The organism is Streptomyces sp. NPDC017225 (assembly GCF_044331465.1).
Taxonomy (GTDB): Bacteria; Actinomycetota; Actinomycetes; order Streptomycetales; family Streptomycetaceae; genus Streptomyces.
The window spans coordinates 1-57,177 of the sequence record NZ_JBIRNE010000005.1 but is presented as its reverse complement, the minus strand read 5'-3'; the positions used below and the strand labels follow the sequence as shown (position 1 = coordinate 57,177).

Here is a 57,177-nt window from a genome sequence, read left to right as displayed (position 1 = left end):
GGCGGCGGGCTCGTGGCAGAGCGGTCCGGCGGCGTCGTACAGGCGCAGCAGGGCGGTCAGGATCAGGGTGGCGTCGTGGTCGTGGACGCCCCGCTCGTAACCCTCGTCGTACGCCTCCTCCGCCGCGCCGTGCACAAGGGCGGACAGGTCGTCGGTCTGCGCGAGGACGGCCGGGCCGTGGGCGTCGAGCAGGCGGGCGGCCAGGTGCTCGGCGCGGTAGACCCCGGGCGACTCGGACGGCAGGAGGCGGTCCCAGTAGGGGCGGGTGGCGTCGAAGTCCGGGTCGGTGACCGGCGAGCGGTGGTCGGTCCCGGTCACGGCGAAGGCCAGGCCGTCGCCGTACGGGACGAGGGTGAGGTCGAGAGGCTGGGTGTTGACGGCGAAGCGGTGGCCGCCCAGGCGCAGGGTGCGGCCGTCGTCGGCGTACAGGTCGGCGCGGTCGCGCAGGGCGCGCGACGCCTCCTGACGGGCGGCGTCGAGGCGTCCGTCGAGTTCCTCCGCGCGCACCGGGTCGCCCAGTTCGCGGAGCTCCCCGGCGGTGCGGCGGACCTTGGCGGGCATCGGGTCGGAGGCGAAGAAGGTGGTGACGGCGTCCGGGTCGGCGAGCGTGGCGGCACGGCGGGTGACCGTGCGCAGGACACGGACCGCCGACTCCGCCAGGCGCTCGGCGCGGCGGGCGCGGGCGTCGGCGAGGGACTGCTTGCGGGCGGAGAGCGTCTCGTGGATCTCGTCGCGCTTGTCCGCGAGCTCGCCGAGGAAGTCGTCGAAGTCGGCGAACCTGGATTCGAGGTTCTCCACTTGGACCAGCAGGCGGGCGAGTTGCTCGTCGCACGCGTCGGGGCTGTCCGCCACCGCGAGAGCGCCGGTGACCGCCTGGCCGAGCAGCGCGAACTCGGCGGCGAACCCGGCGCGGCCCTCCTGGTCGCGCAGGGCGCGGTGACGGGTGCCGAGTACCGCCCGGGCGCGGTTGACCCCGCCGAGGGCTTCGGCGACGCGCTCCAGGACGGCGGTGCGGACCGTGGCGTCGCCGATGTCGAGCCCGGCGACGACCTCGGTCACCGCGCCCAGCCCCTCCGCCAGCTCGTCCAGGCGTGCCCCGACGGGAGCGGCCTCGGCGGCGGTGCCGATCGCCTCGGCGTCGGCGACGAGCCGTTCGACGTCCGCGTGGTGACCGGCGAAGGCGTCCTCGCGCGACAGGTGGGTGACGGCCCGCTGCCCGAAGGCGGCCAGGTCGGCCTGGGCTCCGGCGGCGAGTGTGTCGACGCGGGCCGTGTCCGTGTACCGCGTCTCCCTGAGGGTCAGCAGGTGCCCCTGCGCCCGGCGCAGCTCGGTCAGCCCGGCCACCCAGGCGGCGGCCCCGCGCGGCGCCTCACCGCGCAGCCGGCGTACCACCGCGGCGAGCCGCGCGTCGGCCCGGTCGAGCGCGTCGGCGGCCTGCCGGGTCAGGGCCTGCACGTTCTCGAATTCGGCGAGTACCTGCTCGGCTGTCTCCCGTACCCGCCGCAAGGGGTCCGCGAGGTCGCCGGCCTCGGGATCGTCCAGCCAGTGGTGGGCGTCGGCGGCCCGGGCGCAGGCGGCGGCCAGCTCCTCGTACACCCCGCCCGTCGGGGTGGTCTCCGCGACGGCACGGGTCACGGAGAGGCAGTCGGAGATGCCCCGGACGAGGTCGGCGTTGCCGATGCGGGCCAGCGGGCCGCTGCCGGCGGGCCGGGCGGCGGCGTAGGTGTCGGAGACGTACGGGGAGGACCACCGCTGGACCGGATGCACCCGGGCGGGCTCGCCGGCCTCGGTGCGCAGCAGTGTGAGCGTGCCGTCGTCGGACAGCGCCCAGCCCCGGCAGGACAGGGGGGTCGCGGCCTCCTTGCGGATCAGGTTGTACGGCAGCAGCAGGGCGCGGCCCCCCGCGCCCGCGTGGGACGCCCGGAACGCGTACAGAACGTCCTCGCCGTTCGGTGATCCCACCTCACGTTCGAACTCCAGTCCGCTGACGTCGAGTTCGTACGTGCGGTGGGCGCCGGCGGCCAGGCAGTGACCGCCGGGGAAGACGATGCCCTGGTCGTCGGGGAGGCGGCGGCAGGCCTGCCCGATGCCGTCGCGGCGGACCACCTCCCGGGTGAGGGTGTTGAAGACCAGGTACCGGTGGGTCTCCTCCTTGTAGGGACGGATCCGCAGCAGGATCAGCGCGCCGACCCGTGCGTGGGCGATGTCCGCGTCGGCGAGGGACTGCAACGGCTCGACGACCGGTTCGCTGTGGATCCCCTCCCCCGTCCCGGTGTCGTTCTCCGCCTTGACGGTGAGCGTGCCGCCGACGGTCGCGACGAAGACCTGGTCCAGGACGGAGACGTGCGGGTGGCGGCCGAGGACGTGGTCCTCGCGGGTCGCCCCGGTCCACGTGAAGTCGTGGGAGGGCGGCAGGACGTGGTCGCGGTCGCCGCGCGCGTCCAGGAAGGACGCCCGTCCGCCGTCGTCGTCCAGCGTCCAGCGCAGCACGCGGATGTCGTCGGCCTTCTCACCGGTCCGGAAGACCGCGAGCAGCCTGCCCTCGACCCGGCGCAACCGCAGGAGCGTGGCCTGGCGGTAGTAGCGGTACAGGGCCTTGAACTCGCGGACGAAGGCGGTGTCGTCGAGGAGTCCCGGCACGGCGTCCTCGGGAAGCCGGCCGAGGTCGCGGGCGTGCAGCGCGAAGACGTCGCCCACGGCCGGCTCGGAGCCGGCCGCGGTGGCCGCCGGGGCCGTGGGAGCCGCGTGCGCCGTGTTGTAGCCGACGAGCAGCGTCTCCCCGACGGCCACGACGTCCGCGGGCACACAGGCGCGAGCGGTGTGCAGCCGCTCGGTGCCGGTGAGTGTGAGCCGGGCCGAGCCGAACTCCTCGATCCGGCGGGTGTTGAGCACCTCGGTCCGCCGGGCGAGCTCGGCGGCCTGCGCGACGAGCCGGTCGCGCAGCACCTCGTAGGTGCCGGTGTCCAGCGTCTCGTGCGGGCCACCGCCCGGCGTCTCGTACGTGTCCGTGTCCAGCGTCTCGTGCGCGCTGCTGTCCGCCCCGGTTGCCATGGGGTTCCTTTCCGCGACGGTACTCAGGCGGCCTTGGCGCTACCGTTGAGGGACGCCAACGGGGCTTCGGCGATGCCCAGTTCGCCCGCCTTCTCGAGCAGCTTCTGCACCTGGCCGGCGGGCGCGCCGCCCGACTTCATCAGCTTCATCAGCAGCGCGGACACGGTCAGGTTCTGCAGGTCGGCCGTGGAGACCGAGCCGAGGACACGGCCGAGGTCGTCGGCGAGGCTGGCCGTACCGTCGAGGTACGGCTTCGCGAGGGCCTGAGCGGTCTCGGAGTGCTGGACGAAGCCGTCGACGCCCTTGCCGAGCGCGATGGACGACATCAGCCGGTCGAAGAAGACGGACTCGCCTCCGACGATGTTGATGTCGGCGTTCTCCAGGCCGGTGGCCAGCACCGTGGCCTGCGCCTCGGCGACCTGACGCTGCACGTCCAGACCGGCGAGCCGGATGTCCTTCTCGGCCTCCAGCCGCAGCCGGTACTCCTCGTGCGCACGGGACGCCTCGTCGAGCGCCGCCATCGCCGCCGCCTTCTCCGTCAGACCGGCCGCCTCGGCCTTCAGCTTCTCGCCGACGCCCTCGGCCTCGGCGAGCGCCTTGGCCCTGGCCCCCTCCGCCTCCGCGCGCATCCGCGCCTGGGTCGCCTCGGCCTCCGCGCGGCCGGCCTTCTCGATGACCTCGGCCTCCTTGTCGCGGACCTGGACCTCGGCCAGCCCTTGAGCCGCGCTCTCCGCCTGGATGGCCTCGGCGAGCCGCAGCTTGGCCTGTGCGTCCAGGTCGGCGCTCTTCAACCGGGCCTCGGCCAGGGTCAGTTCCTCGGCCGCCCGGTGGGTGGCCGCCTGCTCGGCGGCCTCCGCCGCCTTGATGTCCTTGACCAGCCTCTCCTGCGCCTGGGCCTCCGCGGCGATGATCACGGTCTGCCGATCGCGCTCCGCCTCCTCCACCGCGCGCAGCTTCTTGATGGACTCCTCCTGCTCGGCGACCGTACGGTCCACGGCGACCCGCTCCCGGATGACCTCGGCGATGTCCCGCTTCTCCGCCTCGACCTCCTTGGAGGCCGCGATCCGGGTCAGTTCGGTCTCCCGCTCCCGCGCGATGACCTCGAGGAGCCGGTCCTTCTCGATGCGCTCGCTCTCGATGGCGATGACCCGTTCACGGTTCTTCGCGGCGACGGCGACCTCGCGGGCCTGGTTCTCGCGCTGGACGCCGAGCTGCTCCTCGGTACGCAGGAAGGCGCCCTGCGCGCGCAGCCGCTCCTCCTCCACCACCCGCGCGGTCTCGGCCTCCTCACGGGCCCGTACGGTCTCGATCTCCCGCTTCTGCTTGGTCTCGGCGTCCACCTGCCGCCGCTCCAGCTCCAGGATGGCCTCCCGGGCGTCGACGTTCTGACGGGTGATCTCCTTCTCCTCGGTGCGCTGGGCCTCGTTGGTGCGCACGTGCTCCACGGCCGTCAGCTCGGTGATCTTCCGGATGCCCTGCGCGTCCAGGACGTTGGCCGGGTCGAGCTGCGTCAGCGGCGTCTGCTCCAGGTAGTCGATCGCCGCGTCCTCCAGGTGGTACCCACTGAGGTCGACACCGATGACCTCGATGATCCGGTACCGCAGCTCCTCACGCTTGGTGTAGAGGTCGGTGAAGTCCATCTGCTTGCCGACGGTCTTCAGCGCCTCGGAGAACTTCGCGTGGAAGAGCTCCTGAAGGGTGTTCCGGTCGCTCGCCCGTGCCGTGCCGACCGCCTGTGCGACCTTGACGACGTCCTCGACGGTCTTGTTGACCTTGACGAAGAACGAGATGCGGATGTCCGCGCGGATGTTGTCCCGGCAGATCAGACCTTCCTTGCCGGCCCGGGTGATCTCGATGGCCTTGACGGAGATGTCCATCACCTCGGCCCGGTGCAGCACCGGCAGGACGACCTGCCCGGTGAAGGTCACGTCGACCTTGCGCATCTTGGAGACGATGAGCGCCTTGCCCTGCTCCACCTTGCGGAACAGCCGGGAGACGACGAGCAGTGCGAGCAGGCAGAGGACGACGAGCACGGCCACGCCCACGATCATGGGATTCATCAGCAACGTCCTTGGCGGTCGGGAGGACGAGCCCCCTCGGGCTCGGAGAAGCAGAGATCGACCCGCGCCGGAACCGGCACCTCCGGGTCCCGATGCCGCCAACTGCCGGTGTCCGGCATCGGGACCAGGATCCGTGCTCCCCCTCGCCCTCATCCTGGCGATGCGGAGCGCTCACCGCATTGCCGGTTCCCGGCAGTCTTCGCCGAAGCCTCCATGCCGGTCACCGTCAAGAGGACGTCAAGACCACCCCGGCCGACATGGGTGCACACGGCATGCATCCCGTGTCCGAATAACGGTCCGATCTCACCGGTCCGGAGTTCCGCTGGTCACGAATCGTCACGTGATTTACATCACTCAATATTCGGCAAAGACGTGGTAGAACAGCGCAACTCCGCAGGTGGCTCGGCCGACTGCCATGCCGCGGAGGGACGGCCCGTACCCGCGCCACACCCAGGACGATCACGGTCCGAAACCGCACCGTGTGCACGGGTTCATCCATCGGACAACGACGTTCGCGCAGAGACAGACCGCTCACCCAGGCGAGACGCCCCACCCGCCAACCCCGCGTCATCGAGGTAGTCACCGTGTCACTCGACTCCGTCACCCAGTCCGTCGACGAAGCAGTCAGCGAATTCTTCGAGCCCATAGCCGAGTGGCTGGGGGAGGTGGTCTTCTACACCGTTCCCGTCGGCGATGCGGACCTGCCCCTCATCGTCGCCTGGCTCGTCGTCGCCGGCCTGGTCTTCACCAGCTGGTTCGGACTCGTCCAGGTCCGCAAGTTCAAACTCGCCATCGACGTGGTGCGGGGTAAGTACGACGAGAAGGGGTCGGCCGGCGAGGTCAACCACTTCCAGGCACTGACCGCCGCCGTCTCCGGCACCGTCGGCCTCGGCAACATCGCCGGCGTGGCCGTCGCCGTCTCCATCGGCGGCGCCGGTGCCACGTTCTGGATGATCCTGTGCGGCCTGCTCGGCATGGCCACCAAGTTCGTCGAGGTCACCCTCGGCGTGAAGTACCGCGTGGTGCACGCCGACGGAACCGTCTCCGGTGGCCCGATGCACTACCTGCCCAAGGGCCTGGCCGAGCGCTTCGGCAAGAACGGCAAGACCCTCGGCAAGGTCCTCGCGGTCCTCGCGTCCTTCCTGATCCTGTTCTTCGGCCTCTTCGGCGGCAACCTCTTCCAGGTCAACCAGTCCTACGCGCAGCTGGTCTCGGTCGCCGGCGGCGAGGACGGCGCGCTGGGCTCCTCCGCCGGCGCCCTGTTCTTCGGCATCCTGGTCGCCGCGATCGTCGGCATCGTGCTCCTCGGCGGCATCCGCTCCATCGCCAACGTCACCAGCAGGCTCGTACCGGCCATGGCCGGCATCTACATCCTCGCCTGCCTGATCGTGATCCTGGTCAACATCACCGCCGTGCCGGACGCCCTGGTCTCCATCGTCGAGCGCGCGTTCAACCCGCAGGGGGTCGTCGGCGGTGTGCTCGGCGCGCTGATCATCGGCTTCAAGCGGGCCGCGTTCTCCAACGAGGCCGGTCTCGGCTCCGCCCCGATCGCCCACTCCGCGGTCAAGACCAAGCACCCCGCGAGTGAGGGCCTGGTCGCGCTGCTGGAGCCGTTCATCGACACCGTCGTCGTCTGCACCATGACCGCGCTGACCATCGTCATCGCCAACCCGGCCAGCTTGGAAGAGGCCCGTACGAACGAGGGCATCGGCGGCGTCACGATCACCTCCGACGCCTTCGAGACGGTCCTGCCCTGGTTCCCGTACGTCCTCACCGTCGCGGTGCTGCTGTTCGCCATCTCCACGGTGCTGACCTGGGGCTACTACGGGCTCAAGTCGTGGACGTACCTCTTCGGCCGCAGCCGGGCCAGCGAGGTGACGTACAAGGTCGTCTACACCCTCTTCGCCATCGCGGGTTCGCTGCTGACCCTGCAGACCCTGATCGACCTGGCCGACGCCTTCCTCTTCTCGCTGGCCGTCATCAACATCATCGGCCTCTACCTCCTCGCCCCCGTCGTCAAGCGCGAGCTCAACACCTTCCTGGAGTACGTCCGCGCCCGTAAGGCAGGCGAGGACCCCGGGGACGACGACCCGGAGTCGGTGAAGACCACCGTCTGACCGCTCACACGGCCCGGCTCCCGGACGGGGCCCGTACTCACCTCGCGCCTTGGTGAGCACGGGCCCCGTCGGCATGGGACGGCCCCCCGCCCCCCGTGCCCGAGGGGCGGGGCACCTGCTCCGGGCGTACGCCGCCCTCAGCCGCCCGGCGCGTCGCTGAGCGGCTCGTCCTCCGCGGCCGCCCCGAGCACCGTGAACCCGATCACCGACCCGCCCCCGTCCCGCCGGTACGCGAACGGCGTTCCCCCGTGCGCCAGCGCCACCTCCCGCACGATGGACAGGCCCAGGCCCGAGCCGGGCCGGGAGCGGGCGTCGGCGGCGCGGTAGAAGCGGTCGAAGACACGGGCCAGGTCGGCGTCACGGATGCCGGGGCCCCGGTCGAGGACCTCGACGCGGACCGTCCCCGCCAGGGCGCGCCCGGCGACGACGACCTCGATGGGACCGGTGCCCTCGGGGTCGAACTTCGCGGCGTTCTCGACCAGGTTGGAGATCGCGCGGGTCAGCATGGCGGGCCGGCCCTCCACCGTCGTACCGCCGTCGGCGCGTACGCCGATCTCCCGCCCACTGCGGCGCCGGGCCACGGCCGCCACGTCGTCCGCGATCCGCGCCACGTCGACCGGCTGCGGGGGCTCCCCGGCCCACTGGCCGGCCGCCAGCTCGACCAGTTCGTTGACCAGGTCGGTCAGCTCGCGGGCCTCCTGCCCGAGGTCCGCGACCAGTTCCTCGCGGGCGGCGGGCGGGAGTTCGTCGATGCGGCGCAGCAGCGAGATGTTCGTCCGCAGGGAGGTGAGCGGCGTCCGCAGCTCGTGGCCCGCGTCCTGGACCAGGCGCCGCTGGTCCTCCTCCGACTGGGCGAGACGGCCCAGCATCAGGTCGAAGGCGCGGCCGAGGCGGCCCACCTCGTCGGGGCCGGTGACCGGGACCTGGATGCCGAGCCGGCGGGTGCGGGCGACGTTCTCGGCGGCGGAGGTGAGGACCACCAGGCGCCGGGTGATGCGCCGGGCCAGCCACCAGCCGAACAGCCCGGCGCCCGTCACCACCGCGCCCATCAGGACCAGCGTCCGCCGCTGCAGCGCCCGCAGCAGGTCCTCCGTGTCGCTGAACTCCTGCGCCACCTGCACCGCGCCCCGGCCGCCCCCGAGGGCGACGGTCGCCACCCGGAAGACGTCGTGGCCGACGTCGACGTCCTCGTGCTCCACCGTCCGCCCGGCGGTGGCGGCACCCGCGGCCCGCCGGTCGGCGTCGGTGACCGGCAGCCGCGGACCGGCCGGGTCGAAGACCCCGCCGTCCGGGCCGAGGACCTGTACGTCGGTGCGGGCCGGGCGCACGATGTCGTGGCCGCGCGCGGACGAGGCGAAGTCGACCGGCGACAAGGGCTGCAACCGCACCTCGGCCCGCAGGTCCTGCACGACCTGGTCGAAGACGGACTCCTGATCCACCCGGACCAGCCGGGCCGCGGCACCGTACGACAGCACCCCGACGACGAGCGTGACCGCGGCGGTGACCGTGGCGAACGACACCGCGAACGTCGTCCGCAGCGACAGCAGCCGGGGCCGGCGCCCGAGCGGGGAGGGGCCCATTCAGTCCTCCCGCAGCACGTAACCCACCCCGCGCACGGTCTGGATCAGCTGCGGCGCCCCCGGCCGGTCGAGTTTGCGGCGCAGGTAGCCGACGTAGACGGCGAGGTTCTTGGAGCCGGGTCCGAAATCGTAGCCCCAGATCCGGTCGTAGATGGTGGAGTGGTCGAGCACGATGCCCGCGTTGCGGACCAGCAGCTCCAGCAGCCCGAACTCGGTGCGGGTCAGTTCCAGCTCATGCCCGTCCCGCCAGGCTCGGCGGGCCCGGGGGTCCATGCGCAGCCCGGCCGCCGCCAGGTACCGGCCGTCCTGCGGATTCCCCGGCTCCCCCGGCGCCCCCGGCTCTCCCGGCGCTTCCGGCCCGGGGGCGGGCGGCACGTCCGTCGGCCCGGAGCCGGTGTCCGGCCCCGCCTCCGTACGGCCGCCCGTGCGGCGCAGCAGGGCGCGCAGCCGGGCGAAGACCTCCTCGACGTCGAAGGGCTTCACCACGTAGTCGTCGGCACCCGCGTCCAGGCCCGCGATGCGCTCGGCGGTCTCCACCAGCGCCGTCAGTATCAGGATCGGCGTGGTGTCGCCCTCCGCGCGCAGCGCCCGGCAGACCTGGAGGCCGTCCATGCCCGGCATCATCACGTCCAGTAGGAGGACGTCCGGCCGGCCGCGGTGGGCCTCGGCCAGCGCATCGACGCCGTCCGCGACCGCGGTGACCCGGTACCCCTCCAGGGTGAGGGCGCGCTCCAGGGCGTGCCGGATGGCGCGGTCGTCTTCGGCGAGCAGAACGGTCCGGGGCACGCGCCCAGTCTGCCAAGACCAGGGGCCCCGCGACCGGACGGCCGGGTTTCTTACCGGGATCTCACCCCGCGGGCCGCAGCGCGGCGAGCCGCTCCTCGAACGGCACGATCCCGTCGGCGTCCACACCCGGCTTCCCGCCACGCTCTACTCCTGGCGTCGCGCCCGGCTTCCCGCCACGCTCCGCTCCCGGCTCCGCGACCGTCGCCGGCCCGGCCGTCAGCGCCGCCAGCTCCCCGGCCGCCCGCTCGATCCGTCCGTCCAGTCCCCCGGCGCCCCAGTCCTCCGAGGCGGCGTAGACGCCGGTCGGTACGACGACGGCCTTCAGGTACGCGAAGAGCGGACGCATGGCGTGCTCCAGGACGAGCGAGTGCCGGGCCGTACCGCCGGTCGCGCCCATCAGCACCGGCTTCCCGGCGAGGGCGTCCGCGTCGGTCACGCTCAGCGCGTCGAAGAACGACTTGAACAGCCCGCTGTACGACGCCGAGGCCGCGTCGAGGCGCGCCTCCGGCACGACCGGCGTGACGACGATCAGGCCGTCGGCCGCCGCCACCGACTCGAAGGCGGCGGACAGGTTCCGCCCCGGGAAGCCGTTGGTGAAGGTGTGCGCGATCTCCACGGCGAGGTCGCGTACCTCGACCACCTGGGCCTCCGCGGACGCCTGTGAGGCACCGGCACCGTCGCGGCGGCCAGCCGGTCGGCGAGCAGCCGGGTGGAGGACGGGACGCCCAGTCCCGCCGAGACGACGACGAGCTTCATGCCCGCACTCCTTCCTCGGCCGCGTCCCCACGGGTGGCCAGCAGGGACGCGTGGGTCGGCGCGTCCGGCACGTTCGCGGGACGGTTCTTGGCGAACTCCTCGCGCAGCACCGGCACGACCTCCTCGCCGAGCAGGTCGAGCTGCTCCAGCACGGTCTTCAGGGGCAGCCCGGCGTGGTCCATCAGGAACAGCTGGCGCTGGTAGTCACCGGCGTACTCGCGGAAGGCCAGCGTCTTCTCGATCACCTGCTGCGGCGAGCCGACCGTCAGCGGCGTCTGTTCGGTGAAGTCCTCCAGCGACGGCCCGTGCCCGTAGACCGGGGCGACGTCGAAGTACGGGCGGAACTCGCGCACCGCGTCCTGCGAGTTCCTCCGCATGAACACCTGACCGCCGAGACCGACGATCGCCTGCTCGGGGGTGCCGTGGCCGTAGTGGGCGTAGCGGGCCCGGTAGAGCTCGACCATGCGCTTGGTGTGGTCGGCGGGCCAGAAGATGTTGTTGTGGAAGAAGCCGTCGCCGTAGTACGCGGCCTGCTCGGCGATCTCCGGCGAGCGGATCGACCCGTGCCAGACGAACGGCGCGACGCCGTCCAGCGGCCGGGGCGTGGACGTGAAGCCCTGGAGCGGCGTACGGAACCGGCCCTCCCAGTTCACGACGTCCTCGCGCCACAGCCGGTGCAGCAGGGCGTAGTTCTCGACGGCGAGGTCGATGCCCTCGCGGATGTCCTTGCCGAACCACGGGTAGACCGGCCCGGTGTTGCCGCGCCCCATCATCAGGTCCGTCCGGCCGTCGGCCAGGTGCTGGAGCATCGCGAAGTCCTCCGCGATCTTCACCGGGTCGTTGGTGGTGATGAGGGTGGTGGAGGTGGAGAGGATCAGCCGCTCGGTGCGCGCCGCGATGTAGCCGAGCATCGTGGTCGGGGAGGACGGCACGAAGGGCGGGTTGTGGTGCTCGCCGGTCGCGAAGACGTCGAGCCCGACCTCCTCGGCCTTCAGCGCGATGGCGACCATGGCCTTGAGGCGCTCACGCTCGGTCGGCGTACGACCCGTGGTCGGGTCCGGCGTGACGTCGCCGACGGTGAAGATGCCGAACTGCATGGTCGCTCAACCTCCGAGTTGTTGACGGTTCAACTATACGCGCCAACGGCTGACCCCCGGACGTAATTCCGGCCACGCCTGCGGCCCTCGCTCCCGGCCCCCGCGCCCCGCCCTGGCCCGGTCGTGCGAGGCTGCCCCCATGCTCGTGCTCCGCTCCGCCGCCCTCTTCGTCGTCGCCGCCCTCTTCGAGATCGGCGGCGCCTGGCTGGTCTGGCAGGGCGTACGCGAACAACGCGGCTGGCTGTGGGCCACCGGCGGCGTCCTCGCCCTCGGCGCCTACGGCTTCGTCGCCACCTTCCAGCCCGACGCCCACTTCGGCCGCATCCTCGCCGCGTACGGCGGGATCTTCGTGGCCGGTTCCATCCTGTGGGGCATGGTCGCGGACGGCTACCGCCCCGACCGCTGGGACATCACCGGGGCCCTGGTCTGCCTCGCCGGGATGGCCGTGATCATGTGGGCGCCGAGGAACGGCGGCTGACTACGCTGGGCGGCGACCGCCGCACCGCCCCGCGCACACCTCAGGAGCAGCCCATGGCCCCCGCAGCCGCCCCGTCCGCCGCCTCCCGCATCGCCGTCGTCACCGGTGCGAGCAGCGGCATCGGCGCCGCCACGGCCCGGCAGCTCGCCGCGGCCGGCTACCGCGTCGTCCTCACCGCCCGCCGCAAGGACCGCGTCGAGGCGCTCGCGGAGGAGATCCAGGCGGCCGGCCACAAGGCGACGGCGTACCCCCTGGACGTCACCGACCGCGCGGCGGTCGACGAGTTCGCCACCGCGTTCAAGACGGTCGGCGTCCTCGTCAACAACGCGGGCGGCGCGCTCGGCGCCGACCCCGTGGCCACCGGCGACCCGGACGACTGGCGCCGCATGTACGAGACGAACGTCATCGGCACCCTCAACCTCACCCAGGCGCTCCTCCCCCGGCTGGAGGCGAGCGGCGACGGCACGGTCGTCGTCGTCTCCTCGACCGCCGGCCTCTCCACCTACGAGGGCGGCGCGGGCTACGTCGCCGCCAAGCACGGCGAACACGTCCTCGCCGAGACGCTCCGCCTGGAGATCGTCGGCCGCCCGGTCCGCGTCGTCGAGATCGCGCCCGGCATGGTGAAGACCGACGAGTTCGCCCTGACCCGCTTCGCCGGCGACCAGGACAAGGCGGCCAAGGTCTACCAGGGCGTGGCCGACCCCCTGACCGCCGACGACGTCGCCGACACCATCACCTGGGCGGTCACCCGCCCCGCCCACGTCAACATCGACCTCCTGGTCGTCCGCCCCCGCGCCCAGGCGTCGAACACGAAGGTCCACCGGGAGGGCTGACCCACGGCGACCGGTCCGGCACGGCGCACTCGGCCCACACGGTCTTGCCGGGACCGGTGGGCCGTGCGGTCACGCCCCAGTCGCCCGCCATGGCGTCGACCAGGAGCAGGCCCCGGCCCGACTCCCCCTCCGGGTCCGGCGTCCCGGGGACGGGCCGCCTCTCGGTGCGGGTGTCCGTGACCTCGATCCGCACAGTGCCCTCGGCCTCTGTGAGGCGGAGGTGAAAGTCCCGGCCCGGTACGTGGCCGTGGCGGACGGCGTTGGTGGTGAGTTCCGCGGCGATCAGCGTGACCGTCTCGTTCAGGTGTGAGGCGTACGGGTGACCCCAGGCGTCCAGGCGGTGCGAGACCAGCCGACGGGCGAGGCGGGCGCCGCGCGGGGTCGACGTGAACCGCATCGCGAAGGTCCGGGTGGGCCGGGGCGGTTGCGAAGGCGTCCGCCTTCGCGGGGGAGTTACTGACTTCATAGGGCAACGGTCGCGAACTGTGCGTAGCGTTCACCAGGCGTGACGCGCTGACCGGTACGAGCTGTACGCCGCCGGAGCGGGGGCTGTACACGGGGTGCGCCGTGACCGGCCCCACAGGCGTCGGGTTGGGTACGAGCGCGATGACGGTGCGGTGTTCGGCGGTTGGGTACGTACGGGAGGTGCCGGGCGTGGAGGAACAAGGGCAGGTGGACGGGGTCGAGCAGGAGGCCGGTGCGGGCATCCTGCACGTCTTCGGGCGGCAGCTGAAGCTGTGCCGGGAGCGGGCGGGGCTGGACCGCGCGGAGCTGGGGAGCAGGACGGGGTACTCGGCCTCGACGATCGCTTCGTTCGAGCAGGGGCGACGGATTCCACCCCCGAGGTTCATCGACAAGGCGGACGAACTGCTCGACGCGGGCGGGCTGCTGAAGGCGGGCAAGGAGGAGGTGGCTCGGGCGCAGTATCCGGCGTTCTTCCGGGACGCGGCCAGGTTGGAGACCAAGGCGGCAGCTCTCCACGTGTACGCCACGAAGGCAGTGCCGGGTCTGTTGCAGACGGAGGAGTACGCGCGGGCCGTGTTCACCATGTGGCGCCCCCTGCTGGACGAGGAGACCATCGGCCAGCGGGTGACGGCTCGCCTGGCTCGGCAGGAGATGTTCTCGCGTACACCGATGCCCACCATCAGCTTCGTCATCGAAGAGTTCGTGCTGCGTCGCCCTCTGGGTGGATGCCAGGTCATGCGGGGGCAGTTGGAGCAGATTCTGCTGTACGGACATCGCCGCAACGTCGAAATGCAGGTGATGCCGATCGAGCGGGAAGAGCATGCTGGACTGGAAGGCCCCTTCACCTTGATCGAGACCGTGGAAGGGCAGAGGATCGCGTACGTGGAGGCGTACAAGGACAGCCGTCTCTACACGGAGCGGAGGTCGGTCCGGGAAATCGAGGATCAGTACGGCATCCTCCGGGCACAGGCCCTCACTCCGCGCGAGTCGCTGGCCCTCGTCGAGAAGTTGCTGGGAGAGAGATGAACGTCGAAGAACCCGGTTGGTCCGTGCCTGAGTCGGCTTGGTTCAAGAGCAGCTACAGCACGGGGTCGGGCGGCGAGTGCGTCGAGGTCGCCTCCCGGCTCGGCGTTCTGCACGTCCGCGACTCGAAGGACAAGGCAGGCCCGATGGTCGACCTGACGCCGACGGCGTGGGCGGAGTTCGTCGGATTCGCCGCTCGGCATACCGCGTAGGCCCAAGAACGATGCCCCGTGACCGCTCGCCCGGGTCACGGGGCACTGACGTGCTCAGCCCTTCACACAGACGACCTGCTTGAGCTTCGCCACGACCTCCACGAGGTCGCGCTGCTGGTCGATGACCTGGTCGATCGGCTTGTAGGCGCCCGGGATCTCGTCCACGACACCCGAGTCCTTGCGGCACTCCACGCCCCGCGTCTGCTCCTCCAGGTCCTTCGTGGAGAAGCGGCGCTTGGCCGCGTTCCGGCTCATGCGCCGCCCGGCGCCGTGGGAGGCGGAGTTGAAGGACTTGGCGTTCCCGAGGCCCTTCACGACGTACGACCCCGTGCCCATGGAACCGGGGATGATCCCGTACTCACCGGAACCGGCCCGGATCGCGCCCTTGCGGGTGACGAGCAGGTCCATCCCCTCGTACCGCTCCTCGGCCACGTAGTTGTGGTGCGCGCTGATCTCCGGCTCGAAGGCCGGCTTCGCCTTCTTGAACTCCTTGCGGACCACGTCCTTCAGGAGCGCCATCATGATCGTGCGGTTGTACTTCGCGTACTCCTGCGCCCAGAACAGGTCGTTGCGGTACGCCGCCATCTGCGGGGTGTCCGCGACGAACACGGCGAGGTCGCGGTCGATCAGCCCCTGGTTGTGCGGGAGCTTCTGGGCGACGCCGATGTGGTGCTCGGCCAGTTCCTTGCCGATGTTGCGGGAACCGGAGTGAAGCATCAACCACACAGAACCGGTTGTATCTGTACACACTTCGACAAAATGATTTCCGGATCCAAGCGTTCCCATCTGCTTTTCGGCCCGCTCGTGACGGAACTTGACCGCTTCGGCCACTCCGTCGAACCGCCCCCAGAAGTCGTCCCACCCGGCCGTCGCCAGCCCGTGGAAGCGCCCCGGCTCCACGGGACTGTCGTGCATCCCGCGCCCCACCGGAATCGCCTGCTCGATCTTCGAGCGCAGCCGCGACAGGTCTCCCGGCAGGTCGTTCGCCGTCAGGGACGTCTTCACCGCCGACATCCCGCAGCCGATGTCCACGCCGACCGCCGCGGGGCACACGGCGCCCCGCATCGCGATGACCGACCCGACCGTCGCCCCCTTGCCGTAGTGCACGTCCGGCATGACCGCCAGGCCCTTGATCCACGGCAGGGTCGCGACGTTGCGCAACTGCTGGAGCGCCACGTCCTCGACCGTCGCCGGGTCGGTCCACATCCGGATCGGCACCTTCGCGCCCGGAATCTCCACGTACGACATATCGTCCTCATTCCCCCGGAAGACAAACAGAAGTCTCGAAGCGCAAAACCGGCGCCAAGGTCGGCCAAAGGGACAGCCGACCGGCGTTCACGGCAGCGCGTGCGATACACATTGTCTCCAGGGAGCGCCCCCGTACAGCAAGCGAATAACCAGCGGGGACACTGGAGTACGACCACCAGCCACACCGGCGAGAGGAGCCGCACCGTGCAGCGGAAGGCCTATGTACCCGGCGTCGCCGCCCTTCTGGCGGCGTTGCTGGCCGGCTGCACCGGCGGCTCGGGCGACGGCGCCACGGCGGACGACTCCAACCCGGGACAGCCCGGTGTCGCGACCGAGGCGGCCGAGCCCGGCAAGTACCGCACCCTCCCGGAGCCGTGCGGCGCGGTCGGCGACAAGTCGCTCGGCGCGCTCCTGCCCGGCCTCGAGGAGATCGCGGACGAGGTGCAGCGCGAGAAGGCGTACCGGGGCGAGCCGACACTCGCGTACGACACCGACCGCAAGGTCGGCTGCCGCTGGAAGGTGGAGTCGGCGGACGCCACCAACCACCTCTTCGTCGACTTCGAGCGGGTGGTGTCCTACGACACCGCCGTGAGCGACGACAGCGAGGCCGAGGACCTCTTCGCGGAGCAGGTGGAGGCGGCCGACCTGCCCGAGCCGGCCGCCTCGGACTCCACGTCGGAGTCGGGGTCCACGTCCTCGGAGGAGTCCGGGTCCTCGTCCGGTGCCCCGTCGTCCGGGGAGGCGTCCGACGGTCCGAGCGGCACGCCCTCCGCGTCTGCCTCGGGCTCCGCGTCCTCCTCCGCCGACCCGTCGTCGAGCCCGTCCGCCGATGCCACGCCCGCCGACCTCCAGCCCCGGCTCCTCGACGACCTGGGCGACGAGGCGTTCGTGGACGACGCGCTGAGCAGCTCCGGTTCGACGGCGAAGCGGCGCACGGTGACTGTGGCGTTCCGCACGTCGAACGTCATGGTGACCATCGAGTACGCGGAGCAGTCGGCGATGCTCGGAGTCGTGCCGGACAGCGAGGAAATGCAGGACATGGCGCGGAAACTGGCTTCCCAGCTGGCGGATTCGCTGAGCGGCTGAGCCCTGCCCGGCCCCGTGGGGGCCCGTGTGCGAAGCGCCAGGAGCGGGTCGCGAGATTTTCCCAACGCGTACCGTGGCCCCCGGACCCGTTCCGACCGCAGGAACCACCAGTGCCATGAGTGAAGGAACCATGCAGCGACGAGCCCAGCGTGACCAGCGAAACCAGCAGGCGAAGCGACTCACCCGCCTTCTTGTCGGCGCGGCCGCAGTCCCCGTGATGCTGGTGGCAGCCGGCTGCTCCTCGGACTCCGGCTCCGACGACGCCAAGGACAAGGCCGCCGCGGAGAAGTCCGCCGCGTCCAAGTCCGCGAGCCCGTCCCCGACGGTGCGTGCGGCCGCGTACGGGAAGCTTCCGGAGCCGTGTTCGGTGCTGGCGAAGAAGACGCTGGACGACCTGGTGCCCAAGGCCGACTCGGGCAAGGAGGGCGCGTCCAACGACACGGCGATGCGCGCCAGTTGCTCCTGGGACAGCCTGGACGACAACGGCGTGAAGGGCTCCCAGTTCCGCTGGCTGAGCGTGTCGATGCTGCGCTTCGAGTCGGACGTGACGCGCGGTGAGGGCGAGAAGCTGGCGCAGAAGTACTACCAGAAGCAGACCGAGGACGTCCGTACGGTGGACGGCGCGGAGAGCCTCAAGTCCGAGCCGGTCGCCGGGACCGGCGACGAGGCGACGGCGGTGCGCTACGACCTGAAGAAGAAGGAAGGCACCTTCAAGCAGCAGACGGTGGTCGCGCGCGTCGAGAACGTCGTCGTCACCGTCGACTTCAACGGCGCGGGTCTGGCCGGCGACAAGTCGCCGGACGCCGACGACCTGGCCAAGGACGCGCAGAAGGCGGCCAAGGAGGCGGTGGCCTCGGTGACGAAGGCCAACGGCGGCGGCACCGGTGGCGGCACGACGAGCGGCTCATCGGCGACGTCCGGCTCGGGGTCCGGCTCGGGGTCCGGCTCGAAGCTTGATTCGGGGGCCGGTTCGGAGTCCGGTTCGGACTCGGAGTCGTCCTCCAAGTCGTCGTCGAAGTCGGGCTGACGGGCCGTATCGACCCACCGGCCACCCGGCCCCCGCACACATGTGCCACTCTGTTCCGCGCAACAACAGGCACTGGGAGGGGAGTACGGGTGGCCGCGCCACTGGAGCTGACACGGACGCATCGCGTTCTCATCGGCATGGTCGTCTTCGGCGCCGTCATCATCGCCGGGATCGGCTTCGCGGGTTCCTACGCGGCGGTGCGGGAACTGGCCCTGCAGAAGGGCTTCGGGAACTTCAGCTACGTCTTCCCGATCGGCATCGACGCGGGCATCTGCGTGCTGCTGTCCCTGGACCTGCTGCTGACGTGGATCCGCATCCCCTTCCCGCTGCTGCGGCAGACGGCCTGGCTGCTGACGGCGGCGACGATCGCGTTCAACGGCGCGGCGGCGTGGCCCGACCCGCTGGGTGTGGGCATGCACGGGGTGATCCCGATCCTGTTCGTGGTGTCCGTCGAGGCCGCCCGGCACGCGATCGGCCGGATCGCCGACATCACCGCCGACAAGCACATGGAAGGCGTCCGCCTCACCCGCTGGCTGCTCTCGCCGGGGCCGACCTTCCTGCTGTGGCGCCGGATGAAACTGTGGGAGCTGCGCTCCTACGAGCAGGTCATCAAGCTGGAGCAGGAGCGTCTGGTGTACCAGGCCCGGCTGCGTTCCCGCTTCGGCCGCGGCTGGCGCCGCAAGGCCCCCGTCGAGTCCCTGATGCCGCTGCGCCTGGCCCGCTACGGCGTCCCCCTGGCGCAGACCGCCCCGGCGGGCCTGGCGGCGGCGGGCATCGAGCCGGCCCTGCTGCCGCCGGCGCCGCGGCCGGAGGCGTCCGGCCCTCAGGACACCGGACCGCGGGGGACGGGCCCGCAAGGCACCGCTCCGCAGGCGGCGCCCGCGGCGAGGCAGCGTCCGGAACTGGTCAAGGCGCCCGACGCGGGCCGGCGGCCACCGGAGGCGGACGAGGCGGCGGGCGAGGAGACGGGCGAGGAGGCCGGGCCCGAGCAGAGCCCCTGGTTCAACACTCCCCGCCAGATCGACTACCAGGGTGGCTACGACCCCGCCTACGACCCGGCCGAGCAGTACGCCGACTGGTACGAGGAGCAGCGGCAGGCCGACCAGTACCGGGACCAGTACGAGGAGGAGCCCCCGCTCCAGGAACCGTCCCCGGAGGAGACCGGCAACTTCCCGATACCGGTCGTCCCGGGCCGCACCCGCGAGCTGGGGGAGGGCGGCGGCCATCCGGAAGCCCATCCGGCATCTCACCCGGAAGCCCGTCCGGCCTCTCATCCGCAAGCCCACCCGGGAGCCCGTCCGGAACCCCGGTCCCAGGACCCGGACGAGGACGCCTACTACCAGGTCTTCAAGCAGTCGATCAACGGCAGCTACCCGACGCCCCGCCAGTTCGGCGACAACGTGGAGGCGACGTTCGGCACACCGCTCGCCGACCCCGAGGCCAAGCGGCTGGTGAGCCGTTTCACCAACCGGCACAGCGCGGAGCTGGAGGAGGAGCACATCGCCTGACCGGCGGTGAGCGAGTACGGCGAAGGGGGCGGCCGGTGTTCACCACCGGGCGCCCCCTTCGCCGTACGGGCCGGTCCTACTCCCCGAGCAGGGTCCGCACCCGCTCCTGCCCGACCGCGAGCAGCAGCGTGGGCAGGCGCGGGCCGGTGTCGCGGCCGACGAGCAGGTGGTAGAGCAGCGCGAAGAACGACCGCTGGGCGGTCTTGATCTCCGGCGGCAGCTCCTTGGCTGTGGCGTCGGCGGGGAAGCCGGCCTGGACCTTGGGCACGCCGTAGACGTGGTGGGTGAGGCCGTCGAGCGACCAGTGGTCGGCGAGCCCGTCGAGCAGCAGCCGCAGGGACTGCCGGCCCTGCTCGTCGAGGGACTTCAGCAGCTCGGCGTCCGGCTCGTCGCGCACGATGGTGCGCTGGTCGGCGGGGACGTGGGTGTTGATCCACGCCTCGGCCTTGTCGTAGCGCGGCCGGGCCTCCTCCAGGGTCCGCAGCGGGTTCGCCGGGTCGAGCTCGCTGAGGATGCGCAGCGTCTGGTCCTCGTGTCCGGCGGTGATGTCGGCCACGGACGCCAGCGTGCGGTACGGCAGCGGCCTGGGCGTCCTCGGCAGCTCACCGGCGGCCGTGCCGACGGCGCGCGCGTGGGCGGCGACGTCGGCGGGCAGCGCGCTGCCGTCGGCGACCTTGGCGTCGAGGCGGTCCCACTCGTCGTAGAGCCGCTGGATCTCCTGGTCGAAGGCGATCTTGAAGGCCTGGTTGGGCCGGCGGCGGGCGTACAGCCAGCGCAGCAGCTGCGGCTCCATGATCTCCAGCGCGTCGGCCGGGGTGGGCACCCCGCCCTTGGACGAGGACATCTTGGCCATACCGCTGATGCCGACGAAGGCGTACATCGGGCCGATCGGCTGCTCGCCGCCGAAGATCCCGACGATCTGCCCGCCGACCTGGAACGACGACCCGGGAGAGGAGTGGTCCACGCCGCTGGGCTCGAAAACGACCCCCTCGTACGCCCAGCGCATCGGCCAGTCGACCTTCCAGACCAGCTTGCCGCGGTTGAACTCGCTGAGCCGGACCGTCTCGGAGAAGCCGCACGCCGTGCAGGCGTAGGTGAGCTCGGTCGAGTCGTCGTCGTACGCGGTGACCGTGGTCAGGTCCTTCTCGCAGTTGCCGCAGTACGGCTTGTACGGGAAGTACCCGGCGGAGCCGGAGCTGCCGTCGTCCTCGGCGGCGGCGCCGGAGCCCTCGGCGGCCTCCAGCTCGGCCTCGTCGAGCGGCTTCTGCGACTTCTTCGCGGGAGCCTTCTTCGTGCGGTACTGGGCGAGGATCGCGTCGATGTCCCGCCGGTGCCTCATGGCGTGCAGGATCTGCTCGCGGTAGACACCGGTGGTGTACTGCCCGGTCTGGCTGATCCCGTCGAACTCCACGCCCATCCCGGCGAGCGAGTCGACCATCGCGGCCTTGAAGTGCTCCGCCCAGTTCGGGTGCGGGGAGCCGTCCGGGGCCGGGACGGAGGTGAGCGGCTTGCCGATGTGCTCGGCCCACGTCCCGTCCACCCCGGCGATACCGGCCGGCACCTTGCGGTAGCGGTCGTAGTCGTCCCAGGAGATCAGGTGCCGGACCTGGTGGCCGCGGCGGCGGACCTCGTCGGCGACCAGGTGCGGGGTCATGACCTCGCGGAGGTTTCCGAGGTGGATCGGGCCGGACGGGGAGAGTCCGGACGCGACGACCACAGGTTTGCCCGGGGCACGACGCTCCGACTCGGCGATGACCTCGTCCGCGAAACGGGAGACCCAGTCGGTGGTCTCTGTGCTCTGAGCCACGATCGGCACGTCCTTCTTTCTGACTCGGGCAGCCGGTACGGTCGCACGGCTGACCGCTCCATTCTCCCAGCCCGGCCCGCATCCGCGAAAACCGCTTTTCACCGCGTGGGATACTCGGTTCCCGTAGCTCCTGAAAGCCTCACTCCCGGAACCCCGAGCAGAACGGCGAACCACTCCATGGCCTCGGTCACGTCCCTCAGCGACTCCGTCCAGCAGCACCTCGCGTCCGCCCTGACGGCCACCCGGCCCGAGGCGGCCGGCGCGGACCCGCTGCTGCGACGAAGCGACCGGGCGGACTACCAGGCCAACGGCATCCTCGCCCTGGCCAAGAAGGCGAAGGCGAACCCGCGCGAGCTGGCGGCCGAGGTCGTCTCGCACATCGTCACCGGCGACCTGATCAAGGACGTCGAGGTCTCCGGCCCCGGCTTCCTCAACATCACGGTCGGCGACCGGGCCATCACCGAGAACCTCGCCGCGCGGCACGCGGACGGCGAGCGCCTCGGCGTGCCGCTGAAGGAGGACGCGGGCGTCACGGTCATCGACTACGCCCAGCCGAACGTGGCGAAGGAGATGCACGTCGGCCACCTGCGTTCCGCGGTGATCGGCGACGCCCTGCGCGCCATGATCGACTTCACCGGCGAGAAGACGATCGGCCGCCACCACATCGGCGACTGGGGCACCCAGTTCGGCATGCTCATCCAGTACCTGCTGGAGCACCCCGGCGAGCTGGCCCCCGCGGCCGACGTCGACGGCGAGCAGGCCATGAGCAACCTGAACCGCGTGTACAAGGCGTCGCGCGCGGTCTTCGACTCGGACGAGGAGTTCAAGGAGCGGGCCCGCAAGCGGGTCGTCGCCCTCCAGTCCGGGGACAAGGAGACGCTCGAACTGTGGCAGCGGTTCGTGGACGAGTCGAAGGTCTACTTCTACTCCGTCTTCGAGAAGCTCGACATGGAGATCCGCGACGAGGAGATCGTCGGCGAGTCCGCGTACAACGAGGGCATGCCCGAGACCGCCCGCCTCCTGGAGGAGATGGGCGTCGCGGTGCGCTCCGAGGGCGCGCTCGTGGTGTTCTTCGACGAGATCCGCGGCAAGGACGACCAGCCGGTCCCGCTGATCGTGCAGAAGGCCGACGGCGGCTTCGGCTACGCGGCGTCCGACCTGACCGCGATCCGGGGCCGCGTCCTCGACCTGCACGCGAGCACCCTGCTGTACGTCGTCGACGTACGCCAGTCGCTCCACTTCAGGATGGTCTTCGAGACGGCCCGCCGGGCCGGCTGGCTCGGCGACGACGTCACCGCGCACAACATGGCCTACGGCACGGTGCTCGGCGCGGACGGCAAGCCCTTCAAGACGCGCGCGGGCGAGACCGTGCGGCTGGAGGACCTGCTGGACGAGGCGGTGCAGCGGGCCGCGGAGGTCGTACGGGAGAAGGCGCGGGACCTCACCGAGGACGAGATCCAGGAGCGGGCCGGGCAGGTCGGCATCGGCGCCGTGAAGTACGCGGACCTGTCGACGTCGCCGAGCCGCGACTACAAGTTCGACCTGGACCAGATGGTCTCGCTCAACGGCGACACCAGCGTGTACCTCCAGTACGCCTACGCCCGTATCCAGTCCATCCTCCGCAAGGCGGGCGAGGTCCGCCCCGCCGCTCACCCGGAGCTGGAGCTGCACGAGGCGGAGCGCGCGCTGGGCCTGCACCTGGACGCGTTCGGGGACACGGTCTTCGAGGCGGCCGCGGAGTACGCCCCGCACAAGCTGACCGCGTACCTGTACCAGTTGGCGTCCCTCTACACGTCCTTCTACGACAAGTGCCCGGTGATCAAGCCGGCGCCCCCGCGCGAGGTGGCGGAGAACCGCCTGTTCCTGTGCGACCTCACGGCCCGCACGCTGCACCAGGGCATGGCCCTGCTGGGCATCCGGACGCCCGAGCGGCTCTGAGCACCGGGAACGCGCGACGCGGCCCGTCCTCTCCCCCGAGGTGAGGACGGGCCGCGGCGTGTTCCGGGCGGGCGGTCAGGTCAGCAGTCGGGGCACGCGTTGGCCATCCGCTTGAACGCGGCCTTGGTTCCCGCTCCGGCGATGCCGTCGATCGCACCGGTGTAGCCGAAGCGGCTCTTGAGGTAGCGCTGCAGCGCCTTGACCGTGTTGGGGCCGACGATTCCGTCGATCGAGTCGTTGTAGTCCCAGCTCGCCTTGAGCCAGCGCTGGAGCGCCTTCCAGCTCTCCGTTCCGAGGAGCCCGTCGATCGCGCCGTTGTAACCCCAGCGCTCATCCCCGTAACGCTGGATCCTCTTGGCCTCCGCGATGCTCAGCCCCAGGTTGTTCACCGCGAGCGGCGCGACGGCCTCGGCGCTCACCGACGGCTGCTGGGCCGGTGCGGGCGCCGCCATCGCGGTGCTCGCGCCGGCCAGGCCCCCGGCGGCGATCCCGACAGCGGTGGTGACACTGACGAGTGTCCTCGTGAGAGCTCGCATGCTGTTCCCCTCCGATTGCTTGCGGCGGTCGGGCCGACCGCACCGGCCGGCTCCGCAACCAGACTGGGGCCACGGCGGCACGGACCTCCAGGGTTGCCGCGGAAGTGGCGCACTCACGGGACGTCTCACCCCTTGACCTGCTGGGACGTCGCTCACGGTGTCGGTGGGACGGGACGGCTGTGGCGGGCGGTGGCCGATTCCGTACGGGTGCGGGAACCGCCGTCCGGCGTGCGTCGTGGTCGCTGATGCAGAATGGGACCGGGGGAACGGGGACCTGGACCAGCGAGCCCGAACGCGTGTGGGGGAACATGTCGCGTTGGAAAGAGCTGCCCGCCGAACTACATCCTCACGTCCGCCAGTTGGTGGTGCGTCTACGCAGACTGAAGGACCACGGCGGACTGAGCCTGCGGCAACTGTCCGCGAAGACCGGATACAGCGCGAAGTCGTGGGAGCGCTATCTGGGCGGCAGATCGCTGCCGCCCCGGGAGGCCGTCGAGGCGATGGCCCGGATCGCCGGTGAGGAGCCGGCCCGCCTGCTGGCACTGCACGAGGTCGCCGCGGAACACTGGAGCGGGACGCGCGGGGCCGCGCCCGCCGAGTCCGGCCGTACGCCGGACGTACCGGAGCCCGGTCCCGGGCCCGAGGAGCAGCGGCCGCGCCGGCGGTCGCGGCGCGTCGCCGTGGTGGCGGGGACGGTGACCCTGGTGCTGGCCGTGTCGGCGGCACTCCTGATGGCCGTACGGTTCACCGGCGCCTCCGGCGACGGCGACGGCGACCGCGGCGGTGGTGCGGCGGCCGCGTCCCTCGCCCCGACCGCCGCGTCGGCGTCCCGCTCACCGGCGAGGTACACGTGCCGGGTGGAGCGGGCCGACGGCCGCTGGTACGCGGGCAACAGCCGTACGCGGGACGCCATCGTGGCGTACGGGCACGCCGGGCCGGAGGTGGCCGAGGCGCAGTGTCTGCTGGGCCGGGCGGGCCTGTCGCCGGGGGAGGTCGACGGGATCTACGGCCCGCTGACGCAGCGCGCGGTCAAGCGCCTCCAGAAGCGTGAGGGGCTGGTGGTGGACGGCATCGTCGGCCCGCACACGTGGAAGGCCCTGCGCGGGACGACCCCGACGTGACGCCGGTGCGTACCCGGCTGACCACGGCGCTGCGGGAGTTGCGGACGCGTACGGGGCTGAGCCTGGCGGGGCTGGCGGAGCGCACGGCGTACAGCAAGTCGTCGTGGGAGCGCTATCTCAACGGCAAGTCCATGCCACCGCGCCAGGCCGTGCAGGACCTGTGCCGGCTCGCCCGGGAACCGGACGGGCGAGTGCTGGCGCTGTGGGAGATCGCGGAGTCGGAGTGGAGCGGACGCGCGGCGGAGTCCGCGCCCGCCCCGTCCGGACCGCGACCGCCCTCGCAAGCGCCCCCGTCGTCGCCGCCATCACCGAGCCCGCCCCCGTCGCCGGGCCCATCACCGGGCCCCTCCCCATCAACGTCCCCGCCGCCGTCGCCGGATCCGCCGCGGCCGTCCGCCGGCCGGGGCCGGCTCGTGGCGGTGCTCGTGGCGGTGTGCGCCGTGACCGTCGGAGGCGTCACGTCGGCGCTCCTCCTGCCGACGCACCGGGAGGACGAGCCCCGCCCGCCCTCCACCGCCTCCGTCGCCGGCCCCCGCTGCCGCGGCGCCGCCTGTGAGGGCCAGGACCCGATACACATGATCTGCGGAGGCGGCCCCGACACCCTCGCCACGCACCGCACCACCACCGGCGCCCGCGTGGAGCTGCGCTACAGCCGCAAGTGCGGCACCAGTTGGGCCCGGATGTGGGGGACACGCGTCGGCGACCGGCTGGAAGTGGCGGCGGGCGGCCCGACCCGCCGCGCGGAGATCGCGGACGAGGTCGACGCGGAGTCCTACGTCTACACGGTCATGACCGCGACCCGCCCCGGAGCCGTCGTGAGGGCCTGCTTCCGGCCCGCGGCGTCCGACGGCGAGCGGGAGTGCGTCGACGCGCGCGCGGGCGCGGCGGGGCCGTCCCGGCAGCCCTCAGCCCAGTAGCGCCAGGCCCTCGGGAACGTCGATGCCGAAGTCCTCCGCCAGCAGACGCCGGACCCGCGCCGGGTCCGTCAGCTTCCGCTCGGTGACCGTGCCGTCGGTGCGGGTCTCGGTGAAGCGGTCGCCGTCGAGCAGCACATGCCCGTCCGGCGTGAGGAACTGGACGTACGGGCGCCGGGAGAAGGGGGAGCGCGGGTTCGTGGCGACGTGCCAGTTGATCATCACGTAGTCGGACTGTTCGAACGGCTCCAGGGTGAAGGCGTACTGAGCCGCCCAGCGTCCCTCCGAAGGCCCCTCGCGGCCCTCGTACGCCTCCAGCACCCACATCTCCAGCGGCCCGGGGTGCGGTACGCGCACCAGCCGGTGCCGGCGTCCGGCGCCCTGGAACTCCGTGTCCGCGAGCAGCGGTACCGGCTCCAGCAGGGAGCCGACGGCGCCGAAGCCGACGTCGGCCAGGTACGGCTGCGGGTCGCCGGGCGCCTCGACCAGGAGGGCCATGTGGGTACGGGGCCGGTCCGCGAACCGCTCGGCGCCGACGACGACCCGCGCGGCCAGCCGGGTCAGCCGGAAACCCAGTGCCTCCAGGGCCGCCGCGAACAGGGTGTTGTGCTCGAAGCAGTAGCCGCCGCGCCGGCGGCCGTGGACCAGTTTGGCCATCAGGTCGGCGAGTTCCAGGGAGGGGGCGCCGTCACCGAGGGCGTCCAGGTTCTCGAACGGGACGGCCCTCAGGTGGGCGAGGTGCACCCCCCGCAGCGTGGCCGCGTCGGGCCGCCGCTCCCCCGCCCAGCCGATCCGGTCGAGGTACGCGTCGAGGTCGAAGGAAGCCGTCGTCGGGGCGCTGTCAGACATGGCCTCACGGTACGTGCGGACACGGCGGCCCCGCCTCGGCTCATGGACCTAGGACCAGGAGGAAAAGGACCTACGCCTCCCGCAGTCCCTCCCGCAGCCCTTCCCGCAGTCCCTCTCCCAGCCTCCGCAGCCCCTCCGCGATCTCGTCCGGCGTCTGTGTGACGAAGCACAGCCGCAGGGTGGCGCGGTCGGGCTCACCGGCGTGGAAGGGGGCGCCGGGGACGTACGCCACGTCGTGCCGGACCACCCCGGGGAGCAGGGCGGTGGTGTCGTGCCCCTCCGGCAGGCGCGCCCACAGGAACATGCCGCCCTCGGGGCGCGTCCACACCGACCCCGCCGGCAGCGCTTCCGGCAGGCCCGCGAGCATGGCGTCCCGGCGTGCGCCGTAGACCGCGGCGACACGCGCGACGTGGGCGTCCAGGTCCCGGTCGGCCAGGTAGCGGGCGGCGGCGAGCTGGTTGACGGTCGGGGTGTGCAGGTCGGCGGCCTGCTTGGCGACCGCGCAGGCCCGGCGCAGTGCGGCGGGTGCCCGCAGCCAGCCCAGGCGCAGGCCGGGTGCCATGACCTTGGAGAAGGAGCCCAGCAGCACGGTCCGGTCCCGGGCACCGTCGTACGACGCGATCCACGGCACCCGCTCACCCTCGAAGCGCAGCTCGCCGTACGGGTCGTCCTCGACGATCCACAGCCCGCGCCGGCCCGCGACCTCGGCGACGGCGGCCCGGCGGGCGGCGGGCAGGGTGCGGCCGGTGGGGTTCTGGAAGGTGGGGACGGTGTAGAGCAGCTTGGGGCGCTCGCGCAGTACCAGCTCCTCCAGCGCCTCGGGGTCGATGCCGTCCTCGTCACCGGGCACGGCGACGACGCGGGCGCCCGCGAAGCCGAAGGCCTGGAGCGCGGCCAGGTAGCAGGGACTCTCGACGAGGACGGTGTCGCCGGGTTCGAGCAGGGCGGTGGCGAGGAGCGACAGGGCCTGCTGTGAGCCGGTGGTGACGAGGAGGTCGTCCGGGCCGGTCTCCAGTCCGCGCGCCGTGGTGCGGGCGGCGAGCGCGGCCCGCAGGGTGGGCTCGCCCTCGGTGGTGGAGTACTGGAGCGCCCGCGCCGGCAGCTCGGCGAGGACGTCCCGGTACGCGGCGGCGATGCCCTCCGCGTCGAACAGCTCGGGGGCCGGCAGCCCGCCCGCGAAGTTGATCACCTCGGGGCGGGCGGTGACGGCGAGGATGTCCCGTACCGGCGAACCGCCGATCGACCGGGCCCGCGCGGCCAGCGGGGGCACGGGAGCGGGCGAGGCGGACGAGGCGGACGGGACGGGCACGTTCTCGGTCACGGTCATGCCCGCACCCTAGAGAAGTACGTGCCGCCTACAAGGGCCTTTCCGCGATCCGGACACCTGACGTCGTCGATGTCCACAGGCCCCGCTCGGCGGCGCCCGGCCTCCCGTCCGGCCCACCGCCCCCGCCTCGGCTCACTCGCCCGAGAAGTACTCCCAGACGCCTTCGGCGCCCAGCATCTGCCCGTAGTAGGAGCTGCCCTTGGAGGCGCTGGTGCGGAACGGCTTGCCGTGGTCGTCGACCCGCATGATGCCCTTCTGGCCGCCACTGGACCACTCCAGTTCCAGGTACCAGGTGACGTCGTGGTCGCTGGTGTGCGCGTTGACGTAGAAGAGCTCGGGGTCGGACTCGGTGACCGTGTACGGGAAGGGCTTCTGTCCGGCGATCGGCATCGCCAGGGGGTTGCCCAGGTCGAGGGAGACGTCGAAGGACTTGGTGCTCGCGTCGCCGCCGCAGCCGACGCCCATCGCGTACTCGTTCCAGTCCAGCGGCTCTTTGCTGTCCACCACACGGACGTGCAGGTTCTCCAGGACCACGGTCTCCGGACCGGTGCCCTGCACGGTGAACACGGTCATCTGGCGGTCGGCGGCGACCGCGCCGAAGGCGGTGACCCAGCCGACCACGTCCGGCTGGGCGGGCGGGTCCAGCACGTTCTGCGGGCTGCGGTCCACCAGGAAGGACTGCTCGCAGGGGACGTCCCAGAAGTACGGGGTGGTCGACACGGTGAGCGCGGGGCCACTGTTCCCCGGGGCCCGGCCACTCGGCGTGGGGGTGCTCCGGCGCGTCGCGGACGGGGAGGGGACGGATGACGCGGACGCGGACGGGGAGGCGGACGACGGGGACGGGGAGGCACTCGCGCTGGGAGAGGACGACCGGGTGGCGCTCCCGGTCACCGACACGGAGGTTCCGGCGGCGGCTCCGGCCGGACCGTGCTCCTCCCCTCCGTCGCCCGTGCCGGGCAGGAGGCTGACGGCGAGAGCGACGGCGGCGACGCCGGTGGCCGCGTAGAGGGCGGCGCGCGGTACCCGGCGACGTCGCCCGACGGGGGCGGAGGGCGCGTCAGGCGCCGGCGACACGTCGGGGGCGGACGTCACGTCAGGTGCGGGCGGCGCGTGTTTCTCCGCGACGGAGACCCCGGGCGCCTCGGGCACCTCGGTCACCTCGGTCACCTCGGCGGCGGCCTCGGGCACGACGGCTTCCGCCGTCTCCCCCTTCTCCGTCCCGCCCTTCTCCGTCCCGCCCTGCTCCGTCTCCGCCGTCTCCTGAGCCTCCCGCGTCTCCTCCGGCCTCTTCACCCCGCGCAGAGCGTCGGCACGGATCCAGCGGCGGTGGAGTTCGAGCAGCTCCTCGGGGGTCGCCCGGCACGCCCGGGCGAGGCGTTCGACGGGCGCGAACTCGACGGGTACGACCTCCCCGCTGACGTACCGGTGGAGTGTGGACGCACTCATGTGCAATCGCTTGCCCAGCGTCCCGTAACTGAGTCCGGATCGCTCCTTCAGCTCCCGCAGCAGTCCCGCGAAGTCGTCCCCCGCCACCGTCTCTCCCTCTTCCCGTATCCCCGTACGGCATCCCAGCAGGACACCGTTCCCGCAGGTCAGAGCCGATCCCAGCGTCCCAGTATCCCGCATGTCCAGGCACCTCTGGTGACTGGGACGGTTCTGGACCCAAGCTGTGGTCATCCAAGCAGCCGCCCCCGGCGAACCGCCGAGCGGCTTACCTCAACTCCACCCGAAGGGGCTTACCTCATGTCCGTACGCACCACCCGCACCCGCCTGTTCGCCGCCACCACGGTCGCACTGGCCGCGCTCGCTCTGACGGCCTGTGAGGGTGACGAGGGAACGGACACGGGCGCCGCTGCCTCCTCCGCCCCGGCTTCCTCCGCCCCGGCGGGCGAACAGGCCAAGCCGTCCACCGGCGGGAGCGACTCGGACGGCGACAAGGGGACCGACGGCGCGAACGGCTCCACCGGCTCCACCGGCTCGGACAAGTCGGGTGGCGGCTCGTCGGGCGGCTCGCCGGACTCCGGCTCGGACGCCGGCTCGAACACCGGCGACAAGGACGACGCGGAGGTGCCGGGGAAGTGCTCCGCGTCCGACGTGAAGATCACCGCGACGAAGGTGTCCCGCCCGATCAACCACCTGCTGCTGACCGCCACCGGCACCGGCTCGAAGACGTGCATGCTGCCGCCGTACCCGGTGGCGCGCTTCGGTGAGGCCCAGTCCGTGCCGCCGGTCATCGAGGAGTCCCAGCCGCATTCGGTGGCCGGAGTCGGTCCCGGTGAGACCGCCTACGCCGGGGTACGGCTGACGATGGCCGACGGCAGCGGCGGTGAGCCCATCAGCGTGGACACCCTCACGATCCCCTTCGACGACGACTCCATCGTCAAGGTCGCCCTGCCCTCCGGCGTGAAGGTCGACAGCAAGCTGGCGGTGACCTACTGGCAGACCGGCATCGACCACGCCCTCCAGTACTGAAGGCATCCACGCACCCGCTGCGCGAAGGGCCGGCCGAGGATGCTCAGCGCAGCGTGCGAGCGACCTCGGTGGCCCAGTAGGTCAGGATGTTGCGCGCGCCGGCCCGCTTGATGCCGGTGAGCGCCTCCAGGATGGCCCGGTCGCGGTCGATCCAGCCCTTCTCGGCGGCGGCCTCGATCATCGAGTACTCGCCGGAGATCTGGTAGGCGACGACGGGCACGTCCACGGCCTCGGCGACCTTGGCCAGGATGTCGAGGTAGGGGCCGGCCGGCTTGACCATGACCATGTCGGCGCCCTCCGCCAGGTCCAGGGCCAGTTCCCGCATGGACTCCCGCGCGTTGGCGGCGTCCTGCTGGTAGGTCTTACGGTCGCCCTTGAGTGAGGACCCGACAGCCTCGCGGAAGGGCCCGTAGAAGGCGGACGCGTACTTGGCGGTGTAGGCGAGGACGGCGACGTCCTCCCGCCCGATCTGGTCGAGCGCGTCACGGACGACGCCGATCTGCCCGTCCATCATCCCGCTGGGGCCGACCACATGGGCGCCCGCGTCGGCCTGGACCTGCGCCATCTCGGCGTACCGCTCGAGGGTGGCGTCGTTGTCCACGCGCCCCTCGTCGTCCAGCACACCGCAGTGCCCGTGGTCCGTGAACTCGTCCAGGCACAGGTCGGACATGACGAGCAGGTCGTCCCCGACCTCGGCCCGCACGTCGCGCAGGGCGACCTGGAGGATCCCGTCGGGGTCGGTACCGACCGTCCCGAGCGCGTCCTTCTTCTCCTCCTCCGGCACGCCGAACAGCATGATCCCGGAGATCCCGGCCTCGACCGCCTCCGCGGCGGCCTTCTTCAGCGAGTCCCGGGTGTGCTGCACGACCCCGGGCATCGCCGCGATCGGCACCGGCTCGCGCACGCCCTCGCGCACGAAGGCGGGGAGGATGAAGTCCGCGGGGTGGAGCCGGGTCTCGGCGACCATCCGACGCATCACGGGGGTGGTCCGCAGCCGCCGGGGCCGGGTGCCGGGGAAGGATCCGTACGTCGTCATACCACCTACGCTACGCCCGCGCCACCGGTGCCTTTGCCGACGCGGAGTCGGCCCGCCCCCGGCCGTTGCGCGGGGGCCCGGGTGCTCGTTGAGCGCGGTGAACAGAGCTGGGGTGACCGTGTACCGCTTCCTCATCGTCGATCTGCCCCTGTGGGCCGCCGCGCTGCTCATCCTCGGGGGCGTCCCGGTGGTGGCCGTCCTGCTGCAGGCGTTGATGCGCAAGCTCGTGCCGCCGCCCCGGGCCAAGGCCCACAACGACGTCGCGGGCTTCCTGGTGGCGGTCATCGGGGTGGTCTACGCGGTCACGATCGGGTTCTCCGTCGACGACCAGTGGGAGAACTTCGCCGAGGTCAGGCACGCCACCGCCCAGGAGGCGTACACGGTCGGCGCCGTGGTCCGCGGCGGTGCCGTCATGGGCGCCGACGACCAGCGCGACCTCGCCGAAGCGGTGGTGGCCTACAACCGCGCGGTCGTCGCCTGGTGGCCCGAGGACCTGGGCCGGGCCGGGCAGAGCCGGGCGGAGCAGCGGACACTGGCGGACCTCTTCGACACGGTGGGCGGCCTGCGCCCGGCCGACGAGCCGCAGCGGGCGTACGTGGACGAGGCGATGGGCCGGTTGCTGGACGTCTCGGTCCTCAACACCCAGCGGCACAGCCGGGCCGAACGGGCGCACCTGAGAGCCCCGATGTGGATCGCCGTCCTGCTGACCAGCGCGGTGACCCTGTTCTTCAGCCTGCTGTTCGGGCTGGAGTCCCCGTGGCTGCACTACTCCATGATCGCGGGCGTGGCGGTGGTCGTCGGGGTCAACCTCTTCCTCCTCATGATGCTCGAGTACCCCCTGGCCGGAGCGCTGTCCGTGTCTCCGTCCAACTTCACCGAGACGACCGAGGTCCTGCTGCGGGACCTGGCCGCCTCGCCAGCGCCCGGTTGAGGCAGAGGGCGGCGCTGACCAGCCCGAGGTGGGTGAACGCCTGGGGGAAGTTGCCGAGGTTGCGTCCGGTGCCGTCCATCTCCTCGGCGTACAGGCCCAGATGGTTGGCGTAGCTGTGCATCTTCTCGAAGAACAGCTGGGCGCGGTCCACCTCGCCGGCCTCGGTCAGGCACTGGATGAACCAGTACGAGCACATGGAGAAGGTGCCCTCGGTGCCGCTCAGCCCGTCCGAGGCGCCGTCCCCGCTGCGGTACCGGTAGACGAGGGAGTCCTCGACCAGGGAGTTCTCGATGGCGCGCAGAGTGCTCAGCCACCGGGGGTCGACCGGGGAGATGAACCCCATGAGCGGCATGAGCAGACTCGCCGCGTCGAGGGTGGAGTCCCCCCGGTGCTGGACGAACGCCTCCTGACGCTCGTCCCAGAACTCCTTGTGGATCTCGGCGTGGATCTCGTCGCGGACCGCGGCCCAGTGCTCGCGGGGCGCCGGCAGTGAGCGCCGCCCGGCGACGCGCAGCCCGCGGTCCAGGGCGACCCAGCACATCAGCCGGGCGTACAGGAACTCCTGGCGTCCGCCGCGGGTCTCCCAGATGCCCTCGTCGGCCAGCCGCCAGTTCTCCGTCACCCAGTTCACCGAGTCGCTCACATGGGCCCAGAGGTCGTGGGAGACCGCTTCCACGTGTTCGTCGTACAGGTCGACGACGTGCAGGAGTTCGCCGTAGATGTCGAGCTGGAGCTGGTCGTAGGCGCCGTTGCCGACGCGTACGGGGCTCGATCCCTCGTAGCCGCGCAGGTCCGGCAGGATCTCCTCGGTCAGTTCGTGGCGGCCGTCGACGCCGTACATGATCTGCAGCCGCCCCGGTTCGGTGCTCTCCCGGTAGCGCTGCTCCACCCACCGCACGAACGCCCGGGGCTCCTCGTGGAAGCCGAGCCGGATGAACGCGGCGGCGGTGAAGGAGGCGTCCCTGATCCAGGTGTAGCGGTAGTCCCAGTTGCGTTCTCCGCCGACCAGCTCGGGCAGTCCGAAGGTGGCCGCGGCGGCGATCGACCCGTGCCGGGCGGAGGTGAGCAGTTTCATCGCCAGGGCCGAGCGGGACACCTCCTCCTGCCAGCGGCCCCGGTAGGCCGAACTGCTCAGCCACTCGTGCCAGAAGGCGTGGGTGTGCCGGAACGCCCGTTCGGCCCACCGGTGGCCGGACGCCGGGCTGTGCTCGCCCGGCGGGACCGCCTCCAGGACGAAGTCCATCGTCTGGTCCGGACCCAGCTCGAACTCGGCGACCACGTCGTCGCCCTCCATCCGCAGGTCGACCGGGCTCTGCAGCCGCAGCGCCATCACGTCTCCCCTCTCCGCCCCGCCCTCCGGTACGAAGAACACCTCGCCGGGGTGCCGCTCGATCCGGTGCGGCAGCCTGGCGTAGTCGAACCGGGGCGCACAGCGCAGCCGGAACCGGAAGGTGCCCCGCACCCCCTTCACCCGGCGGACGACCGCGTGCGTGTGGCGGACCGAGCCGACCGGCATGAAGTCGACGACCTCCCCGACCCCGTCCCCGGACAGGAAGCGGGTGAGCAGGATGTTGGTGTCGGGCAGGTAGAGCTGCTTGAGGCGGGCGCCCTCGACGGCCGGGCCGATCCGGAAACTGCCGCCGCGCTCGTCGTCGAGCAGCGCGCCGAACACCGTGGGCGAGTCGATGTCGGGCAGGCACAGGAAGTCCAGGGAGCCGTCGAGAGCCACCAGCGCCACGGTGCGCAGGTCGCCGATCACGCCGTAGTCCTCGATCGGTCGGTAACTCATGGCAGGGCTGCTCCCTTGGTCGCAGGGGTCGTTACGGGCGTGCTCAGCGGCCGATGAGGACGCGCAGGTGCTCGCGCGCCTTCTTGGCGTACGTCAGCGGGTGCGCGTTCGCCGGGTCCTGTTCGGCCTCGACGACGAGCCAGCCCCGGTATCCGGCGTCCGCGAGGGCGCGCAGTAGGGGCCCGAAGTCGGTCATCCCGTCGCCGGGCACGGTGAAGATCCCGGCGAGTACCGCGTCGTGGAAGCTGGGGTCCTCGCGGCGGAAGTACTCCAGGACGTCGGGGCGTACGTCCTTGAGGTGCACGTGGGCGATCCGCCGGGCGTGGTCGCGGGCCAGGGCGAGCGGGTCGTCGCCGGCCAGCGTGAGGTGGCCGGTGTCCAGCAGCAGGTGCACCAGGTCCGGGTCGGTGCCCGCGAGCAGGCGGTCCACGTCGGCCCGGGACTGCACGCCGGTGCCCATGTGGTGGTGGTAGCACAGGAACATGCCGCGGTCGGCCGCCATCCGCCCGAGTTCGTCGAGGCCGGTCAGCAGCGCGTCCCAGGCGGCGTCGTCGAACACCGGCCTGTTGGCGGCCAGGGCGACCGCCTGCTGGTGCACGGCGTGGCCGAGTTCCGCCACGACGACCTGGTCGCCGCCGACCTCCTGGACGAAGTCCAGCTGCTCGCGGAAGCCCGCGAGGGTGCGTTCCCGCATGTCCCGGACGGTGAAGTAGGTGCTCGCCCAGGGCTCGGACACCCGCAGCCCGCGCAGGGTCAGCGCCTGCGACAGGGCCCGCGGGTCGGTGGGGAACTTGTGGCCGACGCTGCATCCCTCGAAGCCGGCCAGCGCGATCTCGCTGACGCACTGCTCGAAGGAGATGTCCGCCCCGATGGTGGGGAAGTCGTCGTTGGTCCAGCAGGTGGGCGTGATGCCGAGGGAGACGGCGCCGGGCCCGAACATCACGCGCCCCGGCCCGGGACGGTCGCGGCCGCCCCCGCGCCGCCGCCGGTACGGCCCCTGGTGATGTGCCGGGCCGCCTTCAGCGCCAGCGCGACGCTGGTCAGCGTCGGGTTGCTCGCGGTGCCGCGCGGGATGACGTTGTTGCCGCCCAGGTAGAGGTTGTCGACGCCCCACACCCGGGAGTCGGTGTCCACGACGCTGGTCTCGGGGTCGTCGCCCATCCGGGTCGTGCCGGTGACGTGCAGCCCGAGGCCGGGCTCGACGAACTGCGGTTCGGAGCCGGGGAGGAAGCCGCCGAGCGTGCTCGCCGCCCGCAGCATGTCCCGCATCATCGCGTGCTGGTTCGCCCGGTCCTGGTCGCTGAGACCGAAGACGAAGGTGGGTTGCGGCATGCCGTGCGTGTCCTGGTGCCGGCCGGAGAACTCGATCCGGTTGTCGAAACGTGGCTCGGCGATCCCGAACCAGCGCAGGTCCACGATGAGCCGGCCGTCGACGTTCGGTGCGATGTCGCCGTAGTGGAAGGCGTCGCGGTGGATCTGACAGTGCCACGGCCGCCCCTCGGACACCGGGATCCACACCTGCGGCTCCGGGTCCCCCCGCGGGATGGGCACGGGGTCCCGCGGCGCGGACTCGCGGTGCCCGCGCACGGCGTCGTCGAAGCGCGGGTCGGTGGCGACCGAGTCGACGAGGTCCTGGCTCAGCACGATCTGGCAGAAGGAGATCGGCTGTTCGCTCAGATAACGGCCGAGCGCCTTCGGGCGGATCTCCGACGCGTACAGCAGCTGCGGGGTGAGGTAGGCGTTGCCCGCCACCACGAAGGTCTCCGCCTCCACCCGCAGCGTCCGCCACCGCCGCAGGTCGCGGATCTCGGCGTACTCCACGCGGCTGCCGTCGGCGCTGCGCACCAGCCGGGTGCACAGGTGCTCGGGGTGCAGCTCGAACCGGTCGTGGCCGCCGTCGGCCAGCGGGCCGAGCACGGTGTCGGCCCCGCTCCAGTGGACGAACTCGGGGTTGTCCTCGCGGCGTTCCACGGCGAGCGGCAGGTTCTGCACCTGGTAGGGCTCCTGGAGTTCCCCGTACTCCTTGGCCAGCGCCCCGCGGACCAGCCGCTGCCGTACCGAGTCGGCGTAGGCGTCGGTACGGGTGTGCAGGAGCTGTTCGCCGTCCCGGTAGAGGGCGTCCCACTCCGCGTCGGGCAGCAGGTCGGAGCGCTCGATGACGGGGTGGTGCCGGGGTGTGGCACAGGTCCAGTGGGTCGCCATGCCGCCCACGCCGTAGGTCGCGGCGGCGGCGCCGAGGTTCACGGCGGGGTCCTGGTCGGGGTTCTGGTTGTTCAGTACGAAGCCGTCGTACTTCTTGAGGTCGATCCGGTAGGCCGCCGGGTCCAGGGTCACCTCGGCCCGGTCGCTCGACGGGATCGACAGCAGGCTCAGGTGGCCGCGGATCACGGGCGAGAACAGGTTGAGGTCGCGCTGGTAGAGGTGGGCGTTCTTGAGGTGCTCACCGGGCCGGTCCGACAGCTGGGCCCCGGCGTCGATCATGTAGACGTGCCGGCCGGCCGCCACGAGTTCGCGCGCGAAGGCGCATCCGACGGGCCCGGAGCCGACGACGAGGGCGTCCACCCGGACGGTGTTCTGTGCCACTGCGTTCTCCTGCTGGTGAGGGCTGCCCGGAGCGAGGCAGCGGGTGTCTCCGATGCGGCGGGGACGGACGGGGGCGGGGCGAGGCCGGGGAGCCTCGGTCAGCCGTCGCCACCGGGCGGGGCCGTGACCGGCCCGGGCACGCCGAAGGTGTTGGTGAACAGGCACACCCTGGGGTCCGGGATCTCGTAGTAGCCCACCGTGTCGTAGGCGGTGGTGGCGAAGTCCAGCCGGCCGTCGCCGTTGAAGTCGGCCACGGCGATGCGCGCGGTGGACTCCGTGCTCACCTGCTTCTCGACGAGCACGTTGCCCGACGCGTCGAGCTTGAAGTAGAAGACGCCCTGCGCCGGGGCGGGCCCGCGCAGGCCGACCAGGAACTCGTCGTCCCCGTCGCCGTCGAAGTCGGCCACGACCACGTGGTGGCCGACGGCGTCGTGCGTCCTGTCCGGCGGGTCGAGGACCCGGAGCCGCCGCCGCTCCCAGGGCGTGCCGAAGGGCGAGACGGTGTCGGGCGGCCTGACGTAGACGCTGAGGGTGTTGCCGTGGAACGGCTCGACGGCGAGGATCACGGCGCAGGGACGCCCGCCGATCCGCGCGACGCCGAGGTTCCCGCTCCCGCTGAAACGGTGCCCGGGATTCTCCACCGACGCCTGCGGCGGCACGCCGTCACCGATCTTCCGGACCTGCCACGCCCCACCGGGCCCGGTGCCCAGCCAGCTGATCCCCTCCCCCGTGGCCAGCAGGAACGACTCCCGCTCCGGGCGGGGCGTGCCCGGGAACCGGGCGGCGACCACGCCGTGCACGATCGTGAAGTCGGCGGTGTCGAGCGGTCGCCCCGACCACCCGCCGTCGTGCGCCACCGGATCGTCCGGCAGGTCGTAGAGCATGAGCCGGGCGGCGGACCCGACCCCTTCCGCCCCTCCCTCGGGCCCGACGACCGGAAGGGCGACCAGCTGCACACGGCTGTCCGTCGTGAACCGCCCCAGCCGCACCCGGTGACAGGCGACCAGGTCGGCGACGTGCCGGCGGGTCCAGGGCCGGTCCCAGCCGTCCGGCCCGGGATTGTGCAGCCAGGAGATCACGCCGTCCCTCGGCCCGCAGTCGAACATGCAGTTGCCGTAGTCGTGGCACAGGACCAGGTCCGGCAGTCCGTCACCGGTGAGGTCCGCGGCGTCCAGGGCGACGGGTTTGCGGTCCCCCAGGGACAGGATGGTCCGCTTGGTCCAGGACGGGTTCTGATACCAGACGACCTCCCCGCGCGTGAGGCCGGAGGCGACGAGGTCGGGTCGCCCGTCGCCGTCCACGTCGACGGCCCGCAGGAAGTACCCGTCCTGGGGATCGTCGTCGATCACCGACCGGCGGAACTCGGGCTCGGCATTGTTCATGGGTCTACTTCCCGGTAGCGAACTCCCGTACGCCGGTCGAGACTCGGCGAGGGATGCCCTCCCACATACCGACACGGGCAGGAGGGGCCCGCAAGCGGCGGCGGCCAATCCGGGTGACAACGGCCGAGGGGAGTGACCACGAGGTACCCGCACACCGACGCCGAACCGATCCAGCAGCCCATCGGCTGTCACTGGGCCGAGAAGGGGACGGGAGGCCCCTTCGGGGCACGGCCGGGCTAGCCTGGCCGGTATGGAGGCTCTCAACGGGGTGGACGTCGTCGCGTTCCCGGACGCGGCGGCCTTCGAGGACTGGCTGACCGAGCACCACACCCGCCGCGAGGGCGTGTGGGTCAAGGTGGCGAAGAAGGCGTCGGGGATCGCGTCGGTCACGGACGGCGAACTGGTCGACGTGGGGCTGTGCTGGGGGTGGATCTCCGGGCAGCGCCGGGGCCTGGACGACCGGTACTACCTGCAGAAGTACGGGCCGCGGCGACCGAGGAGCCTGTGGTCGCGGGTGAATGTCGAGAAGGTCGCGGCGCTGGCGGCGGCGGGCCGGATGCGGGAGTCCGGCCTCGCCGAGGTGCGACGGGCCCAGGAGGACGGCCGCTGGGACCGCGCGTACGCGTCGCAGGCGACAGCCGTCGTCCCGGACGACCTCGCCGCGGCGCTCGACGCGGCCCCGGCGGCGCGTGCGGCGTTCGACGCGCTCGACCGGACCGCCCGCTACCTCGTGATGCTCCCGCTCTTCCAGGCCGCGACGCCACAGACCCGGCGGACGCGGCTGGAGCGGGCGGTACGGGACCTGGCGCGGGGGCGGCAGGCGGACGGAACGGAACAGTCTCAGCCCTTCGGCACCTCCGGCGGCCACGGCACGTCGGCGAGCAGCGGAAGCAACACCTCGTCCTCGTAGTCCAGATGAGCATTCAACTGTGAGGACATCTCTTCCAATTCGGCGCGAAAGCGCTCCGGTTCGGCGATGACGATGCCGGCCAGCAGCTCCGCAAGCTCACTCTGGATACGGGCGATCGTGCGGTGCTCGTCGTCGAGCCGGGCGAAGACGTCGGTCAGGTGGGGATGATGACGGGCGATCCCGGGGAACAAGTGCCCGTCCTCGCTGCTGTGATGGAACTCCAGCGCCTGGCAGAACGCGAGGCAGCGCTGCCGTATCTGCAACCCGAGCCCCGGGGCCGCCGGCGCACCGGGCCCTTGATGCGCGGCCCGAGCGGCGAAGTGCGCGTCGGCCTCCGCCCGCACCTGACGCAACTGGCCCCGCAACCAGGTGTGCACCTCCAGGAGCTTGTCGGCGAGGGTCCGGACCTTCCCCGGCCCCTCCCACCCCTCGGGCTCGGCCCGCTCCAGCGCCACGACCGGCAGCACCCTGCCGGCCTCGGCCTGGTAGTCGCCGTACCCGGGCACCGCCCGCACCACATGCGCGAACAACTCCTCACGCCGGTCCCCCTCAGCGGGCACCGCGAGAGCCTCGAAGGACCGGGTGCCGACCTCCACCCGGACCACGGGACGGGCGAGCAGGTTGTGGTACCAGCCGGGATGCCGAGGACCACCGAGATTGGACCCGACGACCAGGAGCGAGTCCCCGTGGCGGACGTAACCGAGCGGAGTGGTCCGCGAGACTCCCGACCGGGCCCCGGTGGTCGTCAGCAGAAGCAGGTCACCGCCCTCGAAGGGGCCGCCGACCTTCCCCTCGTTGGCGCGGAACTCGTCGATGACGGACTGATGGAAAGACGTGGGCATACGTTTCTGTCTCCATGACGGCAGGCCGCGGCGCGCGGCACAGTGCCGGAAAGGGTGGGGGCGAGCGAAGGACGACGTGCGGACGCTGAAGCGCTACGTCGTTGTCAGGGCGCGGAGCGGGAACTCATCACGTACCCCTTGCATGAAGGGCGCTCGCCCGATCGCCGGCCGGCCCACTGCTCTTTGACCGGCGCCACGCGGCACCATCCTCATTACACGCACCCACCCACCGGACTGTCAACGCGCCTTTCCCGGCCTCCAGTCCGGCGTGCCCGCGCCGGAAACCGGCCGTGATGACGGCGCCGGGGCCGCCGGAAAGGGCGGAGACAGGGCAACGGCAGAGCAGCCACAGCACGGACGAGGGCCCCGACTGCGTCGCGGTGGCCTCGCCCTCACCCCCTGGGCGCGCTTCCTGCCCTACGCCTCGAAGAGATGACGGCGGGCGGGGCGCCCCGCAAGGAGCGCCCCGCCCGCCGCACAGTCAACCTCAGGTCGTCGTCGACCGACGCCTCCGCGCCCCCGGCCGCCGCTCGCTCGGCCGCGTCACCGGGTCCCCGGCCTCCACCGCCGCGGCGCGACGCCGCAGGCCGAAGTCGGCCAGGGCCTCCGCCAGCTTGTGGACGGAGGGCTCGGGAGCCATGACGTCGACGCGCAGGCCGTGCTCCTCGGCCGTCTTCGCGGTCGCGGGGCCGATGCACGCGATCACCGTCACGTTGTGCGGCTTGCCCGCGATGCCGACCAGGTTGCGGACCGTGGACGACGACGTGAAGAGCACCGCGTCGAAGCCGCCGCCCTTGATCGCCTCGCGGGTCGTGGCCGGCGGCGGCGACGCGCGCACCGTCCGGTAGGCGGTGACGTCGTCGACCTCCCAGCCCAGCTCGATCAGCCCGGCGACGAGCGTCTCCGTGGCGATGTCCGCACGCGGCAGGAAGACGCGGTCGATCGGGTCGAAGACCGGGTCGTACGGCGGCCAGTCCTCCAGCAGACCCGCGGCCGACTGCTCCCCGCTCGGCACCAGGTCCGGCTTCACGCCGAAGGCGATCAGCGCGTTCGCGGTCTGCTCGCCGACCGCGGCGACCTTGATGCCCGCGAAGGCACGGGCGTCGAGCCCGTACTCCTCGAACTTCTCCCGGACCGCCTTCACCGCGTTGACCGACGTGAACGCGATCCACTCGTACCGGCCCGTCACCAGACCCTTGACCGCGCGCTCCATCTGCTGGGGCGTGCGCGGCGGCTCCACCGCGATGGTCGGGACCTCGCTCGGCACGGCGCCGTACGACCGCAGCTGGTCGGAGAGCGACGCCGCCTGCTCCTTCGTACGCGGCACGAGCACCTTCCAGCCGAACAGCGGCTTGGACTCGAACCACGACAGCTGGTCGCGCCGGGCGGGGGCGGAACGCTCGCCGACCACGGCTATCACCGGGCGGCCCCCGTCCGGGGACGGCAGCACCTTCGCCTGCTTCAGCGTCTGCGCGACCGTGCCCAGCGTGGCGGACCAGGTGCGCTGCCTGGTCGTCGTACCGGCGATCGTCACCGTCAGCGGGGTGTCCGGCTTGCGGCCCGCCGACACCAGCTCACCGGCGGCCGCGGCCACCGAGTCGAGCGTCGTCGACACGACGACCGTCCCGTCGGAGGCGCCGACCTCGGTCCAGCAGCGGTCCGACGCCGTACGGGCGTCCACGAACCGCACGTCCGCGCCCTCGGCGTCCCGCAGCGGCACACCGGCGTACGCGGGCACACCGACGGCGTTCGCGATACCGGGGACGACCTCGAAGGGCACCCCCGCCGCGACGCACGCCAGCATCTCCTCGGCGGCGTACGTGTCGAGCCCGGGGTCCCCGGTCACCGCACGCACGACCCGCCTGCCGCCCCGCGCGGCCTCCATGACAAGATGTGCGGCATCCCGCACGGCGGGGACGCCCGAGGTAGTCGACGCACCGTCAACTACCTTCAGCTGGGGCGCGCCTGTGCCCGGATCCGACGGATCGGCATCCGTGTGCACTTCCGACACGCCCTGCCTCGCGTGCGTGCGTACGACGTCGAGCACCTCGTGCTCGGCGACGAGGACGTCCGCGTGCGCCAGTGCCTCCACGGCGCGCAGAGTCAGCAGTCCCGGATCTCCGGGTCCGGCACCCAGGAAGGTGACGTGCCCGTGTTCCGGACCGGTGGGAAGGGTGGTGGGGCTCAATGTGCTCGCTCCCCCATCAGACCGGCCGCGCCCTGGGCGAGCATCTCGGTGGCGAGTTCGCGACCGAGTGCCATCGCCGCATCGTGCGTCTGGGGCACGGGACCGGTGGTGGACAGCTGCACCAGCGTCGAGCCGTCGGTGGTACCGACGACGCCGCGCAGGCGCATTTCCTTGACAGTCTGCCCGTCGGCCAGAAGGTCGGCCAGCGCGCCCACAGGGGCGCTGCAGCCGGCCTCCAGGGCGGCGAGCAGTGACCGCTCGGCCGTCACGGCGACCCGCGTGAACGGGTCGTCGAGCTCGGCGAGCGCGGCGATCAGCTCCGCGTTGTCCGCGGTGCACTCGATCGCCAGTGCCCCCTGGCCGGGGGCCGGCAAAACCGTGTCGACCGACAGGAAGTCGGTCACCTCTTCGATGCGGCCCACCCGGTTCAGTCCGGCGGCGGCCAGCACGACGGCGTCGAGCTCACCGCTGCGGACGTATCCGATGCGGGTGTCGACGTTGCCCCGGATCGGGACCGTCTCGATCTCCATCCCGTGGGTACGGGCGTACGCGTTCAGCTGCGCCATGCGCCGCGGCGCACCCGTCCCTATCCGCGCCCCGCGGGGCAGGTCGGTGAGCTTGCGCGCGTCCCGGGCGACGACCACGTCCCGCGGGTCCTCGCGCTCCGGTACGGCGGCCACCACCAGTCCCTCGTGCTCCGCGGTGGGGAGGTCCTTGAGCGAGTGAACCGCGAAGTCCACCTCACCCCGCAGCAGTGCCTCGCGCAGCGCGGCCACGAACACGCCCGTGCCGCCGATCTGCGCCAGCTGCTCACGCGAGACGTCGCCGTACGTGGTGATCTCGACCAGCTCAACGGGCCGACCGGTCACCTGGCTCACGGCGTCCGCCACCTGCCCGGACTGGGCCATGGCGAGCTTGCTCCGCCTGGTCCCCAGCCTCAGTGCCTTCTCAGTCATGCCGGCCCTCGGTTCTTCTCAGTGCTGTTCTCGGCGCGGGAGACGGAGGCCACCGTCTCGGGGTCGAGGTCGAACAGGGTGCGCAGCGCGTCCGCGTACCCGGCACCGCCGGGCTCGGCGGCGAGCTGCTTGACCCGTACCGTCGGCGCGTGCAGCAGCTTGTCGACCACACGCTTGACGGTCTGGGTGATCTCGGCGCGATGCTTGTCGTCGAGGGACGGCAGCCGCCCCTCCAGCCGGGCCATCTCGCCCGCCACGACGTCGGCGGCCATGCTGCGCAGCGCGACGACGGTGGGGGTGATGTGCGCGGCCCGCTGGGCCGCCCCGAACGCGGCGACCTCGTCGCCGACGATCCGGCGGACCATGTCGACGTCGGCGGCCATCGGCGCGTCGGCCGAGGCGTCGGCGAGCGACTCGATGTCCACCAGGCGGACACCGGCCAGCCGGTGCACGGCGGCGTCGATGTCGCGCGGCATCGCGAGGTCGAGGAGGAAGAGCACGGGCTGCGGGCGCGGCACCTCGGCGACCGGCTCGGGCCGGCGGCGCTCGGGAATGCGGCCGACACGCGTCGCCGTCGCGGCGAGCGCGGTGATCAGCTCTGCGTCCGCCTCGGCACCCGGCCGCCCGGCCTCGCGCGACCGGTCCACCGTCGCACCGCCGGCGGCCCAGGCCCCGTGCTGCTCCAGCGTCGCCGCGTCCATGCCGGCCACCGCGGCCTCCCCCATGACGGAGAAGCCGGACGGCACGGAGGACAGGTCCAGCGGGCAGTTCTCGTCGGTACCGGCGCTCGGCAGCGGCGTTTCGTCGCCCTCCCGTACGGCGGTGGGACCGGCGGCGTCCACGGTGGGACGCCCGGCGTCCGGCCCCGCGTCCGGCCCGGCGCCCGGCTCCGCGGCGGGAGCACCGGGGCGCCCCTGCACCGCGGCGGCCACGGCGTCGGCGGTGAGGACCAGTCCGGTGGCACCCGTGCAGGAGACGGCCACGTCGGCACGTGTCAGCTCGAGCGGCACCGAGTCCATCGGTACCGCGCGGGCCAGCACGTCCGTGTCGTCGCCCTCGGTCAGACGTCGTCCGTATTGCTCTTCGAGCAGGAGCGCGAGCCGCTCGGCACGCTCGAAGGTGCGGTTGGCGACGACGATCTCGGCGACCCCGGCGCGCGCCAGCGTGGCGGCGGCCAGCGAGGACATCGAGCCGGCGCCGATGACCAGGGCCTTCTTGCCCCGCGCCCACTGCTGGACGTCGGCCCCGGCGGACAGCTGCTCCAGGCCGAAGGTGACCAGGGACTGCCCGGCGCGGTCGATACCGGTCTCGGAGTGGGCCCGCTTGCCGACGCGGAGCGCCTGCTGGAACAGGTCGTTCAGGAGCCGCCCGGCGGTGTGCAGGTCCTGCGCCCGGGCCAGGGAGTCCTTTATCTGGCCGAGGATCTGACCCTCGCCCACCACCATCGAGTCGAGCCCGCAGGCCACCGAGAAGAGGTGGTGGACGGCCCGGTCCTCGTAGTGCACATAAAGATAAGGAGTGAGCTCCTCCAGGCCGACCCCGCTGTGCTGGGCGAGCAGCGTGGACAGCTCGGCGACACCGGCGTGGAACTTGTCCACGTCGGCGTACAGCTCGATGCGGTTGCAGGTGGCCAGCACCGCGGCCTCGGTGGCCGGTTCGGCGGCGACCGTGTCCTGCAACAGCTTGAGCTGCGCCTCCGCACTCAGTGAGGCCCGCTCCAGGACACTGACGGGGGCGCTGCGGTGGCTCAGTCCGACAACGAGGAGGCTCATGCCGGCATCACGGCGGGTACGTCCCCGTCGGGTCCCTTGTCGACGGAGCCGGTGGAGCCGGCAGAGCGGGCGGAGGAGCCGGAGTGCGGCTGCTTGCGGGCGACGGCGGGCGGCGCGACGGTGTCGGCCGCGGCCTCCTCGCCCGCTTTGCGCTGCTCGTGGAAGGCGAGGATCTGCAGCTCGATGGAGAGGTCGACCTTGCGCACGTCGACGCCCTCGGGGACGTTCAGCACGGTCGGCGCGAAGTTCAGGATGGAGGTGACACCGGCGGCCACGAGCCGGTCGCAGACCTGCTGGGCGGCACCGGCGGGGGTCGCGATCACACCGATCGAGACACCGTCGTCCTGGATGATCTTCTCCAGCTCGTCGGTGTGCTGCACCGGGATGCCGGCGACGGGCTTTCCGGCCATTCCCGGATCGGCGTCGATGAGGGCCGCGACCCGGAAACCGCGCGAGGCGAACCCGCCGTAGTTGGCGAGCGCGGCACCGAGGTTACCGATACCGACGATCACTACCGGCCAGTCCTGGGTGAGCCCCAGCTCGCGGGAGATCTGGTACACGAGATACTCGACGTCGTAGCCGACGCCCCGGGTCCCGTAGGAGCCGAGGTAGGAGAAGTCCTTGCGCAGCTTCGCGGAGTTGACTCCCGCCGCGGCCGCCAGCTCCTCGGAGGAGACCGTGGGCACCGAGCGCTCGGAGAGCGCGGTGAGGGCGCGGAGGTACAGCGGAAGCCTGGCGACGGTGGCCTCGGGAATCCCTCGGCTGCGGGTCGCCGGTCGGTGTGTTCGGCCAGTTGCCACGGTGCTCCTGCGGGTAGAGCGGGGCTGTAGGCGGTCATACGTCCCTACATGACCGCCCCGTCGAATGCAGGCTATGTCTTTGTGAACGCGTGCACAAAGATGGTGTCCGATTTGCCCGGCCAACGTGACCGGGCTCACGCACTCCCGGCGCATGGACCGGGAACCGGCGCACGCGCGCCCGCATTCCTCTCCCATCGGGGGCAAAGCCGCACACACTCCTCACGATCAACGCCCCCGAGACCAAGTCACCATCGATCCTAAGCGACCATCCGGACTACTTGGACTCGTCGGTCAGTGCCTTGCGCAGGCGTTCCTCGTTCACACGCCAGAAGGTGTGCTGCCTGCCGTCGACGAGGACGACCGGGATCTGCTCCCAGTACTCGTCGTGGAGTTGGCGGTCCTCGGTGATGTCCTTCCCCTCCCAGGGGACACCGAGATCGGCACACACCTTCTCGACGACGAGCTGTGCGTCATCACACAGGTGGCAGCCGGGTTTGCGGATGAGGGTGACGAGATGGTTCTCGGAGTACTCAGAGGGCTCACAGGGTTCGGAGGACCGAGCGGGCCGCGGGGCCCCCGCGGTCGGCGAGGGCTTTCGACGGAAGAGGGGACTCATGCCGGCCATTCTCGCGCGCACGACGGCGTGAGCCGACCCCTCGGGGGCGGGTCGGTGGCGCCGTCGCGGCGTACGGCCTGCGGGGCCGGCACGCCGACGCGCCCGTGGGGCCGGCCCGCCGAGGGGCTCCTCGACGGGCCCCTCGGAGAACCCCACGCCGAGCCCCTCGACGAGCCCTTGGCCGAGCCCCGTGGCGACACGGTCGCCCGGAGTTCACAGCCTCCGAACCTCTCGTCTCCGAAGCCTCCGAACAAACTGGCTATGCTCACGGGCATGGCCGCTCTTCGATGGCTCACTCCCCGTAGGCGCTCCGCCACGGCGCGGAGCGTGTTGGCAGGCGAGGCGTCGGCGGAGGCAGCCCGCAAATCCGCCCAGTCCGCGGAGCTCGCCGAGCTCGCGGAGGGCACAGCCCCCGCCGCCGGCTCGGAAGCGGAGTTCCCGGTCCACGGCGACGACAGGGCAGCCGCCTTCTTCGACCTCGACAACACCGTGATGCAGGGCGCCGCGATCTTCCACTTCGGCCGGGGCCTGTACAAGCGCAAGTTCTTCGAGACCCGCGACCTCGCCCGGTTCGCCTGGCAGCAGGCGTACTTCCGGCTCGCCGGGCTCGAGGACCCCGAGCACATGCAGGACGCCCGCGACTCCGCGCTGTCCATCGTCAAGGGCCACCGCGTCTCCGAGCTGCGGTCGATCGGCGAGGAGATCTACGACGAGTACATGGCCGAGCGGATCTGGCCCGGCACCCGCGCCCTCGCCCAGGCACACCTGGACGCCGGGCAGAAGGTATGGCTCGTCACGGCGGCCCCGGTGGAGATCGCCCAGGTGATCGCCCGCCGCCTGGGCCTGACCGGCGCGCTGGGCACGGTGGCCGAGTCGATCGGCGGCGTCTACACGGGCAAGCTGGTCGGCGAACCGCTGCACGGCCCCGCGAAGGCCGAGGCGGTCCGGGCGCTGGCGACGGCGGAGAGCCTGGACCTGTCCCGCTGCGCCGCCTACAGCGACTCCCACAACGACATCCCGATGCTGTCGCTGGTCGGCCACCCGTACGCGATCAACCCGGACTCCAAGCTGCGCAAGCACGCCCGGGAGCTGGAGTGGCGCCTGCGCGACTACCGCACGGGCCGCAAGGCGGCCAAAGTCGGCATCCCGGCGGCCGCGGGCGTCGGCGCCGTGGCCGGCGGCACCGCGGCGGCCATCGCGCTGCACCGCCGCCGCCGCTGACGTTCCCGGCAGCCCGGCCCATCCATGCGACGTACCCCGGGGGCGTTGCCTCCAGTCCCCTTTTCCCACATTGACCACAACACGCTCTGTAGCCACAAGGAACCCGAACCATTCCGGTCATCAATCGATCACCCTGTCGCATCTGATCGGGCGTCAATCGGGCACAGAAGCGACGTAATCGATGATTTGAGCAACTGGGCGTAGCAGCACCTGTACGAAGCGTTATTCTCCTCAGACGCATTCCGGCACCCCACCTTCGCTACGACGGGTGAATGGTTCCGTACTGCACGTGATGGAAGCTCTGCCTCTGGGAGTCCCGTGTACCCACACGTCGGGGTTGACGCCTCGGGCCTGGCTACGCTGCGCGCAACGGTCAAATCAGCCCAAGACCTGCTGCGCGGCTTCGTCCCCACCGCGTACGCCCTGCCCGCCCTCGCCGCGGCCACCGCCCCCGTCGGACCGTGCTACGCACTGGCCGACGGAAGCGCCGCCGTCGGCAGACGCGCGCGGTCGTCCTCGTCCGGGACCGCCGCCGCAACCACCCACCGCCGACCCGCCGCGGACAGCGACAGCGCCCGCATGATGGACCTGGTCGAGCGCGCCCAGGCCGGCGAGGCCGACGCCTTCGGACGGCTCTACGACCAGTACAGCGACACCGTGTACCGCTACATCTACTACCGCGTCGGCGGAAAGGCGACCGCCGAGGACCTCACCAGCGAGACCTTCCTGCGGGCCCTGCGACGCATCGGCACCTTCACCTGGCAGGGCCGCGACTTCGGCGCCTGGCTGGTGACCATCGCCCGCAACCTCGTCGCCGACCACTTCAAGTCCAGCCGCTTCCGGCTGGAGGTCACCACCGGCGAGATGCTCGACGCCAACGAGGTCGAGCGGTCCCCCGAGGACTCCGTCCTCGAATCACTCTCCAACGCCGCCCTGCTGGACGCCGTACGACGCCTCAACCCACAGCAGCAGGAGTGCGTGACCCTGCGCTTCCTCCAGGGCCTCTCGGTCGCCGAGACCGCCCGCGTCATGGGCAAGAACGAGGGCGCCATCAAGACGCTCCAGTACCGGGCCGTGCGCACCCTCGCCCGGCTGCTCCCGGAAGACGCGCGCTGAGTTCCCGGCGCCCCGGAGGCGCCGCAACCCGCCACCACTTTCCGTGTCCCCCAAAACACCATCGGTGAAAGTCCGTTGTGCCCACGGTCCGATCATCCGCCGTCCGTAACCCAAGTGCCGCGCCGCTCGTTGTGCGGGATGCAGGCTCCCTGTGGTCACTCCCTGGCCGACTCCGATCACACGATCGGGGGATCGCGGTCAGGGTGTGCAACCCTCAGGACCCCCTGGGGAGTCGACCGTCATGACGAGAGGAGGTGCCGCCAGTGATCGCGAACGTATCGGCACACCGGCGGGCGAACGCCTTCGCCCAGGCTCTGGAGGAGCAGTCCGATCCCGCGGCGGCGGCCGAGCAGTCCGGAGGACCGGCAGCCGCCGGGGCCACCGCGGAACCGACGGGGCAGGGTCGTCTGTTGACCCTCGCCACCGGCCTGGAGACGCTGCCCCGGCCCCAGCTGGATCCCGAGGTCAAGGTCGTCCAGCGGGCCCAGCTGGTGGCCGCGTTCGAGGCCATGCTGCAAGAGGGCACCGCGGGCGACGGGGCGACGGACACTTCGGTACCTGAACAGCGCCGGGCGCGCGGCACCCACCGGGCAGCCCCACTGAGCCGGTTCCGACCACGTTCACGGCTGGCCAAGGGCCTCACCGCGGGCGGACTGAGCGTGAGCGTGGCCGCCGGAGCCTTCGGCGGAGTAGCCGCCGCCAGTTCGGACGCACTGCCGGGCGACTCGCTCTACGGCCTCAAGCGCGGCATAGAGGACTTCCGCCTCGGCCTCGCCGACGGGGACGACGAGCGCGGCCGGGCCCATCTGGACCTGGCGTCCACCCGGCTGAGCGAGGCGCGCCGGCTGATGGAACGCGGTCGCAGCGGCCCCCTCGACCACGAGTCCCTCGGCGAGGTCCGCCGCGCGCTGTCGGGCATGGAGCACGACGCGTCCGAGGGCCACCGCCTGCTCAGCGCGGCCTACGCCCGGGACCCCGACTCGCTCGCGCCCATGCGGGCCCTCTCCGCCTTCTCCCGCTCCCACAAGGAGACCTGGGGAGCACTGCGCGAGCGACTGCCCGTCCAGCTCGGCGACGTCAGCGAACAGGTGTCGTCGGTCTTCGACGCCATAGAGGACGACGTGGCCCCGCTGCAGTCCATGCTGCCGCAGCCACCCGCCCAGGACGACGACAGCGGAGACGGCGGCCCGCAGGACGACTCCGAGTCCGCGACCACCGGCACCCCCGGCTCCGGACACTCGTCGTCGGCCCCCAGTACCAGCGACGGCGGTACCTCCGAGCGCGGGCGCACGGACAGCGGCAGGCCCAGCGAGTCGACCGACTCCAGCCGCGAGAACGACGGCCTGCTCGGCGGCGGCACGGGCGGCCTGCTCGACCCGCCGAAGGACACCGGCACCGCCTCCCCGCCGACGGGCGACAACACCCCGCCCGTCGAACCGGACATCACCCTCCCGCCCCTCCTCCCGGGTCTCCTCCCCGGCCTGGGCATCGAGGCGGACGACGCGGACTGAGCCGATGTGCGGCGGTGGGGTGCCCCACCGCCGCACCGCCGTACGTCAGGAGAACACCGCCGTCAGAAGAACACCGACCGCCGCTGCACGAGCAGCTTGTAGAGCGTGTGCTGGATCTGCTCCCGCACCTGGTCGGTCAGGTTGAACATCAGCATCGGATCCTCCGCCGCCTCCGGCGAGTAGCCGTCCGTCGGGATCGGCTCACCGAACTGGATCGTCCACTTCGTCGGCAACGGCACCGCCCCCAGCGGCCCCAGCCACGGAAAGGTCGGCGTCAGCGGGAAGTACGGGAAACCCAGCAGCCGCGCCACCGTCTTGGCGTTGCCGATCATCGGGTAGATCTCCTCCGCGCCGACGATCGAGCACGGAATGATCGGCGCCCCCTGCCGCAGCGCCGTGGACACGAAGCCGCCGCGCCCGAAGCGCTGAAGCTTGTAACGCTCGCTGAACGGCTTGCCGACGCCCTTGAAGCCCTCCGGCATCACCCCGACCAGCTCGCCCTGACCGAGCAGCCGTTCGGCGTCCTCCGCGCAGGCCAGCGTGTGGCCCAGCTTGCGGGCCAGCTCGTTGACCACCGGCAGCACGAACACCAGGTCCGCCGCCAGCAGCCGCAGATGCCGGTCGGCCGGATGGTGGTCGTGCACCGCGACCTGCATCATCAGCCCGTCCAGCGGCAGCGTCCCGGAGTGGTTGGCGACGATCAGCGCACCGCCCTCGGCCGGGATGTTCTCCACGCCCTTCACCTCGACCCGGAAGTACTTCTCGTACACCGGGCGCAGCATGGACATCAGCACCTGGTCGGTGAGCTCGGCGTCGTAGCCGAAGTCGTCGACCTCGTAGTCACCGGTGAGGCGGCGGCGCAGGAAGGCCAGACCGCCCGCGATACGCCGCTCCAGGCCGCCGTCCTCCTCCCGGGACCGGGGCTCCGGCTCCGACCCCGGCGACGACTCGGACGCCACGGGACCGTCGTCCGGCGCGGCTCCGCGCACGGGCAGGGGCCGCACCTCGCGTACCGGCACGGACTCCGCCGCGCCTCCCCGCCGGCTGACTCCGCCACGGCGCCGCGCGGAGCGCTGCGCCGCCTTCCCACCACTCGCGCCGCTCCCACCACTCCCGCCGCTCCCCCGCGACCGGTCGTCGTCGAACGGAATGACCTTGGCGTCCGCCATCGTTGATGCGCTCCTCAGTTGGCGCTCTGCGTCGGGAGGTGGCCACTGCCCCGCAGGGACAGCTCCGCGATCCGGTCGACGGCCCCCGCGAGGGCCTCGGGCGGCAGCAGTCCGGCACCGCGGCCGCGCGCGAAGTCGGTGAACGCCTGGGCCGTCGTGTGCTTCGGCCGGAAACCCAGGGTCTCGCGCATCTGCGTGGTGTCCACCACCCGCCCGTGGGTGAGCAGCCGGATCTGCTCGGGGGAGAAGTCCGTCATACCCAGCGTACGCACGAGCGAGCCCGCCCAGGTGACCGCGGGCAGCAGCAACGGCACCGTGGGGCGGCCCAGCCGGCGCGAGCACTGGGAGAGCAGCAGGACACCGTCGCCGGCGATGTTGAAGGTGCCGCTGTTCAGCGTGGACCGCCGCGGCTCGTGCGAGGAGAGACGCAGCACCTCGATCACGTCGTCCTCGTGCACGAACTGCAGCCGCGGGTCGTAGCCGAACACCGTCGGCAGCACCGGCAGCCCGAAGTACGAGGCCAGCGGAGTCTCCGCCCCGGGGCCCAGGATGTTGGCGAACCGCAGCACGGTCACCGCGACGTCGGGCCGACGGCGGGCGAAGCCCCGTACATACCCCTCGACCTCCACCGCGTCCTTGGCGAAGCCACCGCTCGGCAGCGACTTGGGCGCCGTCGTCTCGGTGCAGACGGCCGGGTCGCGCGGCGCGGACCCGTAGACGTTCGTACTGGACTTCACCACGAGCCGCCGCACGGTCGGCGACTTCTGACAGGCACCGAGCAACTGCATCGTGCCGATGACATTGGTCTCCTTGACCGACGTCCGGCTGCCACTGCCCAGCGGCGTGCCCGTGACGTCCATGTGGACGACCGTGTCGGCGCCCGTCTCCGCGAGCACCCGCCCGATGGCCGACTGCCGGATGTCCGCCTGGACGAAGTCGGCACCGCCCAGATGGTGCTCCGGCGCGACGGCGTCCACGCCGACGACCCGGTCCACGTCGGGGTCACGCTGGATACGCCGTACGAACCGGCCCCCCAGCTGACGGGCCACTCCGGTCACGAGCACGACCTTGCCCAAGATCAGCGCCTTCCTTCCGCCCTACTGCGTACCCTGCCGCGTTCCCCGCCTGCGGGCCAACTTAGCCGGTCGGTGTTGCGCTGTGATGACCGCCGGATGCAGCAAGTGACGGGAATTCGCGGTCGTGCCGCGCGCCCGCGACGCCGACACGACTGTGGCCCCCCACCGGATGCGGTGGGGGGCCACAGGACACACTGACGGAGCAGCGTCGCCTACTTCTTGTTACGACGCTGAACGCGCGTGCGCTTCAGCAGCTTGCGGTGCTTCTTCTTGGCCATCCGCTTGCGCCGCTTCTTGATAACAGAGCCCACGACTACCCTCGCTCACTTCTCATCACTCGGTTGCTGGGCGCCATGGGCCCACACGACCTACGAGGGGCCAGCCTAACCCGCCCGAGCGCTGAGCTCGTAATCGAGGTCGTCAGGCCGTTTCCACCCCCACATAGCTCTCGCGGAGGTACTCGTGAACCGCTTGCTCCGGGACGCGGAACGACCGTCCCACCCGGATCGCGGGCAGATGACCGCTGTGCACCAACCGGTACACGGTCATCTTGGACACACGCATCACCGAGGCGACTTCCGCCACGGTTAGGAACTGAACCTCGTTCAGAGGCCTCTCGCCAGCTGCAGCCATGACACACCTGAACCTTCCGCACTCGACGGGCACCGGCTTCCCCTTCCGGTGACTCTTCGTCGCTGCGTGCTCACTCCCCAATGTAGGGGCGGGTGATGCGAATGGGGAAGAGGTGCACCCATCGCTTCCCTACCGTGACAGACACGCCCGATTGAGTACGTAGCGGGTGAGCGGCCGGTAGTACTCGGACCGCACAGCGTCATCAAGTGGAACGACGACGGACACGCACCCCTCCGCCTCCCCGACGAAGAGCGCGGGATCGTCCGTATCGGCCGGTCCGATGGCCTCGAACCCCAGCTGACCTGCTCCGCAGACCCAGCCGTGGTCCCCGATCACCAGCTCGGGAAGCGGCCCGCCGGCCTCGGCGGCGGCGGCCAGCGCGGTTCGAACCGGGAGCGGCGAATGCGTGTGCGCGCCGGGCTCACCACCGGCGCACCCGGCGCCGGGTTCCCGCACCAACGCGACTCCCCGGACGTAGTCGAGGTTGTACGTACGTAGACCGAACCGGGTCGTTATGTCGACACGGTGACCCTGCGCCGGGGTGATGACAGCACATCCCGCCGCCGACAGCGCCTCGGCCAAGGCGGCGTAGAAACCGAGCAGTCGGTGCGGATGCCCGGTGCCGAGGAGCACCGGCCCGCGACGCTGAGCTACCGCGGCGAGCCGACCGGCGAAGGCGTCCAGGGCGGCCAGCGTCCTCTCCGGGTCGATGACGTCCTGGCCCGAAGTGTCGTCCGGATCGGCCGAGACCCCGCACCTCTCGGCCATCAGCCCGAGCAGTTCCCGCTGCCCCCACTCCCCCTCCGGGTCGATCCCGAGCAGCACCCGCGGGTCCCGGGCGGCGAACAGCCGGTAGCTCCGCAGGCTCACCTCCCGGGAAGTCGCCACGACCCCGGCGAGACGAACGTCCAGAAGATGGGCCCGCAGAGCCCCAGAGGTCAGCACACCCCCGATGCTCCCGCGTCCCCCTCCCGCCAGAGCGAGGAACGCGAGAACTTACCCACAACCGGCGTAACACCCCGCCGCGCCGCGCACGACTGCCCGCAGCTGGGGAGGGGCACCAGGCTGCCCCGGCGCCGCAAGCCGCCGAAGGAACCGTCAAGCCAGAAGCCCCCGCAACGGAAACACCGCCCGCCGAGCCGCCACCACCGCCTGGTCCAGCCGATCCGCAGGGTCGTACCCCGCCTCCCACGGCGCCCAGGCCACCGGCCACCGCCCGTCAGTCATCCGCATCGGGCCGAGCTGCCGCGTCCGCGCGAACACCTCCTGCCGCCACCCCTCCGGAATCACCGTCTCCGGCTCCACCGGCCGTCCCGCCGCGATCCCCACCAGATGCGTCCACGACCGCGGCACCACGTCCACCACGGCGTACCCGCCACCCCCGAGCGCCACCCACCGCCCCCCGGCGTACTCGTGCGCCAGCTCATGGCACGCCACCTGCACCGCCCGCTGCGCGTCCAGCGACACCGCCAGATGCGCGAGCGGGTCCTCGAAGTGCGTGTCCGCCCCGTGCTGCGTCACCAGTACCTGCGGCCGGAAGTCCGCGAGCACCTCCGGCACGACCGCGTGGAACGCCCGCAGCCACCCCACGTCCCCGGTCCCCGCCGGCAGCGCGACATTCACCGCCGACCCCTCCGCGCAGTCCGCCCCGGTCTCCTCCGGCCATCCGGTCTGCGGGAACAGCGTCGCCGGATGCTCGTGCAGCGAGACCGTCAGTACCCGCGGGTCCTCCCAGAACGCCGCCTGCACCCCGTCCCCGTGGTGCACGTCCACGTCCACGTAGGCGACCCGCTCGGCCCCCAGCTCCAGCAGCCGGGCGATCGCCAGCGCCGCGTCGTTGTACACGCAGAATCCCGAAGCCGCGCCCGGCATCGCGTGATGCAGCCCGCCCGAGAAGTTCACCGCGTGCGGCGCGTCTCCCCGCCACACCGCCTCCGCCGCCCCGACCGACTGCCCGGCGATCAGCGCGGACACCTCGTGCATCCCCGCGAACGCCGGGTCGTCGATCGTCCCCAGCCCGTACGACCCGTCCGCCGCCCCCGGATCCGCCGACGCGGCCTTCACCGCGCCGATGTAGTCCTCCCGGTGGACGAGCCGCAGCGTCGACTCCCCGGCCGGCCGCGCCGCGACGACGTCCATCTCCTTGTCGAGCCCGAGGGCACCGACCAGTCGTCGCGTCAGGGCGAGCCGGACCGGATCCATCGGATGCTCCGGACCGAAGTCATAGCCCGTTACTGCCTCGTCCCACATCAGCTGTGCGCGGCCGCTCATGCCCGACACCGTATCGGTCGGCTCCGGCCTCGAACGACCTGGCGTACACGACCGTCACCAGCACCAACACCATCGGTACGAGCATGGCCCCGCGATAGCTCCAGGCATCCCCGAGCGCCCCCACCAACGGCGAACCGATCAGGAAGCCCACGTAGTTGAAGACGTTGAGCCGCGCCACCGCGGCATCGGACGCCCCGGGACGGCCGTCCCTCTCGGCGGCGAGCCGCCCCGCCGCCGCGAACGTCTGCGGCACCAGCACACACAGCCCCAGCCCCACCAACGTGAACCCGAGCATCCCCATCCAGGCCCCCGGCGCCCCGGCCACCACGGCGAACCCGCCCGCCGCCACGACCGCGCCACCCCGCACCACCGCCACGGCCCCGAACCGCCGCACCCCGAGGTCCCCGACGGCCCGCCCCACCAGCGTGGTCACCATGTACACGTTGTACGGCACGGTGGCCAGCTGCTCCGAACCCCCCAGCACGTCCTGGAGGTACTTCGCGCTCCAGTTGGAGACGGTGGAGTCCCCGATGTACGCGAACGTCATCACCAGACACAGCGGCAGCAACACCTTGAACCCGATACCGGCGCCCGCCCCCTTCCGGGGCTCCCCAGCCCTGCCCCCACCGGCGCCACCGTCCCCGTCGACATACCACCGGCTCCCCACCAGAGCCGCCGGCAACAGCGCCACCACGACGGGCAGATACGACACCCACAGCGCCAGGTCCCAGTGCGCCCCCACCCACGCCAGCGAGGCCCCCAGAATCCCGCCCAGGCTGTACGCGGCGTGAAACCCCAGCATGATGCTGCGCCCGTACGACCGCTGCAGGCTCACGCCGAGCATGTTCATCGACGCGTCCAGCGCGCCCACGGCGAGCCCGAAGGCGGCGAGTGCGACGGCCAGCACCGCCACCCGGTCTCCCGACCCGGCTCCGAGCAGCGCCAGGAGCACCACGGGCTGGGACCAGCGCAGCAGCCGGCTCGGCCGCACTCGCCGGACCAGACGCCCGGTCGCCACACTCCCGACGCCGGCCAGGATCGGGACGGCCGCCAGAAAGACGGGGAGCAGCGCGTCGGAGACGCCGTACCGGTCCTGGATGGCCGGGATGCGCGTCACCAGCAGAGCGAAGGCGACGCCCTGGGCGAAGAAGCCGAACGCCAACGAGACCCTGCCGCGCCGCAGCACATCAGTCATGGCGGCGAGCGTAGGGCTCCGGCCTACCCCTGGGTAGATCCGGCCAAAGATGAATTCCGCTCAGCTTCGCGGCGTGACGTGCCCCAGCAGGTCGGCCAGCTCCCCCATGTCACCGAAGAGCCGGGTGGCCCCGCCGAGCTTCGCGGCCGGTGTCATCGCGGTGAACCCGTACACGTCCATCCCGGCCGCGACAGCAGCCCGTACCCCCAGCGGGCTGTCCTCGATCACGGCGCATCGCTCCGGAGCGACGCCCATCCGCTCGGCCGCGTACAGGAAGAGGTCCGGTGCGGGCTTTCCTCGCCCCACGTCCTGGGAACTGAAGATCCGCTCGTCGTCGAACCACCGGTCCAGCCCGGTCTTCCGGTGTCCCACCCGGATCCGCTCGTGACTCCCGGACGAGGCCACGCAGTACGGCACCCCGTCCCCAGCGAGCTTCTCGAGCACGCCGACCGCCCCGGGCACCGGCTCCAGGTCCCGCTCGAAGGCGGCGAACACCCGCCCGTGGAAGATGTCGTCGAAGTCCTCGGGCAGTCGCCGCCCCGTCCGCTCCAGGACGAGGTCATGAACCCGGTGCATCGCGGCACCCATGTAGTCCCGCAGGGAGTCGTCGTACGACGTGGGGTGCCCCAGCTCGGTCAGGTAGCCGGCCAGCAGCCGATTCGAGATCGGCTCGCTGTCGACGAGCACGCCGTCGTTGTCGAAGATAACCAGGTCGTAGCGCATACGAAGACAGTAAACGCGACCCTAAACGCAGAAAACCCCGCACCGTTCCCGGTGCGGGGTTTCCTCGCAATGATTGTTCGGCGGCGTCCTACTCTCCCACAGGGTCCCCCCTGCAGTACCATCGGCGCTGTAAGGCTTAGCTTCCGGGTTCGAAATGTAACCGGGC

General features: G+C 71.8%; 48 protein-coding genes, 1 rRNA gene and 1 pseudogene (1 of these 50 only partly in view). 17 read left to right on the top strand and 33 right to left on the bottom strand.

Features of this window, described 5'->3' with window-relative positions; genetic code table 11:
• On the bottom strand, positions 1 to 3,051 hold the 5' portion of the coding sequence (locus tag ACH4NX_RS13670) for a DNA repair ATPase (protein WP_398129668.1). It extends 1,959 nt beyond the left edge of the window; only the first 3,051 of its 5,010 coding nucleotides appear in the window; the start codon lies at positions 3,049 to 3,051; its stop codon lies off the left edge, out of view.
• A 23-nt stretch (positions 3,052 to 3,074) separates the two neighbouring features.
• Positions 3,075 to 5,102: a flotillin family protein gene (locus ACH4NX_RS13665; protein ID WP_398129697.1), complete on the bottom strand. Its 2,028-nt coding sequence runs from the start codon at positions 5,100 to 5,102 to the stop codon at positions 3,075 to 3,077.
• Between the two features lie 593 nt (positions 5,103 to 5,695).
• On the opposite strand from ACH4NX_RS13665, the gene ACH4NX_RS13660 reads away from it, so the two are divergent.
• Positions 5,696 to 7,228 carry an alanine/glycine:cation symporter family protein gene (locus tag ACH4NX_RS13660; protein ID WP_351389979.1) on the top strand — a complete coding sequence of 511 codons (1,533 nt, stop codon included), beginning with the start codon at positions 5,696 to 5,698 and terminating at the stop codon, positions 7,226 to 7,228.
• Positions 7,229 to 7,365: 137 nt separating this feature from the next.
• Here the strand turns inward: ACH4NX_RS13660 and ACH4NX_RS13655 are convergent, their stop codons facing one another.
• The 4 genes and pseudogenes from ACH4NX_RS13655 to ACH4NX_RS13640 all read right to left on the bottom strand — a co-directional run bounded on the left by ACH4NX_RS13655 (position 7,366) and on the right by ACH4NX_RS13640 (position 11,447).
• Entirely contained in the window at positions 7,366 to 8,808 is a 1,443-nt protein-coding gene (locus tag ACH4NX_RS13655) for an ATP-binding protein (protein ID WP_398129669.1), read from the bottom strand.
• Positions 8,809 to 9,594, bottom strand: a complete 786-nt coding sequence (locus tag ACH4NX_RS13650; RefSeq protein WP_398129670.1) for a response regulator transcription factor — start codon at positions 9,592 to 9,594, stop codon at positions 8,809 to 8,811. It lies immediately after the preceding gene.
• Positions 9,595 to 9,655: 61 nt separating this feature from the next.
• Positions 9,656 to 10,350 (bottom strand): annotated as a pseudogene (locus ACH4NX_RS13645) (CE1759 family FMN reductase).
• Entirely contained in the window at positions 10,347 to 11,447 is a 1,101-nt protein-coding gene (locus ACH4NX_RS13640) for an LLM class flavin-dependent oxidoreductase (protein ID WP_351389986.1), read from the bottom strand. Before ACH4NX_RS13640 ends, ACH4NX_RS13645 begins: the two are co-directional and overlap by 4 nt.
• Before the next feature lie 139 nt (positions 11,448 to 11,586).
• Between ACH4NX_RS13640 and ACH4NX_RS13635 the strand changes: the two genes are divergently transcribed.
• Positions 11,587 to 11,925 (top strand): YnfA family protein, encoded by a 339-nt coding sequence (locus tag ACH4NX_RS13635; RefSeq protein ID WP_279564995.1) that lies wholly within the window; start codon positions 11,587 to 11,589, stop codon positions 11,923 to 11,925.
• Between the two features lie 53 nt (positions 11,926 to 11,978).
• Positions 11,979 to 12,758 carry an SDR family NAD(P)-dependent oxidoreductase gene (locus tag ACH4NX_RS13630; RefSeq protein WP_398129671.1) on the top strand — a complete coding sequence of 260 codons (780 nt, stop codon included), beginning with the start codon at positions 11,979 to 11,981 and terminating at the stop codon, positions 12,756 to 12,758.
• Here ACH4NX_RS13630 and ACH4NX_RS13625 read toward each other — a convergent pair.
• On the bottom strand, positions 12,688 to 13,155 hold the full coding sequence (locus ACH4NX_RS13625) for an ATP-binding protein (protein ID WP_398129672.1): 468 nt from the start codon (positions 13,153 to 13,155) through the stop codon (positions 12,688 to 12,690). The genes ACH4NX_RS13630 and ACH4NX_RS13625 overlap by 71 nt on opposite strands.
• Before the next feature lie 257 nt (positions 13,156 to 13,412).
• Here ACH4NX_RS13625 and ACH4NX_RS13620 point away from each other — a divergent pair, with 257 nt between their 5' ends.
• Complete coding sequence (locus ACH4NX_RS13620; protein ID WP_398129673.1) at positions 13,413 to 14,249, top strand: helix-turn-helix domain-containing protein; 837 nt, start codon at positions 13,413 to 13,415, stop codon at positions 14,247 to 14,249.
• The gene (locus ACH4NX_RS13615) at positions 14,246 to 14,458 is read left to right on the top strand and encodes a DUF397 domain-containing protein (RefSeq protein ID WP_398129674.1); all 213 of its coding nucleotides are present in this window, start codon (positions 14,246 to 14,248) and stop codon (positions 14,456 to 14,458) included. The genes ACH4NX_RS13620 and ACH4NX_RS13615 overlap by 4 nt, the downstream gene beginning before the upstream one ends.
• A 54-nt stretch (positions 14,459 to 14,512) precedes the next feature.
• Here ACH4NX_RS13615 and ACH4NX_RS13610 read toward each other — a convergent pair whose 3' ends face one another.
• Complete coding sequence (locus tag ACH4NX_RS13610) at positions 14,513 to 15,706, bottom strand: RtcB family protein (protein ID WP_351389999.1); 1,194 nt, start codon at positions 15,704 to 15,706, stop codon at positions 14,513 to 14,515.
• 204 nt (positions 15,707 to 15,910) lie between these two features.
• On the opposite strand from ACH4NX_RS13610, the gene ACH4NX_RS13605 reads away from it, so the two are divergent.
• The 3 genes from ACH4NX_RS13605 to ACH4NX_RS13595 all read left to right on the top strand — a co-directional run bounded on the left by ACH4NX_RS13605 (position 15,911) and on the right by ACH4NX_RS13595 (position 19,327).
• Positions 15,911 to 16,792 carry a DUF3558 domain-containing protein gene (locus ACH4NX_RS13605; protein ID WP_398129675.1) on the top strand — a complete coding sequence of 294 codons (882 nt, stop codon included), beginning with the start codon at positions 15,911 to 15,913 and terminating at the stop codon, positions 16,790 to 16,792.
• Positions 16,793 to 16,907: 115 nt separating this feature from the next.
• Positions 16,908 to 17,819: a DUF3558 family protein gene (locus ACH4NX_RS13600; protein ID WP_398129676.1), complete on the top strand. Its 912-nt coding sequence runs from the start codon at positions 16,908 to 16,910 to the stop codon at positions 17,817 to 17,819.
• Between the two features lie 89 nt (positions 17,820 to 17,908).
• A complete protein-coding gene (locus ACH4NX_RS13595) occupies positions 17,909 to 19,327 on the top strand; it encodes a DUF2637 domain-containing protein (protein ID WP_398129677.1) in 1,419 nt (472 codons plus the stop codon).
• A 76-nt stretch (positions 19,328 to 19,403) separates the two neighbouring features.
• On the opposite strand, the gene lysS is transcribed toward ACH4NX_RS13595, so the two are convergent.
• Positions 19,404 to 21,143, bottom strand: coding sequence for a lysine--tRNA ligase (gene lysS, locus ACH4NX_RS13590; RefSeq protein ID WP_398129678.1), 1,740 nt, complete (start codon positions 21,141 to 21,143; stop codon positions 19,404 to 19,406).
• A 168-nt stretch (positions 21,144 to 21,311) separates the two neighbouring features.
• Between lysS and argS the strand changes: the two genes are divergently transcribed.
• Positions 21,312 to 23,072, top strand: a complete 1,761-nt coding sequence (gene argS, locus ACH4NX_RS13585; RefSeq protein ID WP_351390012.1) for an arginine--tRNA ligase — start codon at positions 21,312 to 21,314, stop codon at positions 23,070 to 23,072.
• Positions 23,073 to 23,152: 80 nt separating this feature from the next.
• Here the strand turns inward: argS and ACH4NX_RS13580 are convergent, their stop codons facing one another.
• The gene (locus ACH4NX_RS13580) at positions 23,153 to 23,608 is read right to left on the bottom strand and encodes a peptidoglycan-binding domain-containing protein (RefSeq protein ID WP_351390014.1); all 456 of its coding nucleotides are present in this window, start codon (positions 23,606 to 23,608) and stop codon (positions 23,153 to 23,155) included.
• A gap of 308 nt (positions 23,609 to 23,916) precedes the next feature.
• Here ACH4NX_RS13580 and ACH4NX_RS13575 point away from each other — a divergent pair, with 308 nt between their 5' ends.
• Both ACH4NX_RS13575 and ACH4NX_RS13570 read left to right on the top strand, forming a co-directional pair.
• Positions 23,917 to 24,729: a peptidoglycan-binding protein gene (locus tag ACH4NX_RS13575; protein WP_398129679.1), complete on the top strand. Its 813-nt coding sequence runs from the start codon at positions 23,917 to 23,919 to the stop codon at positions 24,727 to 24,729.
• Complete coding sequence (locus ACH4NX_RS13570) at positions 24,726 to 25,646, top strand: DUF2690 domain-containing protein (RefSeq protein WP_398129680.1); 921 nt, start codon at positions 24,726 to 24,728, stop codon at positions 25,644 to 25,646. Before ACH4NX_RS13575 ends, ACH4NX_RS13570 begins: the two co-directional genes overlap by 4 nt.
• Here the strand turns inward: ACH4NX_RS13570 and ACH4NX_RS13565 are convergent.
• The 3 genes from ACH4NX_RS13565 to ACH4NX_RS13555 form a co-directional block, all read right to left on the bottom strand.
• Positions 25,635 to 26,492, bottom strand: a complete 858-nt coding sequence (locus tag ACH4NX_RS13565; protein ID WP_398129681.1) for an arylamine N-acetyltransferase — start codon at positions 26,490 to 26,492, stop codon at positions 25,635 to 25,637. The genes ACH4NX_RS13570 and ACH4NX_RS13565 overlap by 12 nt on opposite strands.
• Before the next feature lie 70 nt (positions 26,493 to 26,562).
• Complete coding sequence (locus tag ACH4NX_RS13560) at positions 26,563 to 27,819, bottom strand: PLP-dependent aminotransferase family protein (RefSeq protein ID WP_398129682.1); 1,257 nt, start codon at positions 27,817 to 27,819, stop codon at positions 26,563 to 26,565.
• A gap of 132 nt (positions 27,820 to 27,951) precedes the next feature.
• The gene (locus ACH4NX_RS13555; RefSeq protein ID WP_398129698.1) at positions 27,952 to 29,352 is read right to left on the bottom strand and encodes a helix-turn-helix domain-containing protein; all 1,401 of its coding nucleotides are present in this window, start codon (positions 29,350 to 29,352) and stop codon (positions 27,952 to 27,954) included.
• A 210-nt stretch (positions 29,353 to 29,562) separates the two neighbouring features.
• Between ACH4NX_RS13555 and ACH4NX_RS13550 the strand changes: the two genes are divergently transcribed.
• Entirely contained in the window at positions 29,563 to 30,291 is a 729-nt protein-coding gene (locus tag ACH4NX_RS13550; protein ID WP_398129683.1) for a DUF4232 domain-containing protein, read from the top strand.
• A 43-nt stretch (positions 30,292 to 30,334) separates the two neighbouring features.
• On the opposite strand, the gene hemB is transcribed toward ACH4NX_RS13550, so the two are convergent.
• Positions 30,335 to 31,327 (bottom strand): porphobilinogen synthase, encoded by a 993-nt coding sequence (gene hemB, locus ACH4NX_RS13545; protein WP_398129684.1) that lies wholly within the window; start codon positions 31,325 to 31,327, stop codon positions 30,335 to 30,337.
• Between the two features lie 112 nt (positions 31,328 to 31,439).
• Between hemB and ACH4NX_RS13540 the strand changes: the two genes are divergently transcribed.
• Entirely contained in the window at positions 31,440 to 32,258 is an 819-nt protein-coding gene (locus ACH4NX_RS13540; protein ID WP_398129685.1) for a hypothetical protein, read from the top strand.
• On the opposite strand, the gene ACH4NX_RS13535 is transcribed toward ACH4NX_RS13540, so the two are convergent.
• The 4 genes from ACH4NX_RS13535 to ACH4NX_RS13520 all read right to left on the bottom strand — a co-directional run bounded on the left by ACH4NX_RS13535 (position 32,200) and on the right by ACH4NX_RS13520 (position 38,012).
• Positions 32,200 to 34,047: a glycoside hydrolase family 15 protein gene (locus tag ACH4NX_RS13535; RefSeq protein ID WP_398129686.1), complete on the bottom strand. Its 1,848-nt coding sequence runs from the start codon at positions 34,045 to 34,047 to the stop codon at positions 32,200 to 32,202. The two genes, ACH4NX_RS13540 and ACH4NX_RS13535, sit on opposite strands and share 59 nt — an antisense overlap.
• Before the next feature lie 43 nt (positions 34,048 to 34,090).
• Positions 34,091 to 34,987: a myo-inosose-2 dehydratase gene (gene iolE, locus ACH4NX_RS13530; protein WP_398129687.1), complete on the bottom strand. Its 897-nt coding sequence runs from the start codon at positions 34,985 to 34,987 to the stop codon at positions 34,091 to 34,093.
• On the bottom strand, positions 34,987 to 36,630 hold the full coding sequence (locus tag ACH4NX_RS13525; protein WP_351390044.1) for a pyranose oxidase: 1,644 nt from the start codon (positions 36,628 to 36,630) through the stop codon (positions 34,987 to 34,989). The genes iolE and ACH4NX_RS13525 overlap by 1 nt, the downstream gene beginning before the upstream one ends.
• 98 nt (positions 36,631 to 36,728) lie before the next feature.
• Entirely contained in the window at positions 36,729 to 38,012 is a 1,284-nt protein-coding gene (locus tag ACH4NX_RS13520) for a VCBS repeat-containing protein (protein WP_351390046.1), read from the bottom strand.
• A gap of 250 nt (positions 38,013 to 38,262) precedes the next feature.
• On the opposite strand from ACH4NX_RS13520, the gene ACH4NX_RS13515 reads away from it, so the two are divergent.
• Positions 38,263 to 38,922: a YdeI/OmpD-associated family protein gene (locus ACH4NX_RS13515; RefSeq protein WP_351390049.1), complete on the top strand. Its 660-nt coding sequence runs from the start codon at positions 38,263 to 38,265 to the stop codon at positions 38,920 to 38,922.
• On the opposite strand, the gene ACH4NX_RS13510 is transcribed toward ACH4NX_RS13515, so the two are convergent.
• From ACH4NX_RS13510 to ACH4NX_RS13485, 6 genes are all read right to left on the bottom strand, one after another.
• Entirely contained in the window at positions 38,853 to 39,764 is a 912-nt protein-coding gene (locus ACH4NX_RS13510; RefSeq protein WP_398129688.1) for a nitroreductase/quinone reductase family protein, read from the bottom strand. The two genes, ACH4NX_RS13515 and ACH4NX_RS13510, sit on opposite strands and share 70 nt — an antisense overlap.
• A gap of 487 nt (positions 39,765 to 40,251) precedes the next feature.
• Positions 40,252 to 41,952, bottom strand: coding sequence for a bifunctional uroporphyrinogen-III C-methyltransferase/uroporphyrinogen-III synthase (locus tag ACH4NX_RS13505; protein ID WP_351390054.1), 1,701 nt, complete (start codon positions 41,950 to 41,952; stop codon positions 40,252 to 40,254).
• On the bottom strand, positions 41,949 to 42,908 hold the full coding sequence (hemC, locus tag ACH4NX_RS13500; RefSeq protein WP_351390057.1) for a hydroxymethylbilane synthase: 960 nt from the start codon (positions 42,906 to 42,908) through the stop codon (positions 41,949 to 41,951). Before hemC ends, ACH4NX_RS13505 begins: the two co-directional genes overlap by 4 nt.
• A complete protein-coding gene (locus ACH4NX_RS13495; protein ID WP_351390059.1) occupies positions 42,905 to 44,680 on the bottom strand; it encodes a glutamyl-tRNA reductase in 1,776 nt (591 codons plus the stop codon). The genes hemC and ACH4NX_RS13495 overlap by 4 nt, the downstream gene beginning before the upstream one ends.
• Entirely contained in the window at positions 44,677 to 45,480 is an 804-nt protein-coding gene (locus tag ACH4NX_RS13490; protein WP_351390061.1) for a redox-sensing transcriptional repressor Rex, read from the bottom strand. Before ACH4NX_RS13490 ends, ACH4NX_RS13495 begins: the two co-directional genes overlap by 4 nt.
• Positions 45,481 to 45,754: 274 nt before the next feature.
• A complete protein-coding gene (locus ACH4NX_RS13485; RefSeq protein ID WP_398129689.1) occupies positions 45,755 to 46,096 on the bottom strand; it encodes a glutaredoxin family protein in 342 nt (113 codons plus the stop codon).
• Positions 46,097 to 46,369: 273 nt separating this feature from the next.
• On the opposite strand from ACH4NX_RS13485, the gene ACH4NX_RS13480 reads away from it, so the two are divergent.
• The 3 genes from ACH4NX_RS13480 (at position 46,370) to ACH4NX_RS13470 (ending at position 49,944) form a co-directional block, all read left to right on the top strand.
• Complete coding sequence (locus tag ACH4NX_RS13480) at positions 46,370 to 47,317, top strand: HAD-IB family hydrolase (RefSeq protein ID WP_351390066.1); 948 nt, start codon at positions 46,370 to 46,372, stop codon at positions 47,315 to 47,317.
• A 318-nt stretch (positions 47,318 to 47,635) separates the two neighbouring features.
• The gene (locus ACH4NX_RS13475; protein WP_351390069.1) at positions 47,636 to 48,433 is read left to right on the top strand and encodes an ECF subfamily RNA polymerase sigma factor, BldN family; all 798 of its coding nucleotides are present in this window, start codon (positions 47,636 to 47,638) and stop codon (positions 48,431 to 48,433) included.
• A gap of 263 nt (positions 48,434 to 48,696) precedes the next feature.
• On the top strand, positions 48,697 to 49,944 hold the full coding sequence (locus tag ACH4NX_RS13470) for a DUF5667 domain-containing protein (RefSeq protein ID WP_351390072.1): 1,248 nt from the start codon (positions 48,697 to 48,699) through the stop codon (positions 49,942 to 49,944).
• A 62-nt stretch (positions 49,945 to 50,006) separates the two neighbouring features.
• Here ACH4NX_RS13470 and ACH4NX_RS13465 read toward each other — a convergent pair whose 3' ends face one another.
• The 9 genes from ACH4NX_RS13465 to rrf all read right to left on the bottom strand — a co-directional run.
• On the bottom strand, positions 50,007 to 51,113 hold the full coding sequence (locus ACH4NX_RS13465) for a lysophospholipid acyltransferase family protein (RefSeq protein WP_398129690.1): 1,107 nt from the start codon (positions 51,111 to 51,113) through the stop codon (positions 50,007 to 50,009).
• 14 nt (positions 51,114 to 51,127) lie between these two features.
• Entirely contained in the window at positions 51,128 to 52,189 is a 1,062-nt protein-coding gene (locus tag ACH4NX_RS13460) for an NAD-dependent epimerase/dehydratase family protein (RefSeq protein ID WP_398129691.1), read from the bottom strand.
• Between the two features lie 212 nt (positions 52,190 to 52,401).
• Positions 52,402 to 52,500: a 30S ribosomal protein bS22 gene (locus ACH4NX_RS13455; protein ID WP_003948845.1), complete on the bottom strand. Its 99-nt coding sequence runs from the start codon at positions 52,498 to 52,500 to the stop codon at positions 52,402 to 52,404.
• A gap of 109 nt (positions 52,501 to 52,609) precedes the next feature.
• Positions 52,610 to 52,822, bottom strand: coding sequence for a helix-turn-helix domain-containing protein (locus ACH4NX_RS13450; RefSeq protein WP_004984898.1), 213 nt, complete (start codon positions 52,820 to 52,822; stop codon positions 52,610 to 52,612).
• 129 nt (positions 52,823 to 52,951) lie between these two features.
• Positions 52,952 to 53,767, bottom strand: a complete 816-nt coding sequence (locus ACH4NX_RS13445; protein WP_351390080.1) for a phosphatase — start codon at positions 53,765 to 53,767, stop codon at positions 52,952 to 52,954.
• A gap of 153 nt (positions 53,768 to 53,920) precedes the next feature.
• Positions 53,921 to 55,093 carry an acetoin utilization protein AcuC gene (locus ACH4NX_RS13440; protein ID WP_398129692.1) on the bottom strand — a complete coding sequence of 391 codons (1,173 nt, stop codon included), beginning with the start codon at positions 55,091 to 55,093 and terminating at the stop codon, positions 53,921 to 53,923.
• Positions 55,044 to 56,288: an MFS transporter gene (locus tag ACH4NX_RS13435; protein ID WP_351390086.1), complete on the bottom strand. Its 1,245-nt coding sequence runs from the start codon at positions 56,286 to 56,288 to the stop codon at positions 55,044 to 55,046. The genes ACH4NX_RS13440 and ACH4NX_RS13435 overlap by 50 nt, the downstream gene beginning before the upstream one ends.
• Positions 56,289 to 56,348: 60 nt before the next feature.
• A complete protein-coding gene (locus tag ACH4NX_RS13430; RefSeq protein ID WP_398129693.1) occupies positions 56,349 to 57,011 on the bottom strand; it encodes an HAD family hydrolase in 663 nt (220 codons plus the stop codon).
• Positions 57,012 to 57,086: 75 nt separating this feature from the next.
• A 5S ribosomal RNA gene (gene rrf / locus ACH4NX_RS13425) occupies positions 57,087 to 57,177 on the bottom strand; the annotation flags it as partial.

Coding starts and splice junctions, on each gene's coding strand:
- ACH4NX_RS13610 (WP_351389999.1), bottom strand. CDS start 15,706: ATGTCGTACGTGGAGATTCCGGGCGCGAAGGTGCCGATCCGGATGTGG.
- hemB (WP_398129684.1), bottom strand. CDS start 31,327: ATGACGACGTACGGATCCTTCCCCGGCACCCGGCCCCGGCGGCTGCGG.
- ACH4NX_RS13535 (WP_398129686.1), bottom strand. CDS start 34,047: ATGAGTTACCGACCGATCGAGGACTACGGCGTGATCGGCGACCTGCGC.
- ACH4NX_RS13550 (WP_398129683.1), top strand. CDS start 29,563: ATGTCCGTACGCACCACCCGCACCCGCCTGTTCGCCGCCACCACGGTC.
- ACH4NX_RS13465 (WP_398129690.1), bottom strand. CDS start 51,113: ATGGCGGACGCCAAGGTCATTCCGTTCGACGACGACCGGTCGCGGGGG.
- ACH4NX_RS13615 (WP_398129674.1), top strand. CDS start 14,246: ATGAACGTCGAAGAACCCGGTTGGTCCGTGCCTGAGTCGGCTTGGTTC.
- iolE (WP_398129687.1), bottom strand. CDS start 34,987: ATGTTCGGGCCCGGCGCCGTCTCCCTCGGCATCACGCCCACCTGCTGG.
- ACH4NX_RS13580 (WP_351390014.1), bottom strand. CDS start 23,608: ATGCGAGCTCTCACGAGGACACTCGTCAGTGTCACCACCGCTGTCGGG.
- ACH4NX_RS13430 (WP_398129693.1), bottom strand. CDS start 57,011: ATGCGCTACGACCTGGTTATCTTCGACAACGACGGCGTGCTCGTCGAC.
- hemC (WP_351390057.1), bottom strand. CDS start 42,908: ATGACTGAGAAGGCACTGAGGCTGGGGACCAGGCGGAGCAAGCTCGCC.
- ACH4NX_RS13495 (WP_351390059.1), bottom strand. CDS start 44,680: ATGAGCCTCCTCGTTGTCGGACTGAGCCACCGCAGCGCCCCCGTCAGT.
- ACH4NX_RS13630 (WP_398129671.1), top strand. CDS start 11,979: ATGGCCCCCGCAGCCGCCCCGTCCGCCGCCTCCCGCATCGCCGTCGTC.
- ACH4NX_RS13480 (WP_351390066.1), top strand. CDS start 46,370: ATGGCCGCTCTTCGATGGCTCACTCCCCGTAGGCGCTCCGCCACGGCG.
- ACH4NX_RS13560 (WP_398129682.1), bottom strand. CDS start 27,819: ATGACCGTGACCGAGAACGTGCCCGTCCCGTCCGCCTCGTCCGCCTCG.
- ACH4NX_RS13635 (WP_279564995.1), top strand. CDS start 11,587: ATGCTCGTGCTCCGCTCCGCCGCCCTCTTCGTCGTCGCCGCCCTCTTC.
- ACH4NX_RS13450 (WP_004984898.1), bottom strand. CDS start 52,822: ATGGCTGCAGCTGGCGAGAGGCCTCTGAACGAGGTTCAGTTCCTAACC.
- ACH4NX_RS13440 (WP_398129692.1), bottom strand. CDS start 55,093: ATGAGCGGCCGCGCACAGCTGATGTGGGACGAGGCAGTAACGGGCTAT.
- ACH4NX_RS13515 (WP_351390049.1), top strand. CDS start 38,263: ATGGAGGCTCTCAACGGGGTGGACGTCGTCGCGTTCCCGGACGCGGCG.
- argS (WP_351390012.1), top strand. CDS start 21,312: ATGGCCTCGGTCACGTCCCTCAGCGACTCCGTCCAGCAGCACCTCGCG.
- ACH4NX_RS13655 (WP_398129669.1), bottom strand. CDS start 8,808: ATGGGCCCCTCCCCGCTCGGGCGCCGGCCCCGGCTGCTGTCGCTGCGG.
- ACH4NX_RS13640 (WP_351389986.1), bottom strand. CDS start 11,447: ATGCAGTTCGGCATCTTCACCGTCGGCGACGTCACGCCGGACCCGACC.
- ACH4NX_RS13435 (WP_351390086.1), bottom strand. CDS start 56,288: ATGACTGATGTGCTGCGGCGCGGCAGGGTCTCGTTGGCGTTCGGCTTC.
- ACH4NX_RS13625 (WP_398129672.1), bottom strand. CDS start 13,155: ATGCGGTTCACGTCGACCCCGCGCGGCGCCCGCCTCGCCCGTCGGCTG.
- ACH4NX_RS13485 (WP_398129689.1), bottom strand. CDS start 46,096: ATGAGTCCCCTCTTCCGTCGAAAGCCCTCGCCGACCGCGGGGGCCCCG.
- ACH4NX_RS13565 (WP_398129681.1), bottom strand. CDS start 26,492: ATGTCTGACAGCGCCCCGACGACGGCTTCCTTCGACCTCGACGCGTAC.
- ACH4NX_RS13575 (WP_398129679.1), top strand. CDS start 23,917: ATGTCGCGTTGGAAAGAGCTGCCCGCCGAACTACATCCTCACGTCCGC.
- ACH4NX_RS13600 (WP_398129676.1), top strand. CDS start 16,908: ATGAGTGAAGGAACCATGCAGCGACGAGCCCAGCGTGACCAGCGAAAC.
- ACH4NX_RS13510 (WP_398129688.1), bottom strand. CDS start 39,764: ATGCCCACGTCTTTCCATCAGTCCGTCATCGACGAGTTCCGCGCCAAC.
- ACH4NX_RS13665 (WP_398129697.1), bottom strand. CDS start 5,102: ATGATCGTGGGCGTGGCCGTGCTCGTCGTCCTCTGCCTGCTCGCACTG.
- ACH4NX_RS13520 (WP_351390046.1), bottom strand. CDS start 38,012: ATGAACAATGCCGAGCCCGAGTTCCGCCGGTCGGTGATCGACGACGAT.